At 58.6% G+C, this 56,959-nt stretch carries 51 protein-coding genes, 3 tRNA genes and 2 pseudogenes (1 of these 56 cut by a window edge); 6 read left to right on the forward strand and 50 right to left on the reverse strand.

Going from position 1 to position 56,959, the window contains the following annotated elements; all coding sequences use genetic code 11:
* Positions 1–238: 238 nt before the first annotated feature.
* From GPK89_RS09065 to GPK89_RS09140, 18 genes and pseudogenes are all read right to left on the reverse strand, one after another.
* Entirely contained in the window at positions 239–520 is a 282-nt protein-coding gene (locus tag GPK89_RS09065) for a DUF6809 family protein (RefSeq protein WP_195308977.1), read from the reverse strand.
* A complete protein-coding gene (locus GPK89_RS09070) occupies positions 521–919 on the reverse strand; it encodes a TnpV protein (RefSeq protein WP_195308976.1) in 399 nt (132 codons plus the stop codon). It abuts the gene before it with no gap.
* Positions 916–2,334, reverse strand: coding sequence for a recombinase family protein (locus GPK89_RS16765; RefSeq protein WP_430750605.1), 1,419 nt, complete (start codon positions 2,332–2,334; stop codon positions 916–918). Before GPK89_RS16765 ends, GPK89_RS09070 begins: the two co-directional genes overlap by 4 nt.
* Before the next feature lie 6 nt (positions 2,335–2,340).
* Positions 2,341–2,751: pseudogene (locus GPK89_RS16770) on the reverse strand (recombinase family protein); the annotation flags it as partial.
* Positions 2,731–3,819, reverse strand: a pseudogene (locus GPK89_RS16775) (type IV secretory system conjugative DNA transfer family protein); the annotation flags it as partial. The pseudogenes GPK89_RS16770 and GPK89_RS16775, both read right to left, overlap by 21 nt.
* Entirely contained in the window at positions 3,816–4,298 is a 483-nt protein-coding gene (locus tag GPK89_RS09080) for a PcfB family protein (RefSeq protein ID WP_005929980.1), read from the reverse strand. The gene GPK89_RS09080 and the pseudogene GPK89_RS16775, both read right to left, overlap by 4 nt.
* Positions 4,299–4,316: 18 nt before the next feature.
* Positions 4,317–4,952 carry a DUF3846 domain-containing protein gene (locus GPK89_RS09085; RefSeq protein WP_002576407.1) on the reverse strand — a complete coding sequence of 212 codons (636 nt, stop codon included), beginning with the start codon at positions 4,950–4,952 and terminating at the stop codon, positions 4,317–4,319.
* A gap of 10 nt (positions 4,953–4,962) precedes the next feature.
* Positions 4,963–5,469 carry a hypothetical protein gene (locus GPK89_RS09090; protein WP_005929984.1) on the reverse strand — a complete coding sequence of 169 codons (507 nt, stop codon included), beginning with the start codon at positions 5,467–5,469 and terminating at the stop codon, positions 4,963–4,965.
* A gap of 13 nt (positions 5,470–5,482) precedes the next feature.
* The gene (locus tag GPK89_RS09095) at positions 5,483–6,391 is read right to left on the reverse strand and encodes a ParB/RepB/Spo0J family partition protein (RefSeq protein WP_005929988.1); all 909 of its coding nucleotides are present in this window, start codon (positions 6,389–6,391) and stop codon (positions 5,483–5,485) included.
* A 75-nt stretch (positions 6,392–6,466) separates the two neighbouring features.
* Positions 6,467–7,312 carry an ATP-binding protein gene (locus tag GPK89_RS09100; RefSeq protein ID WP_005929990.1) on the reverse strand — a complete coding sequence of 282 codons (846 nt, stop codon included), beginning with the start codon at positions 7,310–7,312 and terminating at the stop codon, positions 6,467–6,469.
* Entirely contained in the window at positions 7,309–7,983 is a 675-nt protein-coding gene (locus GPK89_RS09105) for a helix-turn-helix domain-containing protein (protein ID WP_097772875.1), read from the reverse strand. Before GPK89_RS09105 ends, GPK89_RS09100 begins: the two co-directional genes overlap by 4 nt.
* The gene (locus GPK89_RS09110) at positions 7,964–8,131 is read right to left on the reverse strand and encodes a hypothetical protein (protein WP_171032223.1); all 168 of its coding nucleotides are present in this window, start codon (positions 8,129–8,131) and stop codon (positions 7,964–7,966) included. The genes GPK89_RS09105 and GPK89_RS09110 overlap by 20 nt, the downstream gene beginning before the upstream one ends.
* The gene (locus tag GPK89_RS09115; protein WP_002576413.1) at positions 8,128–8,958 is read right to left on the reverse strand and encodes a phage antirepressor Ant; all 831 of its coding nucleotides are present in this window, start codon (positions 8,956–8,958) and stop codon (positions 8,128–8,130) included. Before GPK89_RS09115 ends, GPK89_RS09110 begins: the two co-directional genes overlap by 4 nt.
* Positions 8,959–9,391: 433 nt before the next feature.
* Positions 9,392–9,790, reverse strand: coding sequence for a 30S ribosomal protein S9 (gene rpsI, locus GPK89_RS09120; RefSeq protein ID WP_215692548.1), 399 nt, complete (start codon positions 9,788–9,790; stop codon positions 9,392–9,394).
* A gap of 18 nt (positions 9,791–9,808) precedes the next feature.
* Complete coding sequence (gene rplM / locus GPK89_RS09125) at positions 9,809–10,240, reverse strand: 50S ribosomal protein L13 (protein WP_078783446.1); 432 nt, start codon at positions 10,238–10,240, stop codon at positions 9,809–9,811.
* Between the two features lie 373 nt (positions 10,241–10,613).
* Positions 10,614–10,835: an HPr family phosphocarrier protein gene (locus tag GPK89_RS09130; protein WP_215692549.1), complete on the reverse strand. Its 222-nt coding sequence runs from the start codon at positions 10,833–10,835 to the stop codon at positions 10,614–10,616.
* Between the two features lie 418 nt (positions 10,836–11,253).
* Positions 11,254–13,425 (reverse strand): Tex family protein, encoded by a 2,172-nt coding sequence (locus GPK89_RS09135; protein WP_215692550.1) that lies wholly within the window; start codon positions 13,423–13,425, stop codon positions 11,254–11,256.
* The gene (locus tag GPK89_RS09140) at positions 13,409–15,775 is read right to left on the reverse strand and encodes a YfhO family protein (RefSeq protein WP_215692551.1); all 2,367 of its coding nucleotides are present in this window, start codon (positions 15,773–15,775) and stop codon (positions 13,409–13,411) included. Before GPK89_RS09140 ends, GPK89_RS09135 begins: the two co-directional genes overlap by 17 nt.
* A 94-nt stretch (positions 15,776–15,869) precedes the next feature.
* Here GPK89_RS09140 and yfbR point away from each other — a divergent pair, with 94 nt between their 5' ends.
* On the forward strand, positions 15,870–16,472 hold the full coding sequence (gene yfbR, locus GPK89_RS09145; RefSeq protein ID WP_215692552.1) for a 5'-deoxynucleotidase: 603 nt from the start codon (positions 15,870–15,872) through the stop codon (positions 16,470–16,472).
* A 24-nt stretch (positions 16,473–16,496) separates the two neighbouring features.
* Here the strand turns inward: yfbR and dusB are convergent, their stop codons facing one another.
* Entirely contained in the window at positions 16,497–17,471 is a 975-nt protein-coding gene (dusB, locus tag GPK89_RS09150) for a tRNA dihydrouridine synthase DusB (RefSeq protein ID WP_215692553.1), read from the reverse strand.
* 121 nt (positions 17,472–17,592) lie between these two features.
* Between dusB and polA the strand changes: the two genes are divergently transcribed.
* Together polA and tsaD are read left to right on the forward strand one after the other, a co-directional pair.
* The gene (polA, locus tag GPK89_RS09155) at positions 17,593–20,115 is read left to right on the forward strand and encodes a DNA polymerase I (RefSeq protein WP_215692554.1); all 2,523 of its coding nucleotides are present in this window, start codon (positions 17,593–17,595) and stop codon (positions 20,113–20,115) included.
* Positions 20,116–20,246: 131 nt separating this feature from the next.
* Positions 20,247–21,254, forward strand: a complete 1,008-nt coding sequence (gene tsaD / locus GPK89_RS09160) for a tRNA (adenosine(37)-N6)-threonylcarbamoyltransferase complex transferase subunit TsaD (RefSeq protein WP_215692555.1) — start codon at positions 20,247–20,249, stop codon at positions 21,252–21,254.
* A 66-nt stretch (positions 21,255–21,320) separates the two neighbouring features.
* Here the strand turns inward: tsaD and GPK89_RS09165 are convergent, their stop codons facing one another.
* The 23 genes from GPK89_RS09165 to GPK89_RS09275 form a co-directional block, all read right to left on the reverse strand.
* A complete protein-coding gene (locus GPK89_RS09165; RefSeq protein WP_215692556.1) occupies positions 21,321–22,163 on the reverse strand; it encodes a family 6 glucosyltransferase in 843 nt (280 codons plus the stop codon).
* Positions 22,163–23,440: an ABC transporter ATP-binding protein gene (locus GPK89_RS09170; RefSeq protein WP_215692557.1), complete on the reverse strand. Its 1,278-nt coding sequence runs from the start codon at positions 23,438–23,440 to the stop codon at positions 22,163–22,165. The genes GPK89_RS09165 and GPK89_RS09170 overlap by 1 nt, the downstream gene beginning before the upstream one ends.
* Before the next feature lie 12 nt (positions 23,441–23,452).
* On the reverse strand, positions 23,453–24,313 hold the full coding sequence (locus GPK89_RS09175) for an ABC transporter permease (protein WP_215692558.1): 861 nt from the start codon (positions 24,311–24,313) through the stop codon (positions 23,453–23,455).
* Positions 24,314–24,327: 14 nt separating this feature from the next.
* Positions 24,328–25,299, reverse strand: a complete 972-nt coding sequence (locus GPK89_RS09180) for a glycosyltransferase family 2 protein (RefSeq protein WP_215692559.1) — start codon at positions 25,297–25,299, stop codon at positions 24,328–24,330.
* A gap of 15 nt (positions 25,300–25,314) precedes the next feature.
* Complete coding sequence (locus GPK89_RS09185) at positions 25,315–26,295, reverse strand: glycosyltransferase family 2 protein (protein WP_215692560.1); 981 nt, start codon at positions 26,293–26,295, stop codon at positions 25,315–25,317.
* The gene (locus GPK89_RS09190) at positions 26,295–27,398 is read right to left on the reverse strand and encodes an ATP-grasp fold amidoligase family protein (RefSeq protein WP_215692561.1); all 1,104 of its coding nucleotides are present in this window, start codon (positions 27,396–27,398) and stop codon (positions 26,295–26,297) included. The genes GPK89_RS09185 and GPK89_RS09190 overlap by 1 nt, the downstream gene beginning before the upstream one ends.
* Before the next feature lie 3 nt (positions 27,399–27,401).
* Positions 27,402–28,463 (reverse strand): glycosyltransferase family A protein, encoded by a 1,062-nt coding sequence (locus GPK89_RS09195; protein WP_215692562.1) that lies wholly within the window; start codon positions 28,461–28,463, stop codon positions 27,402–27,404.
* Between the two features lie 179 nt (positions 28,464–28,642).
* Positions 28,643–29,269, reverse strand: a complete 627-nt coding sequence (locus tag GPK89_RS09200; protein ID WP_215692563.1) for an HAD family hydrolase — start codon at positions 29,267–29,269, stop codon at positions 28,643–28,645.
* Positions 29,266–30,204, reverse strand: coding sequence for a hypothetical protein (locus GPK89_RS09205; protein WP_215692564.1), 939 nt, complete (start codon positions 30,202–30,204; stop codon positions 29,266–29,268). Before GPK89_RS09205 ends, GPK89_RS09200 begins: the two co-directional genes overlap by 4 nt.
* A 3-nt stretch (positions 30,205–30,207) precedes the next feature.
* Entirely contained in the window at positions 30,208–30,615 is a 408-nt protein-coding gene (locus GPK89_RS09210) for a sugar 3,4-ketoisomerase (protein WP_215692565.1), read from the reverse strand.
* 16 nt (positions 30,616–30,631) lie between these two features.
* Entirely contained in the window at positions 30,632–32,188 is a 1,557-nt protein-coding gene (locus GPK89_RS09215; protein WP_215692566.1) for a glucosyltransferase domain-containing protein, read from the reverse strand.
* A complete protein-coding gene (locus tag GPK89_RS09220) occupies positions 32,185–33,144 on the reverse strand; it encodes a glycosyltransferase (RefSeq protein ID WP_215692567.1) in 960 nt (319 codons plus the stop codon). The genes GPK89_RS09215 and GPK89_RS09220 overlap by 4 nt, the downstream gene beginning before the upstream one ends.
* A gap of 165 nt (positions 33,145–33,309) precedes the next feature.
* A complete protein-coding gene (locus tag GPK89_RS09225; protein ID WP_215692568.1) occupies positions 33,310–34,197 on the reverse strand; it encodes a glycosyltransferase family 2 protein in 888 nt (295 codons plus the stop codon).
* A 3-nt stretch (positions 34,198–34,200) separates the two neighbouring features.
* On the reverse strand, positions 34,201–35,316 hold the full coding sequence (locus tag GPK89_RS09230) for a DegT/DnrJ/EryC1/StrS family aminotransferase (RefSeq protein ID WP_215692569.1): 1,116 nt from the start codon (positions 35,314–35,316) through the stop codon (positions 34,201–34,203).
* 241 nt (positions 35,317–35,557) lie between these two features.
* Positions 35,558–35,863, reverse strand: a complete 306-nt coding sequence (locus tag GPK89_RS09235) for a hypothetical protein (protein ID WP_215692570.1) — start codon at positions 35,861–35,863, stop codon at positions 35,558–35,560.
* Between the two features lie 232 nt (positions 35,864–36,095).
* Entirely contained in the window at positions 36,096–36,761 is a 666-nt protein-coding gene (locus GPK89_RS09240; protein ID WP_215692571.1) for a hypothetical protein, read from the reverse strand.
* Between the two features lie 106 nt (positions 36,762–36,867).
* Complete coding sequence (locus GPK89_RS09245; RefSeq protein ID WP_215692572.1) at positions 36,868–37,425, reverse strand: TetR/AcrR family transcriptional regulator; 558 nt, start codon at positions 37,423–37,425, stop codon at positions 36,868–36,870.
* A gap of 253 nt (positions 37,426–37,678) precedes the next feature.
* A tRNA-Gln gene (locus tag GPK89_RS09250) sits at positions 37,679–37,753 on the reverse strand.
* A gap of 74 nt (positions 37,754–37,827) precedes the next feature.
* Positions 37,828–37,904: transfer RNA gene (locus GPK89_RS09255), tRNA-His, on the reverse strand.
* Between the two features lie 7 nt (positions 37,905–37,911).
* Positions 37,912–37,985 (reverse strand) — tRNA-Arg (locus GPK89_RS09260).
* A 90-nt stretch (positions 37,986–38,075) separates the two neighbouring features.
* Entirely contained in the window at positions 38,076–39,926 is a 1,851-nt protein-coding gene (asnB, locus tag GPK89_RS09265; RefSeq protein ID WP_215692573.1) for an asparagine synthase (glutamine-hydrolyzing), read from the reverse strand.
* Positions 39,927–39,930: 4 nt separating this feature from the next.
* Complete coding sequence (locus GPK89_RS09270) at positions 39,931–41,127, reverse strand: hypothetical protein (protein WP_215692574.1); 1,197 nt, start codon at positions 41,125–41,127, stop codon at positions 39,931–39,933.
* Positions 41,128–41,331: 204 nt separating this feature from the next.
* Positions 41,332–42,513, reverse strand: a complete 1,182-nt coding sequence (locus GPK89_RS09275; RefSeq protein WP_215692575.1) for a helix-turn-helix domain-containing protein — start codon at positions 42,511–42,513, stop codon at positions 41,332–41,334.
* A gap of 122 nt (positions 42,514–42,635) precedes the next feature.
* Here GPK89_RS09275 and asnB (GPK89_RS09280) point away from each other — a divergent pair, with 122 nt between their 5' ends.
* Together asnB (GPK89_RS09280) and GPK89_RS09285 are read left to right on the forward strand one after the other, a co-directional pair.
* Positions 42,636–44,450: an asparagine synthase (glutamine-hydrolyzing) gene (gene asnB, locus GPK89_RS09280; RefSeq protein ID WP_215692576.1), complete on the forward strand. Its 1,815-nt coding sequence runs from the start codon at positions 42,636–42,638 to the stop codon at positions 44,448–44,450.
* Positions 44,451–44,456: 6 nt separating this feature from the next.
* A complete protein-coding gene (locus GPK89_RS09285; RefSeq protein ID WP_215692577.1) occupies positions 44,457–45,926 on the forward strand; it encodes a UDP-N-acetylmuramoyl-L-alanyl-D-glutamate--2,6-diaminopimelate ligase in 1,470 nt (489 codons plus the stop codon).
* Between the two features lie 274 nt (positions 45,927–46,200).
* Here the strand turns inward: GPK89_RS09285 and glgB are convergent, their stop codons facing one another.
* The 4 genes from glgB to GPK89_RS09305 all read right to left on the reverse strand — a co-directional run bounded on the left by glgB (position 46,201) and on the right by GPK89_RS09305 (position 51,941).
* On the reverse strand, positions 46,201–47,970 hold the full coding sequence (gene glgB / locus GPK89_RS09290) for a 1,4-alpha-glucan branching protein GlgB (protein WP_215692578.1): 1,770 nt from the start codon (positions 47,968–47,970) through the stop codon (positions 46,201–46,203).
* Between the two features lie 244 nt (positions 47,971–48,214).
* The gene (gene mgtE, locus GPK89_RS09295) at positions 48,215–49,579 is read right to left on the reverse strand and encodes a magnesium transporter (RefSeq protein WP_215692579.1); all 1,365 of its coding nucleotides are present in this window, start codon (positions 49,577–49,579) and stop codon (positions 48,215–48,217) included.
* Between the two features lie 378 nt (positions 49,580–49,957).
* Positions 49,958–51,367 (reverse strand): hypothetical protein, encoded by a 1,410-nt coding sequence (locus GPK89_RS09300; protein WP_215692580.1) that lies wholly within the window; start codon positions 51,365–51,367, stop codon positions 49,958–49,960.
* 25 nt (positions 51,368–51,392) lie between these two features.
* Positions 51,393–51,941: a hypothetical protein gene (locus GPK89_RS09305; protein WP_215692581.1), complete on the reverse strand. Its 549-nt coding sequence runs from the start codon at positions 51,939–51,941 to the stop codon at positions 51,393–51,395.
* A 132-nt stretch (positions 51,942–52,073) separates the two neighbouring features.
* Between GPK89_RS09305 and GPK89_RS09310 the strand changes: the two genes are divergently transcribed.
* Complete coding sequence (locus tag GPK89_RS09310; RefSeq protein ID WP_215692582.1) at positions 52,074–52,289, forward strand: helix-turn-helix domain-containing protein; 216 nt, start codon at positions 52,074–52,076, stop codon at positions 52,287–52,289.
* Between the two features lie 309 nt (positions 52,290–52,598).
* On the opposite strand, the gene GPK89_RS09315 is transcribed toward GPK89_RS09310, so the two are convergent.
* The 4 genes from GPK89_RS09315 to GPK89_RS09330 all read right to left on the reverse strand — a co-directional run.
* Positions 52,599–53,237: an RpiB/LacA/LacB family sugar-phosphate isomerase gene (locus GPK89_RS09315; protein WP_215692583.1), complete on the reverse strand. Its 639-nt coding sequence runs from the start codon at positions 53,235–53,237 to the stop codon at positions 52,599–52,601.
* A gap of 23 nt (positions 53,238–53,260) precedes the next feature.
* A complete protein-coding gene (locus GPK89_RS09320) occupies positions 53,261–53,842 on the reverse strand; it encodes a hypothetical protein (protein ID WP_215692584.1) in 582 nt (193 codons plus the stop codon).
* 535 nt (positions 53,843–54,377) lie between these two features.
* The gene (locus GPK89_RS09325; RefSeq protein WP_215692585.1) at positions 54,378–56,624 is read right to left on the reverse strand and encodes a hydratase; all 2,247 of its coding nucleotides are present in this window, start codon (positions 56,622–56,624) and stop codon (positions 54,378–54,380) included.
* A 243-nt stretch (positions 56,625–56,867) separates the two neighbouring features.
* Positions 56,868–56,959: the 3' end of an isocitrate/isopropylmalate dehydrogenase family protein gene (locus GPK89_RS09330; protein ID WP_215692586.1), read on the reverse strand. 901 nt of this gene lie beyond the right edge of the window; only the last 92 of its 993 coding nucleotides appear in the window; its start codon lies beyond the right edge, outside the window; the stop codon is at positions 56,868–56,870.

Genomic DNA, 56,959 nt, shown 5'->3' on the forward strand with positions numbered 1-56,959 from the left:
TTAGCCGCAGGGTCGGGAGCAAGTGCAGCCACAAGACGCAAGCGTTGAACGGTCGCTTCTCGATTCGGACAGCCAAAAGCGTAAAGAGCTTTCTTTTCATTGATGTTCATATTCATAGTGGGTTCCTCCTTGAAAGATTAAGATTTAAGGTTAATAAAAGCGACAAGCATTTCACGAAGAACGAAACACTTGCCGCTTGAATTACGGTATTAAATTGTCGGGTTCAGACCTTACTTTTTTAGTCCTCTTTGGGGTTGAGCGGATATTCATAGGCTTCTTTCATAAGTAGCAAGCCTGTGGACAGTCCACATTTAAAATGCTCGGTGCTTTCATACTGCTGAACAATCGTCATTCGCTGATGAAGTTCCTCCACTTTGGAAAAGTCGGCTTTTGAAAACTTGTTCGCCAGTTCGTCCATAAGGCCGGCAATGGCTTTGACCTCTGCCTTGTAGCCGTCCTGTTGCGGTACAATGTTCTCCAATGGGTACATATCGCCGCCGAAAATCGCTTCCATAATCATTTAATCACCCCCTCCGCTATAATGGCAGTAAATCATTTCGTGCTTGATGATTTCCTCGGCTCGGTTGCGGATGGAGTTCATGGACTGCACCCACAACATCTGATTATCTGCTTTCATCTGCTCGGTCACGCCCTCGGCTCTTGCCATCTGCTCCATAATCAGAGAGAAGCGGTCATTTGCCTGTTCGTTCAGATCTGCAAGGACAGAATGAAGCCGACAGGACAAAACAAGCTCGTTATAAACGGCGGGGCGGTAATTCTGCAAATAGGCTTTGTGAAGTCTGCCCCAATGCCCGATAGGTCGCTTTTCCTCCGGCAGCTTCAAATCCGGCACATAGTAATCTCCCACAAGGATATAGTCAATGCCGTTTTCGTGGATTCTCGGTTTCAGTTCGTTCATGCTGTGATAGCTCCTTTCTGTGGCTCTCGCTTCGGAAGATTGCTGACAGGGATAAACACACCCCTTGCAATGTCCTCGGCTCGAATGGCATTTTTCTTTTCGTCCATCTCGGCTTTCTTCGCCGCCTTGATTTTGTCCTCATAACGCTTCTGGGCACCGCTGGCTTTACGCTTCAAGTAGTTCTGATGAAGTTTGTCCTTGCGTTCCTCTCGCTTGCGGATTTCCTCTAATTCTTCCGGCGTAAGCTCCACTTCAGCAAATGCCGGAGGGACGAAACGCCCGACAAAGTTAAAGAAGATTTCAACCTCTTGCGTAGTCTCTCGACTGCCTTTTCTGGCACGCTCATGGACAAGGATTTTATCGACAAACTCGTTGAGCATGGTATTTGTCAGCTTGTCGAAGTTCTGATACTTGTCAATCAGAGTGATAAAGCGGTCTGCGGATTTCTCATGCTTCTCATAATCTCCGACAGCCTTTTCAAGTGTTGCAATCTCGGCGGTAAGTGCCGCCTGTTCCTTTGCGTACTGTGCATCCAGAACGGCATATCTGGCATCGGGGAGTTTGCCCAATACATTATCCTCATAGATTTTACAGAGCAAAACTTCCAGTTCCGAAACACGCTGTTTTGACGTAGCAAGCCTTGTGCGTTGCTTCTTGACCTCGCTTGTCTGCTGACTGGACTGTGCTTCTTGTACCACTCGGACAAACTCGGCTCGGTCATGCTTTGCATACTCGGCTATGGCTCGGAGCATATCGGAGACAAGAGACAATACCACATCTTCATTGATACGGTGCTGTGTCTTGCAGAGCGTTCCACAAGGGACTTTTGTGTACTGTGAGCAAGTGTATTGAGAGATACGCTTGCCGTTGTTAGTGCGGTGGACATACATCTTGCCGCCGCAATCGGCACAGTAGAGCAAGCCTGTGAGGGGAGCAGCTTCGCCCCATCCATCGGGGTATCGTCTGACCTTGCTTCGGATTTTCTGTGCAAGGTCGAAAGTCTCTTGGCTGATAATGGCTTCATGAGTATTCTCGAAAATCGTCCATTCGTCCTCCGGCACATAATGGCTTTTCTTGTCCTTGAAATGCTTTCGGGTCTTGAAATTGACGGTATGACCGAGATATTCACGCTTGTCCAACAGATTGACGATAGTGGAAGAACCCCAACCGTACACATCCTTGAAAGTCTTGTTTTTGTTCACGCCCTCGTTATGCTGTGCAAGGTAGGCAGAGGGAATGAGTATCTTGTCCTCGGACAGCTTCTTTGCAATCTGATACGGTCCGTAGCCGTCAATCGTCATAGCAAAAATACGCTTGACAACCTCGGCGGCATATTCATCAACAATCCATTGGTCTCTTGTCTCATTCCAGAGATAACCGTAAATGACCGTCCCTGTCAGATGCTTGCCTGTCATGCCTTTGGTCTTGAAAGTGGACTTGATTTTGCGGCTTGTGTCTCGTGCGTAGTATTCGTTCATGATGTTACGAAAAGGGGTAAAATCATCGTCCCCTCTGGCACTGTCCACACCGTCATTGATGGCAATGAGACGGACACCTCTCTGGCGTAAAATCTCCATAATCTGACCGACTTTGAGATAGTCACGCCCCAGACGGCTCATGTCCTTAATGCACAGATAGTCCACATTTCCGGCTTCGACTTGCCGCATCATATCCAGAAAGCCGGGTCTATCGAAACAAGTTCCGCTTATTCCATCGTCCGTAAAGTGGACACAGTTTGTGAAGCCTTGCTGTGCGGCGTATTCCTCCAATAATTTTTTCTGATTGGATATGGAATTACTCTCGCCTTGCAGTTCATCGTCACGGCTCAAACGCTCGTATAGGGCGGTTATTTTCTGTTTGCTCATGGGGTCTCCTTTCTGCTTTGTAGCCTTATATGTTTTAAGAGACTTACTCATATCGTGATGAATAAGTCTCTTAAAGCATACAACACCCGCCGCCAGCTTGAACTTGGCATATTGGCGGACAGCAAAGTGGTTCGGTTTTTTCTTTTTCAGAGCTTCAAACATCTGATCCACTGGATTCTGAAAGGTTTCATCATCCTCGCGCACTTCCATCGCGTTCAGAAATTCAATCAGCGTTGCAAAGTTCTGCTCTTCCAGCGGTGCCTCATAATGGATATAACCAATCAAAGCACAATACAGCAAGGTCTCTGCCTTCGTCCAGAATTCGTCACCGGCCTTGCCGTCCCCTTTAGTGTTGGCAATGAGGGTTGTGGTCAGCTTCAAAATATCCTTTTCGCTGTGAATATACGCGAAGGGATTATAATGCATCGACTTTCTGAAATTGATAGTATTGAAAATCCGGATACTGTATCCGTTCTTCAAAAGGGCTTGGCCGCAGTCGATTACGATATCACCTTTCGGGTCAGTGACCACGTAGGAACTGTGACATTGTAAAAGGTTGGGTTTAAGCCAAAATCTCGTCTTACCGCTGCCGGAACCGCCGACCACAAGCACATTTTTGTTTCTGGCATTTGCCGGATTCTTCGGGCGATTGCCCATCATCAGCCGCTCCGTCCGGGTCAGAATCACATTGTTTGCAAACACTGGATCTTCAAACGGTTCGATGTCTTTCTGCGTACCCCACCGGGCAGAGCCATACTCCATACCATGACGATATTTCTTGGCATTTTTGCCTTTCAGATACACAGCAAGCCGCAGACCCGCTCCGCAGCACACACCAATCAGCAAATCCAGCGGATGCAGACTTGGCATCGGGTTGGAAAATGCTGCACCCAGAGCAGAAAGAAAGCCGAGGAGCTTTTCAGACATGTCTGCGCCCTCGGCAATTCTCCACGCTTCTCCCAGATTGGTACATACAAGACCGGCAATGAAGTACGGCAGGTTCAGGATCAGCAGCTTCTTGGTCTTATTACTCATAGATCACGCTCCTGACTTTTGTGACGAACCTTATCCGGCAGAATTGCAGCCACCAGTTCTTTGAGCTTGTTAAGCTGCTCCAGAACACTCGGTTTTTCCTTTGCTTTCAGCTTGCGGTTGGTGAATTCCTCAAAAGCGGAAGTCAGTGCATCCGCATCCTTCGCCTTAAAGAACACCGTGTACTTGGGTGGAATCACATTTTGGTCTTTCGTAATGGCATAATCCACACCGTATTTCCGCGCCACCTGTTCAAAGCCTTTCAAATCCGTTTTCTCAATGGGGATACTGCTGACTCCCTGATTCTGACCGATCAGTTCTTTGATGCTCTGCTTTCCAAGCGGCATCTGCGCTGATTTCTGAGCCGCCTTTGCCTGATGGTGCCGTTTCCACGCATTATAGCCATTCACGATAGTGCGAAATGTCAGTTTCGTGGTACTGATTGCCAGATTGACGGTACGATTTTCAACTTCTTCCTGCATGAATCTCCGCCTCCTTCCTTACAAACTGTCCCGGTCCGGTGCCGGTTTACTCTTTTCTTGGGGCTTTGCAGCCTTTTCCTCCATCTTCTTCACCATGTCATCCGGAACCGGAATCGCCATGATGCTGCGCCCCATACGAACGAACATCTGGGGCTGATGGAACTGCTCCTCAAATTTCTGCATCTGCTCCGAAGTCAGAGAACCAAAGTCATCCTCTGTCAGCCCTACCACCAGAAAATCACCGGCATAAATGTCCTGCATATCCCCGTCTTCGGTGTAAATCGCACGGTTCAGCGGCAGACCATTGATTTTGCCGGATTCATTCAGAATAATGGCCACTTCATCCTCAAATGGATAGGTGACTTCAATATCGCCGCCGACCATGGCCTGCAAATCTTCCAGCTCCGTGCCAACACTGATTTTCTTCGGATAGGCATTGGGCTGTACCAGCAGCACATCCATTGTCCTGGTCTCTGCCAATTCATGTTCTCCCACGGTCTTGAAATCCACACCGGTGAAATCGCCGGAATCCAGAACATAGTCCTGATTGTTCCACGCCTGCGTCACCATGCGTTCCGCATCTTCCTGTGAGGCAGCTTCCACGGAAACCTTTCTCTGGAGAGTCTCTGTAATCTCCACATCAAATTTCTTCATAGGCACCTCCTTAGATCAGGCGCAGTGCCGGAACCAACTCGCCGCCAATGGAAACCACCGTCAGGTTCTCGTTCACATAGTCGATGGTGCGTTCCAGCGTAAACAGATTGATGCTGCATTCGTTGCCGTTCTGGTCGATTTCCGAAACCTCCGCAGCTCCCAACAGATAGCGGGTTCTGTCAGTCTCGATCACATCGCTCTTATCATAATGGAGAAGCAGTTCCCCATCTGCCACCAGATCAGCCTCCATCTCATCGTAAACATCCTCAAAGATGTCTCGACTGCCATCCTCGGTCAGGAGTTCGCCGCCAGCCCCCGGCAGGATCACCATCACAATGCGCTCCTTCGGGTGATCTTCACGGATTGCCTCCAGCATCAGCCAGTTATGAAGCATCGCAATGGACTTCTCAAACATGGGATCATCCATCGGATTGGGCTGCGATGCACCGTGCGGGCAGTTCTTGCAATCCATGCTGCACACTGCGTTGTTCTGATTCTTCTTAAAGTTCATCATCATAAAAATCTCCTTCTCATCGTTCCATATCTCGTTGTTTACTTCGCTGCCATTTTTCCAGCAGCCGGATAATCGTGTCCTGCATCTGCTTCGGCGTATAGGATTTCGGGAAATACTTCCGAAGAACCTCGTTTTTAATCGTCACATGGTCAAGCTCATCCTTTTTGATTTCATTCATCACTTCACACATGGCATCCAACGTGCAGCCGCCCTCCTGTGAGAGCTTCTTCAGCCGCTGTGCCTGCGACAGGGATGGAGATGCCTGTGCATAGTCCATTGCCTCCAGAAATTCCTTCTGTTCAGACGGTTTCAGGTAAGACAACTCCACCGCCGGATTAAAGGCGATTTTCTTCTCATCCACCATATCCAAAATTTCAGGAATCAGGTTGGTAAGGCGGATATAGCGTTTAACCGTATCCTTACTCATTCCAACAGCTTCACCAATAATCTCCGTAGACAACTTCGGTGCAAATTGCTCCGAAGTCAAATCTTTTCTCTGACCCTGATGTTTCATCGCCTCCAACTTCATCTTGTAGGAAAACGCTCTCTCGCTGGGAAGAATATTCTCCCGCTGCAAGTTGCTGTCCACCATAAAGATGATTGCTGCATCATCGTCCATTTCCTTGACGATGACCGGCACAGTCTCCAAACCTGCCAGCTGCGCCGCATGAAGTCTGCGGTGTCCTGAAAGAATTTCAAATCCGCCTTCCGGGTCAGGTCGGACAATCAGTGGTGATACCACACCGATCTGCTTGATGCTCTCTACGGTCTGTTCCATCAGCTCGTCATCCAGCACCTTAAAGGGATGCCCTTCAAAAGGATGCAGGTCAGAAAGCGGCATCTCCGTCCGCTTCTCCTTAGCCGCAGCGTCGGCAGCTGAGCCACTGCGGTTTTCTGTTGTAATACTGGTTTTTGCTTTTGCCATTCAGCTTCTTAACCTCCTTCCAGCGGTGATAGATGTCATTCTTACCTGCGAAAAACGCCTTTTTTGCCTTGCACTTCATAGATCAAGTACCTCCTTAACGACCTGCTGTTTTTCTTTTCCAATGCTCTTTCTGCGGTCCTCTCCGCTGATTCGCACCGGCGTACACATTTCCAGAATCCTGCTGTAAATCCGGGCGTATGCCACATCCTGCGGATTGCGGATTTCTGCAATTTTCAGATTGGTTGTGATAATGACCGGAAGCCCGGACTTATACCGCTCATCAATGACAGCGTAGACCTGCTCCAGCGCATATTCGGTGCTGCGCTCAATTCCCAGATCATCCAGAATCAGCAAAGAATAATTGGAAAACGAAGCGATATACCGGTATCGTTCTTCCGAATACATGGCACCCATCTGGTTCAGGATTTTGGAGAAGTTCGTCATCAAAACCGGAATGCCCTGATCCAGCAGCGCATTTGCTATACATGCCGCCACAAAGGACTTTCCGGTTCCGACATCTCCCCATAACAAAAGGCCAAGGTTTTCAGCCTTGACCTTTTTCCACTGCTCCACATAACGTTTTGCCATCTGGATGTCCTTGTTGTCTTCTGCAACGCCAAAATTCCATTCCAGAAGATGCTTTTCCTGAATCCCAGTTGCTTTCAGCTGCCTGATTTTACGCTGCCGCTCCACCAGTTCATCCTGGCGTTTCTTTTCCGCCATCGCTTCCTGCTGGCATCTGCAAAGGCAGGGAACAATCTTGTCTCTGCCCCAGAGCTTTACCCTGCACTGCACCGGAGTATGACAGTTCCGGCAATACAGCAGTCCGTCCACGCCCTGGTATTCCTGCTCTCCGGGTTCTTTCGGCGTAAAGAGCGAATCCAACGCCGCATTCAATACTTCAGGCACCATGTCGCTCATAGGCTGTCTCCTTCCTCAAATGTGTAGTCTGCCGGGTTATACTTCGGCTTTTCTCTCTTTGCCCAGCTCCGGATTGTGGCAAGGTGATTTTTGTAGCTCCTGCCGGTGGAAGCCATATACTCAGAGAGCCGTTCCACCCGCATCTGATAATCTCCTGGGAACTCCTGCCGGAGCTTGCCGTATTCCGTGTCAGAGAGAAGGACATTTTCGTATGAGCCATACCGGTGCTGGATTTCCTTCTTCTCTCTTTTATTGATTGTTTCAGTACTTGTTCTATTAGTACTTAATTGCGCGGGATTTTCCGTAACCGGTGTGTCCGTATCCGGATTTACCGTATACGGCTTTTCCGTACACGGTGATTCCGAACACGGCTTTTTCCTTGGCATCTCATAGATCACATACTCCGCTCTGCCCATCCGACCGTTACTCTCACGCTGCTGGTTCCTTTCCAGATATCCAAGACGTTCCAGTTCTTTCAGAGCTGTAAGCACCCCATCTACGCCATCCGGTGTAATCGAAGATAATCCCCGTACCGAATAGTTCCATGTGTCCGGTAAACTAAGCAGCATAGAGAGAAGTCCTTTTCCTTTCAGGCTGAGACCCTGATCCCGCAGGTGGTAATTGCACATCGTTGTGTAATTGCTGTTTTTCTCAACCCTGAATACCGGCATGGTGCTCACCATCCTTTTTCGCAGGCTCCGTTTTTTTCTTCGGACATTTGCGCGAACGATCTTCGCTGTCCTCCCGTCGATGGTATTTGCCGGTATCCTGCATCATGCGTTCAAACGCCTGAAGGCGTCCCTCTGTAAAAAGCGTCATTCGATCACACCCCATTTCTTAAACAACTTGAAGAGATGATTCTTTCCCTTGCAGGTCACTCTCGTCTGCTGCACCAGTTTTCCGCTTCTGCCGTAGCAATCCCGGACAATAAAATAGCCCCTTGCAGATTTGTCTGCAAAAGGCATCAGCCAGCCGCTTGGACTGCGGTACAGATAGCGGTGATCCAGTAAGAGAGCTACTGCCGTCTTCTCTGGGATTCCGATTTCCTTACAGAAATTCCGGATGCAGGTGCAATCTTCCGAATTTACAAAGGTGTCGAAGTAGTCTGCCTTGGGCTGTGCCGCATCCAGCTGTTTGCGGATACCCTCAAGCTGCTCTCTCTCGGCTACAAGCTCCTGTGCCAGTGTGTAGATGACCTCCGGATGCTGAATCACCTGATCCAAAATGGAATCGCTCATATACACACCATGCTTGCGAATGGACGGGAGAACTTCATCAAACACCCAGTGTTCAAATCGTTCTGCCGATGGCAGCTTGCTGTGAACGATCAGCCGGTAAACATCGCCTTCTGTGATAAAGGAGATTTCAACGACCTGCTCTCCAGCATCTCCATACTGATTCACCTTCTGAACGACCCCCTCGCGTTTCGTTAGGGGGCCTCTGCAATGGCGTTTCACTGCGGCGTAGGGATTCACATACCCCAACGCTTTCGCCACATCGCTTGCACAGAAGAAGGTCTTGCCCGCCTCTTGCAACACGCGGATCGAACCAAACTCCTGGTTCTCAAACACCTCCATCATCTGCCTTGACTGTCCGCCATGACTGCCCACATCGGTGTCATGGGTCTTCTGATTGAAATCCGTCATACCTGTTACCTCCTGCTCAAATTTGTCTCGCCGGATTTCGGGCGAAAAAAATAGAGCCTCGACCCATTCTCGTTTTCAAAGAATGAGCCAAGGCTCTATGTAACAGGATACCTGATATTAAATTTTTGCAGAATTCGTCAGAACTCGCCAAACGAACCTGACACTGTTTTTCATTCCGTTTCAGCCGGATTTTTGCCGAAAATCTGTCAAGGATATGGGGCTAATTTCCCCTCCAAAATGGCCTTCTGTAAACCCATTTTCCCACCCATTAGGCTCAAAAATAGGCCGTAAACCCATGGTAAACCCATCAAAATGGGTTAATTTGAAGTCAAATTTCCTCAAATTTCACCATCGGAATCAGGCGATTTCAGGCATAGAAAAAGCCCGGAAAATGGCGTATTTCCGGGCTTTTTTAGCATTATTAAGCTGTAGATTATCGCTTGCTGAACTGCGGAGCGCGACGAGCGGCTTTGAGGCCGTATTTCTTACGTTCCTTCATACGAGGATCGCGGGTCAGGAAGCCAGCCTTCTTCAGGGTAGCGCGCAGCTCGGGGTTGAACTGCAGCAGGGCGCGGGACAGGCCGTGGCGGATAGCGCCAGCCTGACCGGCGCAGCCACCGCCGACGACGTTGACGACGACGTCGAACTTGCCCTCGTTCTCAGTCAGAACCAGGGGGCTGTTGGCCAGCAGCTTCAGGGTCTCCAGACCAAAGTAGTCGTTGATGTCACGGCCATTGATGGTCATTTTGCCGGTGCCGTTGTAAACGCGAACGCGGGCAACGGAATGCTTACGACGGCCAGTGCCGTAGAAATAAGGTTTGGTTTCGTACATCTTCTATTGCCTCCTCACTCAAATCTCAACAGCTTCGGGCTTCTGAGCAGCATGGGCATGGTCAGCAGCCTTGTAGCAGTGCAGGCGGGTCATAGCCTTGGCGCCGATGGTGTTAGAGGGGATCATGCCCTTGACAGCGTAGGTCATGGCCTTGTCGCTGTTCTCAGCCATCAGGGTCTTGTACTGGGTCTCCTTCAGGCCGCCGATCCAGCCGGAATGAGTGCGATGGAACTTCTTCTCCAGCTTCTTGCCGGTCAGGACAGCCTCGTCGCAGTTGATGATGATGACGTGGTCACCGCAGTCAACGTTGGGGGTGAAAGTGGTCTTGTTCTTGCCGCGCAGGATGACAGCAGCCTTGGCAGCAACGCGGCCGAGGGGCTTGCCGGCGGCGTCGATCACATACCACTTGCGGTCAGCCATTTCAGCGGGCTTAGCGAGAGTCGTGCTCATAGTAGGAACCTCCATTGAGAAATTAACACGTCCGTCTTATAACGGTATTTAACAGCGCCGCACAGGGCGCTTTTTCGCGCAAGTGTGATTATAGCAGAAAGCGGGGCCATAGTCAACGGTTTTTGGAAAGAATTTTAATTTATTCTTTGATAGCTCTTTAATTCTCGTAAATACTCTCGTTTTCTCGCGTTTTCACAAACTCTATTTTTATAAAAATTTACGCAGGGCCGTAGGGGCCGGGCATGCAAGGCAGACGACATTTTGCGGGAAAGCCGCGGGCTGCACATAGGCGGCCCCTACACCTCAGCAATATCTTTATCTGCAAATAAAAAACCGCCCTGCGGCATACACCACAGGGCGGGCTGGGTTTATTTTACTGCTTGAGCGCGCTGACAACGCGGTTCAGGTCATGCTCATCCTCGCAGACGATCTTGACGGGATTGCTGTAATCCAGGCTCATCATGCCCAGGATGCTCTTTGCATCGGCAATGCTGCCCTTCATGTCATGCACGCCGACATCGTTATAACACTTGGCGGCAGCAGACACGATTCCCTTGACCTCAGTAAAATTGGAAACCTTGACTTGTTTCACCATAATAAAGAACCTCCGATTTTTCCCACGCATTCTGCCGCGTCTTCAGCACCGGTATCCAGGATGGAACCGGGCGCACGGCCTGCGGCAGGGAGGTGAGCCACCATGCTCTATCTGCTCCCTACGTTGTGCATTATAGCACAATTATGTGCCTTGTGTTTGTTCATAATGCACAAAGGTGATTTTTTCCATTTCCTGCACAAAAGAGAAAATCCTTCATTTTTGGCTTTTGGTAAGAATGACAGCTTTTAGGCTGTGCCCTGTGCATTTGTTCACATGTATTATGTTTTTACAAGCGAATTTTTACGTTTTCTGAACGTTTTTGTCGATTTCTGCTTTAGTTGTACAACATCCCTTGTTAAAAATCAAACACCATGTAAATTCGCGTGCAACATTTGTATATGTTCCTGTCGCTTTTGTATCAGTTTTGCTGGGGTACGCCCTTCATTGTCAGGGCAATGCGCTTTTTGCCGGTATCGACACTGAGCACCTTGACCCGCACGATATCGCCGACCTTCAGCACTTCCCGCGGGTGCTTGATGAATTTATCGCTGATCTGGGAAACATGGACCAGCCCGTCCTGGTGGACGCCCAGGTCTACGAATGCGCCGAAATCAATGACGTTGCGCACGGTGCCGGTCAGCTCCATGCCGGGTTTGAGGTCGTCCAGCCCCATGACATCACTGCGCAGCAGCGGCTTGGGCAGGCTGTCGCGCACGTCGCGGCCCGGCTTACACAGCTCGGCGACGATATCGTTCAACGTCGGCTCTCCCACCCCCAGCGTCTCACACAGGGTCGTGGCCCCCTTGGCCTTGACAACGCCGGGCAGGCCCGCCAGCTTGTCGGTGCCGATTTCTGCGGCGGTGTAGCCGCAGGCATCCAGCAGGGCCTTGGCGGCAGCGTAGCTCTCGGGGTGGACGGCGGTTGCGTCCAGGCGATTCTTCGCCTCGGGCAGCCGCAAGAAGCCCGCGCACTGCTCATACGCCTTGGGGCCGAGGCCCTTGACCTTTTTCAGCTGCGCGCGGGAGGTGAACGCGCCCTCCTCCTCGCGCCAAGCAACGATATTCTTGGCCGTGGCCGCGCTGACGCCCGCCACGCGGCGCAGCAGCGGCGCAGAGGCAGTGTTCAGGTCGACGCCGACACTGTTCACGCAGTCCTCGACCACGCCGTCCAGCGTCTCGTTCAGCCGCTTCTGGGGCATATCGTGTTGGTACTGGCCCACGCCGACGGCCTTGGGGTCGATTTTGACCAACTCGGCCAGCGGATCCTGCAAACGGCGGGCAATGGACACAGCGCTGCGCAGGTTGACGTCATACTGGGGGAATTCCTCGGCGGCCAGTTTGCTGGCGGAGTAGACCGACGCGCCGGCCTCGCTGACGACCATATACTGCAAATGCAGGTTCTTTTCGTCGGCCAGCTCACGGATGACCTGGGCGGCGAATTTCTCTGTCTCGTGGCCGGCCGTGCCGTTGCCGATGGCCATGACCTCGACGCCGTTCTTCAAAACCATCGCTTTGATAATTTTTTTCGCCTGATCCACGCGCTTGAACTCGGGCACCGGGTAGACGACGTTCGTGTCCAGCACCTTGCCGGTGGGGTCCACGACGGCGACCTTGCAGCCCATGCGGTAGCCGGGGTCCAGGCCCATAACCGTCTTGCCGCGGATGGGCGGCTGTAAAAGCAGCTGGCGCAGGTTATCGCCAAAGACCTTGATAGCACCCTCGGCGGCGGCATCGGACAGCTCGCTCCGCAGTTCGTTTTCCAGGCTGGGGTGGATGAGGCGGCTGTATGCGTCGCGGGCGGCAGCGTCCACGAGCTCCGCGCTCTTGCCGCCGGTCTTTTTGCGGGCGTACATCCAGCTGACGATACCTGCCGCACGGTCGGCATCGACCTGGATGCCAACCTTCAAAAAGCCCTCGCGCTCGCCGCGATCCAGTGCCAGCACGCGGTGGCCGGGTATCTTGTTCAGCGGCTCTGCGAAGTCGTAATACTGGGCGTAGACGCTGTCCTCGTCCTTGGCCTTGGCGCTGGCGATGCGGCCAAACGCGCGGTAGTAGCGGCGCAGTTCGGCGCGGCAGGCAGCATCATCGGAGACAGCCTCAGCGATGATATCCTGCGCCCCGGCCAGCGCGGCGGCTGCGTCGGGGACCTCGTCGTTGAGGTACGCAGCGGCGGCTTTCTCGGGGTCAAACGCAGCGTCCTGTTTCAGAATCGCGTCGGCCAACGGCTGCAAGCCCCGGGCCTTGGCGATGCTGGCGCGGGTCTTGCGCTTGGGTTTATAGGGGCGGTAGATGTCCTCGACCTCGGCCAAGGTCTTGGCCTTGGTCAGCGCGGCGGTCAATTCGGGCGTCATGGCCCCCTGCTCGGTGATGGAGGAGGTGACTTCCTCCTTGCGCTTATCGAGGCCGCGCAGATATTCCAGACGGTCGCCCAGATCGCGCAGTACCTGATCGTCCATCGAGCCGGTGGCCTCCTTGCGGTAGCGGGCGATAAAGGGGATGGTGTTCCCCTGGTCGATCAATTCAATAGCCCCCTGGACATTTTTGACATTCAGGTTCAATTCCTGGGCTAACTGTTCAGCATGGTTTGGCATATGGTTTGTTTCCTCTCTTTTTCTTCCGCAAAATTCCCAAATACACTCCATACACCACGATAGCAACGGCGCTCACGGTGGCCGACACCTTCAGCCCCGGCGTATGGTAGGTAAATTCTATCTCATTCTCCCCTGCGGGCACGCACACGGCCATCAGGCCGTCGTCCACTTTTTCAATGGTGGCGGGTTCGCCGTTGACTGTGGCGGTAAAGCCGTCGTCATACGGCACACTGAAAAACACCAGCTCGTCCGCGGCATAGTTCGTCCTGGCCGTAAAACCGGTGCGGGTCGCGGCAAATTCTGCCACACCTGCATCCCGCCGGGCGACGCAGTCGGCAGCGTAGGCATCCTCACTGCGGTTGGTCAGCTCCTCATCGGGCAGAGGCTGCAAAATACCGCCGAACGCCGAAATCTGGTCGTCATCCAGCAAAACCGCGCGGCACAAAATTTGCGCACGCTCGTCCTCGTTCACGCGGTCGAGCTGGTCGGCGGTGACGTAGTAGTCGAATGCAAAGCCCATCGGCACCCAGTTTTCGTTCTCGTAAATGGCGTAGGCCGTCGTCTCGCCGGTGCGCCGCCAGCCGGGCAGGGCCTTGTCAGTCCACTCAGCCTCCTTGTCCTTGGCTACCAGCGTGTACCGCACGCTGAGCAGCCCGCGCAGTGCGTAGTTCTCGGCGTCGGGCTTGGAGTTCACGTCCCGCTTGACGCCGACCTCTGGGTAAAATTCCATGATACTGGGCGCGACGGTGGAGTTGAAAAATTGCAGACAGCTCTTATCGAACCACAGCCCCAGATTGTTGTGCGCCCCATAGGCGTCGATGCGATAAAACGCGTCGTCCGGCAGGGCGGCGGCAATCTCATCCACAGAATCATACGTCTCTGCGATCAAATTTCCATCGGTGTCCCACTGGGCGTACTTGGTCAGCGAGAGGTGCAGCGTACCGTACAGCAGGCTGAACCCCAGCGTCGCCGCCATCAGAATACTGCCCCAGCGGCGCTTTTGGCGGCAAAAATGCCACAGCAACGCAAAAACCACGATGCCCGCCACCGTCATGCCGAAGATAGCCCAGAACCGCGCAGGCTGATCCAGCACGCCGTAGACCGTGTTACCGTCGTCATCCTCGTTGGGCAGGATGGCGAACACCGCCGCCGTCAGCGTGATAAAGGTCGTCAGCGCGAACGCCCGGGGCAGGTGCCGCTCCGCCAGGCCGGGGCGGGCAAGCAGATAGCATGTCGCACCGCACAAAACCAGAATCGGCATATAATACCAGCGGGCATAGTAGCTGGAATTGAGGGCGTAGAACGCACTGTTCAGCACCGGCACGAACGCGCAGACGATGCACACTTTCAGAATGTAGGTAAACGGGTGCCGCCCCCGCGCCCGGCAGAACGCCAACCCGCCCGCCGCACCCACCAGCGGCAGGTAGGCGGTCAGGCTCGTGTGTTTGAGGATGCCTTCCTGGAACATATCCTTGAAATAGGGCGCATCCGGCATCAAAAAGGGGCTGTAAAAAATGGCACCGTACTGCTGGGATTTGCCATAGAACAAGTATCCATACCCGGTAAACGGGTCGATGGTGCGCGGATTTTGCAAAAGCGACAGCCCCGCCGGAAGCAGCAGCACGCACCCGCAGGCGCAGCCCAGGACCGTCTCCCACGCAAGGCTTGCAAACTTGCGCGGGCCGATTTTATACCGCCGCCCCGCCGCCATGCAGAAGAAATAGAGGATGAGGAACACGGCCTGCCCGGCAAAAAAGAAGTAATTGTTGACAAGGTTCAGCGCCACCCAGAACGGAAAGCGGCCTTTTTTGCCGTCCAGCACCGCGTCGTCCAGCGACGCCAGCATATAGGGAAACAGCGCCACAACGTCCAAAAAGTGATTGAAAAAGATGTTGTAGATGCTAAACCCGGAGAATGCGTACAGACAGCCCGCCAGCATGGACCATCTTTCGTCCTGCACCCAGCGGCGTGCCCACAGGTAAGCCCCGCCCCCGGCCAGCGCCATTTTCAGGCAGAGCAGCGGCACCATGGCCCAGGGCATGAACTTGGCGGGCACGAGCATCGAAAGCCAGAAGAACGGACTGCCCAGCAGGTAGAACGAGTAGGAGTTGACAAACCCGCTGCCTAAATCGGTAGCCCAGCTGAAGGTGCCGCCCTGCTTAATAAAGGCGTTGGCATACTGGTAAAAGTTGATCTGCTGGTCGTTGAAGTCGCCCGCGTAGTGGAAGTACCCGCCGCCCGCGACGGCATCTATGATGCAGTGGGGCAGAAACAGCAGCACCGCCGTGGCAAAGCAGAGCACGAACACCCGCCAGTAATTGGATTTTTGTTTAAAATTTACGGATTCCATATTGATAGTACCGTTTATGGGGCCCCATTTTGGGGCAAGGTGTGGTATACTGAGGATACGCCCCATTATACCACAAACCGGAGGTCAAGTGAAGATGAAAACCTATCCGTTCAGTGCGCTGCTCAGCCGCATGAAATACATCACCCGCTGGAGCCTGATGCGAAGCACCCGGGCCGAATCCCTGAGCGAGCACACCGCCGACACGGCGCTGCTGGCGCACACCCTCTGCCTGATCGGCCAAAAATGCACGGCCACGGGAAAATCCCTGCGGCCCGAGGTCGTCGCCACGGCGGCGCTTTACCACGATGCACCGGAGATTTTAACCGGCGACCTGCCCACCCCGGTCAAGTACAAAAACGACGCGCTTCGCACCGCCTACAAGGCCGTGGAACACGAGGGAGCACGGGTCATGGCGAGCTTGCAGCCCGCCGAATTGCAGGCCGAAACGCAGGCCTGGCTGACCGGCAGTCTGCTGAACGATGCCGAGCGCAAAATTGTAAAAGCAGCGGACCGGCTTTCGGCGCTCATCAAGTGCATGGAGGAGCGCCAGAGCGGCAGCCACGAGTTTGAGGCCGCCGAGGCCCAGCAGCTGGCCGCCCTGCACGAAATGCACTGCCCCGAGGCCGAATACTTCATCGAGCATATGCTGCCCTGCTTTGCGCAGAATCTCGACGAATTGACGCGCGGGAGATTTTAAGGCTGGGCATACCCGGCCCCTACATTATTGCAATTTGTACACCGCGTCGATCAGCCGGTCCACATCGGTAAAATGCTCCAGCATCGAGCAATAGCGGCGCAGGGCGGCGGCACCGCGCAGGCCTTTCATATAGTGCATGGCCTGGCTGCGGGCCTGGGGCATGGCGGCCCACTCGCCCTTTTCCTCGCACATTTCGTAGATCTGTGCGCGCAGGGCGGCCATCCGCTGGTTCAGCGTCGGCTCGGGCGGGCGTTCCTCGCCCAGCAGCGCCGCGCGCACCTGTGCGAACAGCCAAGGGTCGCCCAGGGCACCGCGCCCGATCATGACACCGTCGCAGCCGGTCTCTTTTAACAAGGTAAGCGCACCGTCTGCGCTGGTCACGTCGCCGTTCGCCAGCACCGGGATGGACACCGCCTGCTTGATGGCCGCGATGGCTGCCGTATCGATGGGCGGGATGTACATTTGCTCCCGCGTGCGGCCATGCACGGCAATCAAATCCGCGCCGCCCGCTTCCAGCTGCTTGGCGACCTCGACGCCGGTCAGGTTGTCGGCATCCCAGCCGATGCGCATTTTCACGGTCAGCGGGGTGTCGTCGCCCAGCGCCTTGCGGGCGGCGGCTGCCATCTGCCCGCAGAGCGGCGGGTCAAGCAGGAGCTTACTGCCCGCGCCGCTGCTGGTGATCTTGGGCGCGGGGCAGCCCATATTGATATCAAGGATGTCGAACCGGATGCCCTTTTTCCGGACAAACAGAATTGCCTTTGCCATGGACTCCGGCTCTGCGCCGAACAGCTGGATGGCATACAGGCCGTGGGGATGCTCATCCTTGAGCAGTTCCAGCGATTTGCGGTCGCCGAAATTCAGCGCCTTGGCGCTGGCCATCTCGCTGACGGTCCAGGCCGCACCGTGGTCGGCCATCAAATGACGGCACGCCGCGTCGGTCAGCCCCGCCATCGGCGCAAACACCGCCCCGGCGGGGATTTGTAGGTTGCGTAGCTGCATAGTTCCTCCTTAAAAAGGCTTCCCCCAAGGGGGAAGCCTTTTTTATTTTGTAATCTATTCTACCATATTTTCCGCAAATGTGGTATACTGAAATGTAGATTGTTTATAAGGAGTATTGCGCATGAAACTCATGGTCTTGGACGGCAACAGCCTGGTCAACCGCGCGTTTTTCGGCATCAAGCTGTTGACGACGAAGGATGGCCGCTACACCAACGCCATCTACGGCTTCCAGAATATCCTGCTCAACCTGCTGGCGGCCCACAAACCGGACGCTGTCGCCATCGCCTGGGACGAGCGCGCGCCCACCTTTCGTCACAACGCCTACGACGGCTACAAGGCCACCCGCCACGGTATGCCCGAGGAACTGGCCCAGCAGATGCCGGTGCTGAAGGAACTTCTGGCTGACCTGGGCTTTGTGCAGGTCAGCAAGGCCGGCTGGGAGGCCGACGATATTTTAGGCACGCTGGCCGCCGCCTGTGAGGCTGCAGGCGGTACGACGCTGCTGGCGACCGGCGACCGGGACAGTTTGCAATTAGTGGACGATGCCACGACTGTTTTGCTGGCGACAAACAAGGAGACCCTTCCCATGGACCCCGCCGCCATCCGCGAGAAATACGGCATCGAGCCGCCGCAGCTCATTGACGTCAAGAGCCTGATGGGCGATGCTTCGGACAATATCCCCGGCGTGCCCGGCATCGGCGAGAAAACCGCACTGGCGCTGATCTCCAAATTCGGCAGCCTGCAGGGCGTGTATGACAACATCGAGGACAAGGCCGTCAAGCCCGGCCAGCGGGCCAAGCTGACCGCCAACCGCGACAAGGCCGACCTTTCCTATATGCTGGGCACGATTCGCAAGGACGCACCGATCGAATCCGACCCCGCCGCCTATGTCCGCCAACCCGGCGACCCGGCTGCTGCCGCGCAGCTGCTGGCCGCGCTGGAAATGCACAAGATGGTGGCCCGCTGGGGCCTGGAGGAAGGCGCAGCCCCCGCCGCTGCGGACGCCGCTCCGCTGGAAACAGTGGAGCCGTCCCCCCTGCCGCTGCTGTTGGAGGGCCGCTTCTACGCCGCCCAGAGCGCGAGCAAAGAGGGCGACAGCGCGTGGTATCTCGTGCAGGGCAAGGACGTCTACCTGCCCGACGCGGACCGGCTGGCCGCCATCCTCGACGGAGATGCCGAGATCTGGGCCTTTGACGCAAAGCCCCTCTACCGGCTGGCACTGGAGCATGGCGGCATCGGTAAGGCGCTGCGGTTTGACGGCAAACTGGCTGCCTACCTGTTGAACCCCTCGGCCAGTGGGTACGAGGTCCACTCCCTGGCTGCCGAGTACGGCGTACACGCCGACTTCACCTGCGAGGCTGCCCCCGACGCGGGCGTGCTGGCGGGCCTGTGTGATGCCCTGGCCGCCGCGCTGGACGAGAGCGGCCAGCGCAAACTGCTGGACGAGATGGAGCTGCCGCTGGCCCGCGTGCTGGCTGACATGGAGCGCATCGGCTTTGCGGTGGACGCCGACGGCATCCGCGCCTTTGGCGACAGCCTGCGGGGCGAGCTGGACGGCATTTTAAACAATATCTATACAGAAGTTGGCTATGAGTTCAACGTAAACAGCCCGAAGCAGCTGGGCGAGGCCCTGTTTGACAAGCTGGGCCTGCCGCCGCGCAAGAAAAACGCCCGCGGCTATTCCACCGACGCCGAGACGCTGGAAAGCCTGCGGCCGTACAGCCCGGTCATCGACGAGATTTTGAAATACCGCACCTACTCCAAGCTGCTGTCCACCTACGTGGACGGCCTGCTGAACGCCACGGCTACGGATGGGCGCGTACACTCGACCTTTATCCAGACCGAGGCCCGCACCGGGCGCATTTCGTCCACCGAGCCAAACTTGCAGAACATCCCCATCCGCACCGAGCTGGGCAGCCGGTTACGCGGCTACTTTGTGGCTGGGCAGGGTGAGACACTGGTGGATGCCGACTACTCCCAGATCGAGCTGCGCATCCTCGCGCACATCACCGGCGACGAGCATATGCAGCAGGCGTTCTTGAACGGCGCAGACATCCACCGCTCGACTGCCGCCAAAATCTACCACATCCCTGAGAGCGAGGTCACGCCGCAGCTGCGTTCGGCCAGCAAGGCCATCAACTTTGGCATCATGTACGGCAAGGGCGCGTTCAGTCTGGGCAAGGATCTGGGCATTTCGGTCAAGGAGGCCGATGCGTTCCTAAAGACCTACCTCGACACCTTCCCGAAGGTGGACGGTTATATGAAGGACTGCATCGCCCACGCCAAGGACAAGGGCTATGTGGAGACGCTGTTTGGCCGCCGCCGCGCTTTGCCGGAGCTGGCAAGTTCCAACTTCCAGGTGCGTGCCAGCGGTGAGCGGATGGCACGCAACACGCCCATCCAGGGCACGGCGGCGGATATCATCAAGCTGGCGATGGTCCATGTCTGGCAGCGCCTGCGGGATGAAAAGCTGCAGGCCCGGCTGCTTTTGCAGGTACACGATGAGCTGATCGTCGAAGCGCCCGATGCCGAAATTGACGAAGTAAAGCGCATTTTGAAAGAAGAAATGGAAAACGTTGTGCATTACAGCGTCCCCCTGACGACCGAGGTAGGCACCGGCAAGACATGGCTTGCTGCCCATTAAAACAGCGGCACGACCGTAGGGCCGGGTATGTCCGGCCCCCACCCGACAGAGGCCGCACTTTTCCGGGAAAATCGCAATCAAGAAAACGTTGAGGGCCGGGTATGCCCGGCCCCTGCATAGAGGTTTTGTGTATGTATGTTTTAGGGATCGAGTCCACCTGCGACGAGACGGCGGCGGCGATCGTGGAGAATGGCCGAAAGGTCATTTCCAACATCATCTCCACCAGCGTCAGGGAGCAGGCACTCTACGGCGGCGTTGTGCCGGAGATTGCCAGCCGCCGCCATGCGGAATATATCAGCGCCACCGTTGACAAGGCGCTGGCCGACGCCAATATGACCATTGCCGATGTGGACGCTGTGGCCGTGACCTTTGCGCCGGGGCTGATCGGCGCGGTACTCGTCGGCGTCAACTTTGCCAAGGGGCTGGCCTATGCGGCAAACAAGCCGCTGGTGCCGGTGCATCACCTGCGCGGGCATATCGCCGCCAACTATCTGACCCACCAGGATCTGAAACCGCCGTTTCTCTGCCTGGTCGCCAGCGGCGGGCACAGCCATATTGTGCTGGTGGAGGATTGGTGCCGCTACAAAATCTTAGGCCGCACCGTAGACGACGCCGCAGGCGAAGCCTACGACAAGGTAGCCCGCACGCTGGGTCTGCCCTACCCCGGTGGCCCCAGCGTTGCCGCCGCCGCGCGGGACGGCAACCCCAAGGCCTACAAACTGCCGGTGCCCCATGTGGACGGCAAGTACAACGTCAGCTTCAGCGGCCTGAAAACCGCCGTCATCAACGAAGTGCATAACGCCGAGCAGAAGGGCCAGGCCGTCAACGTAGCCGACATGGCCGCCAGTTTCCAGGAGCGTATTGACCAGATTTTGGCGAAAAAGCTGCTGGCCGCAGCCGCCGACACCAACGCCCAACAGGTAGTTTTAGCGGGCGGCGTAGCCGCCAACGGTCGTCTGCGCCAGCTGGTGAACGATGGTGCCCAAAAGCTGGGCGCAAAAGTCTATCTGCCCGAGCTGAAATACTGCGGCGATAACGGTGCCATGATCGCCGCCCAGGGCTACTACGAGTACCAGGACGGCAACCTGGCCGACTGGACCCTCAACGGTCTGCCGACATTGCCGATCGATTACAGGTAAATAACAGCAACAGCCGCACGGCTTTGAATCGTGCGGCTGTTTTGTTTCGGGCGGGGTTGCCTGCGGTTACTCTTTTTTCCGGCGGGGCAGCCACGGGATATGGCGCTGAATCTTGCGGGCGACTTTCAGCATAAAGGCGTTGTATTTTTCTACCGCCGGGGAAAGCTCCGTCTTGGGCGGATTTTTTTTGAAGGTATCCACGTCAAAGTAGTCCTCTTTCGGGCGGACATAGATATAGCACGGCTTCACAGTTTTCCAGCCAGGGAAGAAGCAGTAGCTGGCATCCAACAGGCGGTAATGCGGGTGGGTAAAGGCATACCAGTTGATATGGGATTCATCATGCCACTTGGCAATAATACCCTTATCTTTATCCTGCTGTATACGCATTTGCAGCGTATGGCAGAATTTCAGATAGGCTTCACATTCGCCGCCGTTGATACCCCCGCAGACATAGTCCCGCCCCATGCCCATCGGGATATAAGCCTTGCACTTAGGGTTACGGTCGTAAGTGTACTCATAGTTATAGCGCCAATAGAACGCTGGGTGCAAAACGAACACCATATGCTCGTGCTTTTCCGGGCGGGGCAGCAACATTTCCTCTGTAATGGGCTGCATGAACGCACAGTTGGCATTAAAGAAATAGATATAGTCAAATGCCTTGAGCTGCTCCTCAATTTTCAGGAAAATTTCAAAACGCAGCAGCGTTGTGTAGGGCCACGGCATTGGCTCCTGTTCAATGCGATGGATGCGCGGATTCTCCGTTTCACCTTCCAGATGCTCCGCATCGGTAAAAACGAAGTAGTGTACCTCGCAGCTTTTCAACAGATATTTTTCTGCACTTTCCAGAAAACCCGGCCAAAGGCGCGCATATTTACCGGTGCAGATATAGAGCGCCGCAATTTTTTTCATTAAGCATCCTCCTGACAGTGTACAGCCTCCGGCAGGCGAATGGCTCCCCAATCCTTGGCGTTCCATTCCAGTTGATTTTCCGAGAAGGTATCCACCATACGGAACTGAATACCGGGTACCCAGTCCTCGACTGTGTGGATTCCGCCCTCCCCCGCTGTAAAGAGTGTAAAATAGTTGCTGTACTTACCGGGGGAAAGCACACTCAAATCATAGGATGCAGTAACCGTATTATCTCCCGACTGCAGCTGCAGCCCATACAAGCAGGAGGTAGCCAATGGGTTTCCTACCTCATCCCGCACCTCAAAGCGCAACCCCACCGCCCCGGCAGACTCCTTCGCCTTGATAACAAACCGCATCCTCACGGGCTGGCTGCGCTCAATTGCTTCCACAGAAGGCACCTGTACCTGCACACTCTGCAGTCGCAGATTGTCACGCTTGAACCAGTTGTCACGTTTGAATGTGCTGTAATCCACAAAATCAGAAGTCTGCGACTTGGTGGAAAGATACAGCGCAATCGCCTCGTCCACATCGCCGTCAAAGACGACCTTGCCCTTGTCCAAAACAATGCAGCGGTCACACAGGTCGCGGATCGTGGCCATGTTGTGGCTGACATACAGCACCGTCTTGCCGTCGCGCTGGGCAGCCTGACGCATCTTCGTCAGACATTTTTTCTGGAACTTCATATCGCCGACGGCCAGGACCTCGTCCATGATCATGATTTCACTGTCCAGGTGGGCCGCCACGCTGAAGGCCAGCTTGACGAACATACCGCTGGAATACCGCTTGACCGGCGTGTCGATGAAGTCGCCGACCTCGGAGAAGGCAATGATCTCATCCATCTTGGCGTCAATTTCTGCGTGGGTCATGCCCAAAATCGCGCCGTTCAGGTAGACGTTCTCGCGGCCGGTCATTTCAGGGTGGAAGCCGGTGCCGACCTCCAACATCGAGGCCACACGGCCGTACAGGTCGATATCACCGGCGCTGGGGGCCGTGACGTGGGTCAGCAGCTTGAGCAGCGTGGATTTGCCCGCGCCATTGGAGCCGATGATGCCCACGGCCTCGCCTTTTTTGACGGTGAAGCTGACGCCGTTCAGCGCCATAAATGTAGTACCGATCAATCGCTGGTCGGTGCCGATCAGGCTGTTCGGGTCCTCTTTGCCGCGCTTGCGGGCCCACCAGCTTTGCAGGTCACTGCGCAGCGTGCCGCCGCCGATCTGGCCCAGGCGGTACTGCTTTTTGACGTCCTGCACACGGATCATCAGTTCATTTTCACTCATGTCAGGACCCCCTTACACCGTATCGACGAAGGTCTTTTCGACCTTGCTGAAAAGCGACAGACCCACGACCAGCAGCACGGCGGTCCAGGCCAGCGAAAGCACCCACATTAACCCGTTGACCTGCCCGGTACCGAAGAAGATATAACGGAAGCTCTCCATCGGGGCGGTCATCGGGTTGACGATCATAATGGCCCGCAGCAGCCGGTTGTCGATCATCGACAGCGGATAGACCACCGGGGAACCATACATCCATAGCTGCACGCCAAAGGTCACCACGACCATCAAATCACGGTAACGGGTAGTCAGGCTGGACACGATGATGCCGCAGCCCAGGCCCAGCAGACCCACCTGCAGCACCAGCGGCACCGCCAGCAGCAACATCCCCCAGTGGGGGCTGACTTCACCCTTGGCCAGGTAGACGAGCAGCAGCACAAAGAACAGCGCAAACTGCACCAGGAAATTGATAAGGCCTGACAACATCGTGGAAATGGGCATCGCCAGCCGCGGGAAATACACCTTGCTGAAAATAGCGGAGTTGGTGGTAAACGTGCCCGACACCTTATTGATGCAGGCGGAGAAGAACCCCCACAGCGCCGTACCGGCCAGGTAGAACAAAATCTGTGGTACACCGTCGGTGGACAGGTGGGCGATGGTGCCGAACATAACGCAGTACATGGCCGTGGACAGCAGCGGGTTAATCAGGATCCACGCGGGGCCCAGCACGGTCTGCTTGTACATGACGGTGAAATCGCGCTTGACAAAGAGCCAGATCAAATCCTTATAGCGCCACAGTTCGCTTACATCGACCTGGCTCCACCCCTGCGCGGGGCCGTAGTGGACATGGTATCCTTTTTGCAGTTGTGTTTTTTCCATTGTAGGGGAACTCCTTAGGTTTTGTGTTTGAGGAAGATTCGGTACAGGGGCAGACCCAGGCGCAAAAGCCCGGCGCGCAGCAGCATACTCTTCCGCCCGGTGCGGCGGGACAAATTGCCGTAGGCCGTGGAGCAGTCGTGGCAGGCCTGGCGGTAGCGGGTGCGCTGCTGCGCCGTGGTCAGGTCAAAGCCCTCCTCCTCGGCCAGGTTCTTGATGGCGTCGTTCAGCAGGCCCTCGGCCCGCAGATAGTCGCCTTTCTCAGTAAAGTAGCCGCACCATTCCAGCAGGTATTCGGGGCGGTCCAGGTAGTGGCTGGCCGGGCCCTGCGCCATGATGCTGTCTGCCCGCTGCACATAGCGGTAGCCCTGGTAGCCCAGGCAGGCGATGTTCTGGCAGCGGTGCAGGATGTGGGGCAGCATGAACTGATCCTCGTACCGCTTGCCCTCGGGAAAGCGCAGGCCATCCGCAAAAAGCTTGGCGGTGTACAGCTTGTTCCAAGCGACGGTATAGTAGATTTTTTGGTTTTCCAGCGCGAAATACCGCGCCCACACGCCGTCCTCGTCGAGTATTTCATCCTGAAAGATCGTGAAGTCCGGCGTGGGCCACCGTTCGCCGCGGTCGTTGGCGTAGACGAGGTTGAAGATGACCAGCTCCGCGCCGGTGCGCTCCTGCTCGGCCACAGCGCGGCGGATGGTGTCCGGCTCCAGAAAGTCGTCGCTGTCCACAAAGACGATATACCGCCCGCGGGCGGTCTCGATGCCGGTGTTGCGCGCAGCGGAAAGCCCACCGTTCTTGCGGTGGATGACCCGCACGCGGCGGTCGCTTTTCGCCCAGGCATCGCACATTTCGGGGCAGCGGTCGGGGCTGCCGTCGTCGACGAGCAGCACCTCAATATCCTGGAAGGTCTGATCCAGCACGCTCTGCACACAGGTGTCAAGATACCGCTCGACCTTGTACACCGGGATAATGATACTGACTGTGGGCATAGAGGCTCCTTTAATTTATCTACGGCTCAACATCTTTGTGTAAGCATAAAACACGGGCAATCCCATCCGCAGGGCGGCGGCGCGGAGTTTCAGCGACGCTGCGCCCTTCTGCGCGGCCAGGGCACTGTACACACGGCAAAGCTCCCGCTTCACGGCGGCAAACTCGGCCTTGTGGCCGGGCCGGGTCAAATCATATCCGCGCTTATTCTTGTACAAGAACAGCGCGGCGTCGGTCAGGGCACCCTCGGCGCGGTCGTACCAGCCGTTTTGCAGGAAATACTCCGCCCGGTGGATATCCCCCTTCGTCATGGCCAGCCGCACCTCATGTTTGGCGCCGTCGGTGATGCTGCCTGCGTGGCGCAGCACGTAGTAGCCGGTAAAGGGCAGGCACAAAATTTTTGTGCAGCGGGCGATCAGGTCCGGCAGCACGTAGTAATCCTCGTGCAGCATCCCCAGCGGATATCGCACGCCGTCAAACAGCTTGGCGGCGTACAGCCGGTGGGCCGTGCCGGTGAACTGGTTGATCCAGGGCGTGTTGAAGGCATCCCAGAAAGCGTTCACGTCCAGAACGGTCTCTTTTGCAAACTGTTCGTCTGCGGGCAATGGGTGCTCTGCGCCGTCCTCTGTCACCGGGCAGCAGTTGCAGAGCACCAGCTCCGCGCCGCTCCTTTCCGCACCCGCCAGCAGCTTTTCCAGCAGGTCGGGGGCAACGGTGTCGTCGCTGTCCACCATCGTGAGCCATTGGCCCTTGGCGGCATCCAGCCCGGCGTTGCGCGCACCGGACGGCCCCGGCCCAGTCTTAGCCGGGTGCAGGGCGCGGATGCGGGGGTCTTTTTCCGCCCAGGCATCGCACATTTCCGGGCAATGGTCGGGGCTGGCATCGTCGATGAGCAGCAGTTCAAAATCCGCATAGCTCTGCGCCAGGATGCTTTCCACACAGGCGTCCAGCGTTTTTTCGGCCTTGTAGACCGGCACCAGGATACTGACGGTGGGCATTAGTTGTCTCCTTTGTCGTCGACGCCGGGCAGATGGATCAGGCTGCCCATGTACTCGTTGGCGCTCTCGGGGTGCCAGCGGGAAATGCCGCTCTCGGTGGTGAAGGTCATCTCGCCGAATTTGATGCTGCCATCGTTCAGCGAGTACAAATCAACGCGCACGCAGGGGTAGCCCTGGCTCAGGGTGCGGGCAATATCCAGCATCTTATCGAGGTTTTCCGGCTTGGGGATATCGACCATTTCCAGCGGGACATTGATGTTGAAGGGCAGCTGGTTCCACTGGGTGTCGTAGAAGAACATCCGCTCTTCCTTGTCGGTGTAGCGCTCCTCGATGTGCAGGATGATTTTCGGCTCACCGTCGAAGCAGAAGATTTTGTAGTCGTATAGGTCGCCGCCGTCGTTCTCTATGAATTTTTCAGCGATGATGCGCGGTTTGATGTGGATGTACTGCACATCCAGGCCGCCCATCAGATAGCAGTAGTTCAGCTTGAGCCAGCCCTCGATCTTCCTCTTGGCATCAGCCTTGTCGAATTTTGACTTATCCTGCACGGCGATATTCCAACCCGCGCCGTGGTTGACCTTGAGCATGAATTTGTCCGGCAGGGCGTCAAAGTCGATATCGTCAAAGTTATCCCAGACGCCCAGCAGCGGAATCAGGTATTCCTCGCCGATCTTCTCCTTGACCCATTCGCGCACGGCGTATTTGTCAACGAGGGGGTAGACGTCCTCAAACCCGCCGTTGAGCTTGAGCCACTGTGTCTTTTCGCTGAAGGTCTTGGGGTGCTCGAGGTTCAGCGGCGTGTGGGTGTAGTTCGTTTCCAGGAACCACTTTTTCAGCGCCTCGGGGTAGTCCTTCTTTTGCAGGCAGGCCCAGTAGGCGTAGTTTTCGTTGGCGATCTTATGATATTTCGCGTAGGTATAGATATATTTTGCGCTGACGACCGGGCCGTTGTGCAAAAGGTACTTCAGCCCGCGCTTGGCGTTGCGGGGCAGCCAGGTCACAGCGCGGCCGATTTTGTACGACGACGAGCCGTAGACGGCCTCCAACTCATGGCGCAGCAGTTTGGCCTGTTCTTCGGCGGTCAGTTCGCTCATATCTTCCATGGTTCAGCACTCCCCTTTTTCGGTTTTCACGCGGGCTTCTTCCAGCAGCGCCCGCACCTTGGGTTTCCAGATGAAGTGGCGGTGGATTTTTGTAATAAAGAACCATACCGGGTTCTGGATATCGCACCACAGGCGGGATACCGCGCTCTCGTTGTTATAGTTGACGATGCGGCGCAGGCGGTCAGCGCGGTAGGTGCGAATGTTCTCCATATAGGTCTGCGCGTCCTTTGTCAGCTGCGGGTCCCTGCGGTTTTTAAAAAGATCCTCATACTCGCGCAGGAAACGCACCAGGCCCGCCGCGTCAAATCTGCGGGTGATGCGGCGCTGCTCGTACAGAATCAGCGCCGTCAGGATATCGTTCTGGTAGGGGCTGCGGCGGTGGTAGGTGCTGCCCTCGATCTGGCGGTAGTTGAACATACAGTCGGGCAGATAGTAGATATCACCGTAGGGCAAGAACTGGAAGGTCAGCGGGTTATCGATGATGGGGATGCCGCTCTTGTAGGGGTCGATGCCTTGCAGCCCCAAGTTGCGCAGCAGCAGCGCGTTGGTGTGGACGTAGAGAAAGCTCCAATATTCCTCGGCAGTCAGGCTGCACTCCCGGATGGGCCGCTCGATGGGGACGGTCTTGCCGGTGCTCTCCCAGTAATAGCAGCCGTTGTGGCCGCAGCCGATGTATTTATGCTCTGTGTCGGCGTCCAGCACATCGGCCTGCTTTTGCAGCTTGTGGTCGTCGGTGTAGAAGTCGTCGCCGTCCAGGTAGCTGACATACTCGCCCCTGGCCTCATAGAACAGCCGCCCGCGGATGGCGTTCATCCGCTTGATGCGGTCGTTGGCCTCATATTTTGCGCCGGGGATGCGGTCCATGACGAACACGCGGACGGTGTCTGGGTATTTCTGCTCCCACACGCGCAGCTTTTCAATGGTGCCGTCGTCGGAGCCATCGTCCGCGCAGAGGACCTCGACGGGAAAGTTCGTTTTCTGCGCAAGCACCGTCTCCATCGTCTTGTCCACATAGGGGGCCAGATTGTAAAACGAGATCAGCACACTGACCTTGGGCTGGTTCATAGTGTTTGTCCTTCTTTGAAAAGTTATAATGGTCGTTTTGTAGGGGTCGGCGTCCTCGACGACCCACGTGCCTTGTCTTTGCCGTGCGGCTGCCCTTCGGCTGCGGGCCGGGCATGCCCGGCCCCTACAACGCTGCCTGCCGGTCCGTAGGGGCGGATTCCATATCCGCCCGCGGCACATTACCGCAGCCACCGCTTGGCCTCTTCCAAACCATGCAATGCCTTTACCCTGTGCGCTTCCCAAAACGCCGCACTGCGGAAGCCCCGGTCCAGCACGGCACAGGGCAGGCCCAGCGTCTCGGCGCAGGTCTTGTCCACCTCGGTGTCACCCAGCAGGGCGTCTCCCGGGGCGATGCGCGGGCGCAGCAGGGCGGCTTTGCGCTGCTCGGCCTGCACCGGCGGCACGACCAGCAGTTCCTCCACCAGCGGCAGGATGCCGCATCGGTCAAGCGTTTCCCGCAGGGCGTCGGCATTCTGCCGGGCCGAGATCAACGCACAGCGCCGCCCGCTTGCCCGCAGCCAACGCAGGAAATCCAACGTATCTGGGTAAGGCCTGTCCATGGCCAGATACTCCGGTTTTTCAATACCCTCGCGCCAGGCGGCGGCAATTTCATTGCAGACTTCCGGCGCAAACCCGGCCAGGGCCAGCCACGCCTTGGTGCTGTGGCCGTCAGCCTTATAGCGCATATAGTCGGGCGCGGCGGCGGGCCAGGCAAGGTCCCGGACCGCCAGCAGGTCCCGCAACAGCTTTTCATGGCGGGCGCTGCTGTCCAGCAGCGTGCCGTCCACATCACAGTAGAGCGTCACCGTACCACCACTTCCTGGTAGACCCGCAGCACAGTCTTGACCGTGGGGTCGGCCTGCAGCCATTCGTCGGGCACAGGCTGGCCGCAGAGGTTCGCCCAGAACGCCCGCACCAGCTGGAACCCGGCGGCGGATGCCATCGCCGTGCCCGCGCCGATGCGCAGGTTGCAGTCGATGAGGTTCCACCGCCCGCGGTGCAGCATGAACTGGGCGCAAAACGTCGCCGGGCAGGGCAGCAGTCCGGTCAGTGTGCAGATGTAATCCTCGATTTCGGGGATGTGCAGGGGCCGCATCTTCGTACAGACGCCGGATTTTGTCACGACGCGCTCACGGCAGAACACCCGCAGCTTGCCCTGGGCGTTGAAAACTTCGGCGGTGATTTCGGTGTCGCCGCCGTCGCATTTTTCCTGTAAAATGCTGCCGGGGTGCGGGGTGTAGTCCTCGCCGCCGATGACCGTGCGCAGCCCGACGGACCCGCAGCCGACCTCGCGCTTTTCGATGTAGGCGCGGCCCGGCTCCATTTGTTCAGGCGCGACGAGCGGCGGGGTGGGCAGGCCGTGGGCCTGCAAAAATGCGGCCATGGCCTTTTTATCGGTGAGCAGCTGGGCCGTCTGCCGCAGCGGCGCGGTGGAGCGCACACCCAATGCGGCCAGCTCCGGCGCATCCGCCGCCCAGGTGAACAAATCCTGGTCGATGAGCGGCACAATGACGTCGATGTGGTTTTCTTTCAACAGAGTGAGGATCTGTTGTTGATACCCCGGGTCGGCCAGCGGCAGCACCCGGTGGAACGGCCCGCCCAGTGCGGCGGCGGGGACCAGTTCCCGCGGGTTGGTATCGCAGAGGTGCAGGCAGATATCCCCGCTGAACTGCTGCTGCGCCACCTGCGCCAGATGCCAGCCGGTGGTGACCCCGGCAGACAGAAGCATGACATTAAGCACGTTTTACCCCTTTGCCTGTACGGTCTTCAAAAATTCGTCGTAGTCACGGATATAATCTTTCGCCTCGTAGTAGGAATCCGCCGCGACGCAGAGCACAGAATTTTCCTGCTGCCAGATCATTTCGCGCCACATATTATGCTCGACGATCAGACCCTTGGCGGGGTCGTCCAGCAGCACTTCACTCTTTTCGTGGCCGTCATCCAGTTTGATGAGGATGCTGCCGTAGGGGCACCACAGCACCTGCCGCAGTGCCTTGTGGGCGTGGCCGCCGCGCTGGGTGCCCTGGGGCGCGCCGTAGATATAGTAGATGCGCTTGATGTCAAAGGGGACGTCGTGGCCGCCCTCAAAGACCGAGAGCGTGCCCAGCCCCTCGGCCGTGATGCTCTTCATGCTGATGGTCTGGATAATCATAGGTTTTGCCTTTCTTTCAGTCAGACAGTTTGATGACAGCGGTGCCGTCCACCATAGCGCAGTAGCCTTGTGCCGGGTAGTTCGGCATAGCCTGCACGGCGGCTTTTTTGCCCACGGCGTCCAGCGTGGCCTGGTCGGCTAAAACCGCCGCGCTGCTGCCCATGACGTGCTGGAACCACCACTTGATCGTGCCGTCGTAGGTCACGGAGACATTGACCTGGTGGAGACTGCCCTCCTCATACCGGCTGAACGCCGGGTCGTGGTAGGTCAGGTTGGAGTCGGTAAAGGTGCCCGCAAAGGCGACCGGGGTCGTGCCCGGCTTGTAGCCGTCCAGCTTGCCCACATCGGCCATGATCTGGGTCATCTGGCGGGCGGTGTTGTCATAGACGAGCTTGGTGTAGACATACGCACCGTTGGCGCAGATGATGCTGCGAAGAATCAAAAACGCACAGAGCAGCCCCACCAGCGCACCGCCCGTGCGGCGTTCTGCCGGGAAAAGCACCGACCCGCCGAACAGCACCATCGGCACCAGGTAGACGAGGAACAGCGCGTGCTGCATCAAGATATACACATTGCCGGAGGCCAGCAGGCAACTGACGTTCAGCCCCAGCGGCAGCAGGGCCGCCGCCAGAAGTACCTGGGCCGCCGTGCGTCCGCCGCGGCCGCGCAGCCGCAGCACAAGACCTGCCGCCGCCAGCACAAACAGCAGCGCGGTGGCCGCCCGCATGCCCCGGTCATTCCAGCCGGAGTAGCCCAGCAGCGTTTTAAAAAAGTTCCCATAAGTCGCCGGGATGCCTGCCAGCACCGCCGCAGGCCCTAAACGGAACATCTGCGCCAGGCCGTTGCCGGTGTCGGCCAGCTGGTAGCCGGTGAGGGCGAGGGAGACTTTCAGTGATACCACGTAGAGCACCGCACCCAAAGCCAGCGTCAGCAGGGCACCCACGCCCTGCCGCAGCCAGGGCCGCCATTCGGCCCCCTGCAAGGCAGATTGCAAAAGCAGCAACAGGTACAGCCCCACCGCAAACTGAATGTAGGATTGGTACAGCGCCAGGCAGCCGCACAGGCAGACCGCCGCGCCCGCATAACCCCACAGCCGGGGCAGACGCCGGCTGCACCAGACAGCGGCGCAGGCCAGCAGCATGGCCAGCAGGTAGGCGTCCGTCTCATAGGTGTAGGTTGCCAGCTGGGCCGTGACTGAGGCGCAGGTCCCCAGCAGGCCGGTCAACAGTGCCGCCGACCACCGCCGCAGGTGCAGCAGTTTTGCAATGATGTACCCGGTCAGTGCCAGATACACGATGCTGAACGCCCCGATGAGCCACGGTGCGGCGATTTTGCCGCGCACCAGCGGAAAATAGAGGTTCTGTGCCCAGCGGCCCAGCACGTACATCGTCCACTGGGCGTCGAACACCAGCACGGTGCTGTCATGGTTGGGAAACAGGTTCGTGAAGGCGAACCCATGGGCCAGCAGCATGCACAGCGCCGCCGCTGCCGCCACGGTGCGCAGCAGCGCAGCATCGATGCCTCGCAGCCAGCCGCAGACGGCATCCTCCGATTTTTGTAAAAGCTGCATCATTCGGCGGCAGTCTCCTTTTCGGCAAATTCATACACGGCGCGCAGCTTGGCGGCATCGCCGTTCGTGGGCGGCTGCCACTCCCGCTGGGCTTTTTTGAAGGCGCAGTTCTGCGGCACGATCAGCCGCCCCACCAGACCACGCACCAGCCGCGACTTACGGCGGTCGTTGAAGTAGTAGGCGTAGGCCAGCCGCACGGTGCGGTCGTGGGGGTATGCAGCCCGCAGCACTTCCAGCATGGCGCGCCAGTCCCCCAGCATCCGCTCCCGGGCAGCTGCATCGGTGGAGACGCCGCCGCCGTACTCATACCAGACGGTCAGGCGGTCGTACCGGGTGATGCGTACCCCCTGCACCGCGAACAGCCGCAGCGAGAAATCCTCGCCCAGCCGTACATGGCCGGCCATCTTATCCAGAGCTGAGAGGAAAAGTTTCCGCTCATACACAACCCCTGTACCACAGATGCCGTCATCGTAGAGCAGCAGGTTCCGGCGGATGGTCTTGGCGTCGTAGTGGGCGGGGTCGTAGGGCGTGCGGTCAAAGGGGGTTTCCCCCGGGGTCGGTTGTGGGGCCGGGCCGGGGGTGAAGTAGGCCTGCTTGCCGAAAGCCACACGGGGGCCATCGGCCTGCAAACGGCCCAGCCACCAGGAAACCGTCTCACTGTCATAGAGGAAGTCTCCCGGCGAGAGCATGAGCACCCAGCGGGTGGCGGCGGTGCGCAGGGCGTTTTGGGCGTTTTTTACGGTGCCGCCGTTGGGGATCAGCTTGGCGGTCTGCACATCGGTGATGCCGTGGGCCGCCAGGTAGGCGCGGCTCTCGGCAAAATAGTCCTGTTGTGAGCCGTCGTCCCCCAGGACAACGGCGAAATCGCGGGTATCCTGCATTGCCAGCGAGGCCAGCGTGCGCCGCAGCGCCGCAGCGTCTGGCCGGTATTGCAGGATGACGATGGTCAACTGCGGCATATAGGACGTCTCCCTTCCAGTCAATTTGTAGGGGCCGGATATGTCCGGCCCTCGGCCTTGCCTTACAATTGCGTTTGCGGGGATGCTGCGGGCAGGGCATGCCGCCCTACGGGTGGTTGTAGGGCGGGGTGCCCTCACCCCGCCGCCATTCGCCGGGCCGCCCGCTTACCCCTCCATTCTCCCCATCTTCCCTTGCCAGAAGTCCACGGCACCTCTGTACGCGCCGTAGCTGCGGCCTTTTTTGCGGCCCAGCGCTTTGGTCAGGGCGTACCGCGCCGCGCCTGTCAGGATGGGGATAACGGTTTTCAGCTTTTTGTACGCCGCACTTTTGCCCTTGCAGGTCAGGTAGAGCGTGTTGCGAGTGATGTAGTAGACCGACAGCATCCCTCCCGCGCTGCCGCCCGCCTTGTGGTGGATGACAGCGTCGGGCAAAAACCACATCGGCACGCCCGCCCGGGCCAGACGGATGCAGTAATCGACATCCTCGCAGTACATAAACAGCGTCTCATCAAGATAGCCGACCTTTTCAATGACCGCCCGGGGCAGCAGCACACAGCAGAAAGTGATGAAGCTGACCTGCCGTTTCTCGGCAAATTCGGGGCCATCCTTTTTGTGGCCGCCCAGGTGCTTGACCTTGCCGGTGGCGGGGTCCAGCTCGCCGCCCGCAAACCAAATCTCATCCGCCGGTTCCATGAAGAGCATCTTCGGGCAGCTGACCGCGCCTTCCGGCGTCTCGGCCAGCAACTTTTCCAAAAAATCCGGGTGGACGGATGTGTCGTTGTTCAGCAGCAGCGCATAGTCGCAGCCATCGGCCAGGGCACGGCGCATCCCGATATTGTTGGCCGCCGCAAAGCCGACGTTTTTCTCCTGCGGCAGGAACACGGTGTTCGGCGGCAGTTTGCCTTGCAGCTGCGCCACCGAGTCATTGGGCGAAGCATCGTCGATTAAGATGATTTCAAAATCCCGGAACGTCATTTTTTGCAGGCTTTCCAGGCAGACCAGCGTGTCCTGCCAGCCGTTATAGTTGGAAATTACGATACCGACTTTCGGCATGGTTCACCCCTTAAAATCGTTCACAGCGTCAATGACGGCCTGCACCTGCGCGTCGGTCATACCGTAGAACATCGGCAGGCTCAGCTCGGTGGCGGAGATTTCCTCGGCCAGCGGCAGTGCGCCCTTGGGGATGCCCAGCTCGGCGTAGGCCCCCTGCAAATGAATGGGCGTCGGGTAGTGCTTGTTCGTGCCGATGCCCCGGTCGTTCAAGTGCTTCTCCAGCGCGTCACGCCCGGCGCAGCGCACAGCAAAGATATGCCAGACGTGCTTGCAGCCGGGCAGCTCCGTGGGCAGCGTTACGGCGGGGTTGTGCATTTCTGCCAGGTACCGCGCGGCAATACGGCGGCGCTCGGCATTCATAGCGTCGAGATGGGGCAGCTTAGCGGCCAGGAACGCGGCCTGCAGCTCGTCCAGGCGGGAGTTTTGGCCCTTATAAATATGATGGTATTTGTAGTCGCTGCCGTAGTTGCCCAGGGCGCGGACACGCTCGGCGAGTTCGTCGTCGTTCGTCGTCACGCAGCCCGCGTCGCCCAGGGCCCCGAGGTTTTTGCCCGGGTAAAAGCTGAACCCTGCGGCGTCGCCCAGGCTGCCCGCGCGGCGGCCCTTGTACTCGGCCCCGTGGGCCTGGGCGGCATCCTCGATGACCTTGAGGCCGTGGGCCTTGGCGATGGCATTGATTTCGTCCATCGGGGCGCACTGGCCGTAGAGATGCACGGCCATGATGGCCTTCGTGCGCGGGGTCACGGCGGCCTCGATGCGGGCGGGGTCGATGTTGTAGCTTTCCAGCGTCGGCTCGACCAAAACGGGCGTCGCGCCCGCATAGCTGACGGCCAGCACCGTGGCAATGAAGGTGTTGGACGGCACAATGACCTCGTCCCCCGTCCCGATGCCGTAGGCTTTCAGAATCAGCACAAGGGCATCCAGGCCGTTGCCGCAGCCGATGCAGTGCTTGACGCCGCAGTAATCGGCAAAAGCCTTTTCAAAGGCGGCGTCCTCTCTGCCGCCGATGTACCAGCTGTTGTCCAGCACGCGGGCAAACGCGCCGCGCAGTTCGGCATCCAGCTCCCGCTCCATCGGGCGGAAGGAGACAAACGGCACCGTGATGGGAGTTTCGGACATAAGGAGCACCTCGCTAAAAGATAATAGATAATAAATATGGTGGATCGCGGTGCTGCGCACCGCTCAAAATAGGCGGCCTTTGCAGGAATCGGCCCCCGACGGCCCGCCCATGCGGCGTCCCGCCCCGCAAAAGGGCGGACAACACCTACTATATCGTCTTATTATACAACAATGGGCCGTATTTCGCAACAAAAAAGCGGATACCACTTTGAAAAAGCGGCATCCGTTTTTGCGCGGGCGGTTATTCAGCTGTGCGCGGGGCGCGGGTGGCGCAGGCCGGTCCGCAGCCGCGCTCGTCAATGCTGACGTGGTCGGCACAGCAACAGCGGCCTTCCAGGTGGCGGCAACCTTTGTCGTCGCAGTGGATATCCGTCTCGGGCGAGGCCGGCTGGTTGTCGGTGGCGACGTTGCCGTACCCCTCGCTGTTGCGGTAGCTGCCGCAAACGGCATCCCCCGGCCCGGTGTGTCGGACGTTGATGCCGTCCAGGCAGCAGCAGCCCGCCTTGTTGTGGCAGCAGTCATACTGGGCACAGTCAAGATAGTTCATAGCTAAACACCTCCGTGCTGACAGTATGCGCAGGGGCGGGGGTGTTTATGCAGGGATATTTATTCAAAAGGGCCGCTTACATCAGACTACCGCTCGCGCCGCCTTGCGTGCCCGCTCATACTCCCGGAGGAAGGCGGCAAACCCGGCCCTGCCGGCAGCATCGGGGGGCAGGGCAAAATGCCGGATTTTTTTCTCAGGGAGTGCCGGGCTTCTGCGGGCGGGGTGCTGTGGCTTATCTGCACTCCTTCTTCATAGCGGAATAGCCGATCAGCACCGTCCAGACATAAGCGCAGGTCTTGGGGATCATCAGCATACCGATCATCGGGATCGCATCGGCCCACAGCACGACCGGGATATAGAAGCCAAAGCTCAGCACGATGGTCAGCCACATCCAGCGGAACGCCCGGTCGTTATGCTCCCTGGCGCTGCGGAAGAACAGCACGATGATCAGAAGGCCCATCAGGGCAAAGGGGATGTTGCGGTAGATGCCCCAGGAAAGTGGGGATTCGGTGCTGAGCCACTGGTTCTGCGGCATCATGCAAAGGATGACGCGCACGGCAGCCAGCCCATAGACGGCAGCGGTCAGGCTCTTCCGGCCCTCGACCTTATAGCGCTGACGCCACACATAGTAGAGCAGCACATAAAAAATTGTCATCGTGACCGAGGTGATCCACTTGCCGAGGCCCAGCGGCACGGTGTAGTTTTCCAGACCCGTGGTGCAGAGCGCCAGGGCGCGGGGAATCAGATGGAAGGAGTCACCGGCGCCCAACACAACGGCCATCAGGCCGAACAGCCGGAACTGCGGGTTACCCTTGCTCCCACGGATCATCAGGATACCGATGGTGATGACAGATACCAGATAGGCGGCATCAAATACAGTTTCTACGATTGCTTGCATAGACCAGTTTCTCCTTTTTGCTGATAATTTTTGTAGGCATTGTGAACATTGTTCAGTTTGAGGCATTTAAAATTCCCACACGCTGGTGGGAATGAAAAGCCGGTGGTCAATATAAGGTTCTGCGCACGACCTCCAGCACAGCACTGGGGTCATAATCCTGCCGCAGCAGGGCGGACAGCAGCTGTGAAAACAGCACCTCGGCAAATTTTTCTGCCGTGAACTGCTCATCAAAGGCATCCGGCCGTATCCTGGCATCCTGCTTGAGAACTGCGCACAGCCCCATGAGCATGTGGTGCCAGGCCTGCTGCATATGGCGCTTGCCGTCAGCCTTTTCGTCCCGCATAAAGCCGAGCGAATGCAGTGTGAAAAAGCCGGGATACTGCTCATAGCCGTAGGCCATGCGCTCATACATCCAGATCACGCAGGCCTGCACATCCTGAAAGACAGCGGCATCCTCCGGGCGGTGGAAGATCTCGCGCCAGACGCTTTCAACGGTAGCGCTGACCAGCTCCGCCTTGGAGTCAAAATAGTTGTAAATAGAACCTACCGATACCCCGCACGCCGCCGCAACAGAGCGGATGCTGACAGCAGACCACCCCTGCTCCTGGATCAGCGCACGGCTGGTTTTCAGGATCTCCTCTTTGGATGTGACGATCGTATTCATGGGCACCTCAACATGAACATTGTTCACTTACAACTTTTATTATAGCTTCGCACTGCCCCCTGTCAATAGGAACGGAAAAGTTTTTTGTGAACTTTTTTCGTACTTTTCACTGTGAAGGCCCGGCTACGCAGAGCACGGCGCACCGCATTACCGCAAAAAAATCCACCCATAGAGAACTTTCGTAAGCTGTTTTAGCTACGTTGTTTTCTATGGGTGAATTTCATAGGTGAACTGTTTTCTGTTCACACTCCGTTGGTTGGGTCGGCGAGGTTCGAACTCACGAATGCGGGAGTCAAAGTCCCGTGCCTTACCACTTGGCGACGACCCAGTATATATACGCTGCGGGGGCAGCGCTGTTGTAAAAGAAAAGACCGTGCAGGAACGGGCCTGAACGGTCTTTGGTGGGGTGCCTAGAGAGATTCGAACTCTCGGCCTCCAGAGCCACAATCTGGCGCGCTAACCAACTGCGCCATAGGCACCATATAATGCGCCCGAAGGGACTCGAACCCCCGGCCCACTGCTTAGAAGGCAGTTGCTCTATCCAGCTGAGCTACGGGCGCTCACTGCGGGTTCATGCCCACAAGGGACATACTGCGTAGGATATTATAGCAATGGGGCCGGGTTTTGTCAAGCGATTTTGGAAAAGTTTTTTACAAAATCGGCGGAAATTCTTCTACAAAGTAGACCTCGTACCATTCTATAAAACAGTAAAACGCCCACAGTTTCGTCATAGCGTTGGTTTTTCCGGCGCGGTGGGCGTCCAGCAGGGCGCACAGGGCTGCCGTGTCAAAAAAGCGTTCGGCCACCGGGCCGGTAAATTTGGTCCGCACACGCTTGTAATATTCGTCCTGGCACAGCCAGTCGGCCAGCGGCACCGGGAACCCGCGCTTAGGGTTTGCGGCCAGTGCCCCGGGCAGGCGGCGAGCTGCCGCAGCCCGCAAGGCGATCTTGCCGCGCCGCCCGGTGCAGCGGTACCGCCGGGGCAGGCCCAGCGCCACGGCCAGCACCCGCCGGTCCAGAAACGGCACCCGCAGTTCCAGGCTGTGGGCCATGCTCATTCGGTCGGCCTTGCGCAGGATATCCCGGGGCAGCCAGGTCTGCAGATCCACCCATTGCAGGGCTGTCGGCTCATCCAGGCCGCGCACCGCGTCAAAATAAGGCTTGCACCGCCGGGCCGGGCTGGGTGTATTGGACGGGCGCTTCAAATATTTGTCGCGTTCCTGCGCAGTTTCAAACACATAGTTAGCCCGGGCGCAGCGCTGCCACCGGGGCTGGGCACCCCGGCGCAGAAAGCCGCACCCCGGCAGGGCCGCCGCCAACCCGCGCCGCAGGCTGCGGGGCAGCGCCTGCCAGCGCTCGGCCCAGACGGCCTGCCGGTACAGCGGGTACCCGCCGAACAGTTCATCCGCGCCCTCGCCCGAAAGCACCACTTTTACACGCTGCCGTGCGGTTTTGCACAGGAAATACAGCGGCACTTCCGCCGGGTTGGGCATCGGTTCATCCAGATACCACTGGATGGCCCGGTTTGCCGCGAAGAACTCCGCCGCAGTCACGGTCGTCTCGGTCAAGGGCACGCCCAGTGCCCTGGCGGCGGCGCGGGCAGCGGGCAGCTCGGAGTAGCTTTCCTCGGCATAGCCGACCGAAAAGCACTGCACGTTGGGCTGGCTGCGGGCCGTCTCGCGGGTGACGAGGGACGAATCGACGCCGCCGGATAAAAAGCAGCCCACGGCCACATCGGCAATGCGGTGGGCATCGGCGCTCTCGGCCAAAGTCTGGCCGATTTTTTCCGCCCAGGCCCCCAGGCTGCGGCCGCGCCGCGCCCGGAAGCGCGGCGCGGCATAGCGGCGGGTGGTCAGACGGCCATCATGCCAGGTCAGCGTGTGGGCGGGCGGCAGCTCGTACACACCCAAAAACATCGTCTCATCGTCGGGCAGGTACTCCATGCTGAGCCAATCGGGCAGGCGGGCTTCGTTTAGCCGCTTTTCAAAGGCCGGGTGGGCCAGAAAGGCCTTTATCTCGCTGGCAAACAACAGTACATCGCCCTTTTTGTAGTAGTACAGCGGCTTGATGCCAAAGAGGTCGCGGGCGCAGAACAATGTCTCGGCCGTGCGGTCCCACAGGGCAAAGGCGAACATCCCGCGCAGGTGCTTGGGCAGGTCGCCGCCCCAGGCCTCGTAGCCGTGGAGCAGCACCTCGGTGTCGGAGTCGGTAGCAAAGGTATGGCCCCGGGCCGTCAGCTCGGCGTGCAGGGCCTTGTAGTTGTAAATTTCGCCGTTGAACACGACGACAAGGGTGCCGTCCTCGTTGAACATCGGCTGGCCGCCGCCCGCAAGGTCGATGATGGACAGCCGCCGATGGCCCAGCGCGGCGTGGGCGTCGGCGTAGTAGCCCTCGCCGTCCGGCCCGCGGTGGCGGATGAGGTCCGCCATAGCCTGCGCCGTGCGTTTGGCCGCCGCCGGGTCATGCCCGGCGGCGGTGGTAAAGCCGACGATGCCGCACATGGATTCAGCCCCCATTCTTTCGTAATTTTCTGCCGTATCCCGCCTGCCTTGCCGCAAACCAAATCTGCCTTGCCATCCCCTCCCCCGGGGCCAATAAATGGGGATACCCGCGCCCGCGGCGTCGCAGGAGGGCGGCACGGCGCAGGAGCAGCTTGTTGGGGCAATGGCGGCGCACCACGCCCCAGGGGGCCGTGTACCACGCCGCCGGGCGCAGGGCGGGCGGCGTGACCGGACCGCCGAACAGCAGATCCTCCACCAAAGGCCGGGCCAGCGGGGCACCGGCAGCATCGCAGTAATAAGCCGCGCGGCCCTGCCGGGGGTTCAGTTCAAACAGCACCGGCTCGCTGCGGCGGTCGTATTTCAAATCAAAATTGGCAAATCCGCGCCAACCCGCCGTCTGCAAAAGGCCGCGCAGAGCCTCCAGCAAGGCGGTGTCCTGCCGGGCGGGTTCCACCAGCACAGCGGCGTAGTTGCCAATGCCCTCGGGTGTACGCTCCTGCAAAAGGGGCTGCCCCTGCACAAGCCACGGCACACTGCCGTCGGCGGCGCAGTAGGCGTTCACGACCCCCAGCCGCGTATCCGGGCCGGGGATGTACTCCTGCAAAAGCATGGCCCCGCGGTAGCTGCTGCGGGCGGCTGCGGACAAAATCTCCTGCAATTCGGCGGCATCCCGGGCCAGATAGACCTTGCGCTTGCCCGGGAAATGGCAGTTCCACCAGGCAGGCGAGTCAGCAGGCTTGACGACGACCGGCCAGCCGAAGGGCAGCGCGGGCACAATGTCCCCCGGGTATACTGTTATGCTCTGCGGCGTGCGCAGGCCCACGGCGCGGCAGGCGGCGGCAAACTGCTGTTTATCGGCCAGGGCCAGCGCGGCGGGTGGCGGGCAGGCAAAGCGGTACGTCCCCCGCAGTTCGGCGGCACAGCGGGCCATAAGCTGGGTGTAGCCGTCGGCGCAGGAGATGAGCAGCCGCGTTCGGCCGGGGTATTGCTCGGCCAGGCCCAGCAGCGTGGCGGTGAAAACGCTGTCCCGCTCAAACGCTGGGTCCTGGGCGGCCACCTGCACAATACGGCTGTGGGCCAGCGCAGGCAGCGCACGGCGGCAGACGGCCAGGCTGCGCACGCCGTATGTCTCATAAAAGCTGCGGGCCATACCGTAGACATTGGCATCCCCGCCCAGCAGCACCAGCAATATCTGCGGCATAGAAATTCCCCCTTACCGCTAGTGTATGCGGCAAGGGGGCGTTTATTCTTTTTGCCTTCTCTCATAGGGAGAAGGTGGCCCCGCAGGGCCGGATGAGGGGCAGGTATACCACAGCCGCCCGGCAAATGGGTTCTGTTGGCAAGGCTGCCCCTCATCCGCCCTCGGTCGGGGCCTCGGGCACCTTCCCCCAAGGGGGAAGGCACATTATTTCTCTACCAGCGGCATCTCCTCCGTCCATACCCCGCCATTACTGTCCGTCACCCGCACAACGTATTTGGGCGCGGCATCGCCGTCGTACTCCCAGCCGTTGATGACGGCATCATCGTAAAACGTGCCATTCCAGACGCTCTCGGTGCGGGCGGAGCTGCCGTAGCTGTACTCACCCTCGCATTCCAGCGCGGCGGTGGCGGTAGGTTCGCCGGCGTCGCCGTTCAGACGCAGGTCTATTTCCACCTTCGCAATCTGCATCCACGGCGGGGCGTCAACCTGAAGTTCCACCGGGTAGCAGGTCAAGGTCAGATACCGCTTGCCGTTGACCCGGCTGATGTAGTACCCGAAATCCAGGCTGCTGCCCGCCGCACCCCAGACAATCGTCGGCTCGGTCATTTCGTCGTTGAAGTCCACCGTGCCTAAGCCCTCACTGGTGGTCGTACCATCGGCGGTCCACTGCACACTCAAATCGTAGGTGCTGCCCACCGTAAAAACAATCCCCTGCGCCGCAAAGCTGCCGTCGGGCGCGGCGGTCATATCATAGAGCTGCGTGTCGTCGCCGCTGCGCACAGCCAGCCGAGCGGTCATGCCGTCCTGCACCGTGCGCGGTGTGACCTGCACCTGCACAGGCATCCAGCTGCCCGCCGCGTCCCTGTGCAGCTTATCGGCAGGCAGCCAGCGCCAGTCCAGCACGGTGGCCTCGCCCATCCGCACGGCGTCCTGCAATTCGGAGATCTGCGCCGAAAGTTCTGCCTGCTGGGCCGCGTAGCTGGACTGGATGGCCGCATAGTTCTGGTTCAGCGCGGCGATCTGCCGCTCATACTGCCAGGCCACCGCCGCCAGCAGCCCGGCCAGGATAACGACCGCCGCGCCCCCGGCGCAGCCCCACAGTCTGCGGCGGCGCTTTTCCTCGGCGTCGCGGGCGGCCAGCAGGTCCCGCAGTGCATCCAGCGTCACGGCAGGCGCGGCGGGGTCGGCCTGCTCTGCGCCCAGCAGGGCATCCACGCCGGTGCCCAGTTCGGCCGCCAGCACCTGCAAATTGTCCAGCCCCGGCAGGGCGGTGTCCTTCTCCCACTTGCCCAGGGCCTGGCGGCTGACGCCGATGCGCTCGGCCAATGCCTCCTGGCTCAGGCCCTTGGCCCTGCGTGCTGTTTGGATATTCTGCCCCAGTGTCACAGGCTCACCTGCTTTCCGCTTTGATTTGACATAATTTTACCACAGCGTGTGGTAAAATGCCAGCAAGTCAAGTGTACAAAACGGTAACGGCAGGTTGCACTGCCGGGAAAGGATGCTGGAATATGTGCGGAATTGCCGGTTTTATCTCCCCCGCCCGGGCGGACGCCGCAGCACTGGTCCCGATGCTGGCGCGCATCGCCCACCGCGGGCCGGACGGCCAGGGAACGTTTGTGGAGGGACCCGCCGCGCTGGGTCACTGCCGCCTGGCCATTATTGATTTGCAGGGCGGCGCACAGCCGCTGTACAGCGAGGATAAAAATTTCGTCGTCGTGTTCAACGGCGAAATCTACAACTACCGCGAACTGACCGCCGAGCTGACCGCCCTGGGCCACACCTTTGCCACCCGCACCGACACCGAGGTGCTGCTGCACGGGTGGGAGCAGTGGGGCCGCGAACTGCTCCCCCGGTTGCGGGGAATGTTCGCCCTTGCGCTGTGGGACCGCCGGGCGCAGGTGCTTTTCTGCGCCCGGGATATGTTCGGCATAAAGCCGCTCTACTACTGCCGCTGCGCCGACGGCACGCTGCTGTTTGCCAGCGAGATCAAGGCGTTTCTGGATCATCCCTCGTTTGAAAAGCAACTCAACACCGCGCAGCTGCCGCTCTACTTATCCTGCCAGTATTCCCCGGGGCGGGACACGTTTTTTGCCGGGGTGCAAAAGCTGCTGCCCGGGCATTTTCTGGAATTTTCCGAGGGGATCGTGCGCACCACGCGGTGGGTACAGCCCGCCTTTCTGCCAGGCGATACGCCGCCCGCCCCCGATGAGCTGGAAGCCGTGCTGCGCCAAAGTGCCGAGGCCCACAAAATTGCCGACGTCGAGGTCGCTGGGTTCCTCTCCGGCGGGGTGGACTCGGCCTACCTCACGGCATTGGCCCGGCCCGCGCGGACCTACACGATTTCCTATGCAGAGCCGAAGTACGACGAGTCCTTCCCTGCCCGGGCGCTGGCGCGGAATTTGGGGCTGCGGAACCGGGTGCGGTGCATCAGCCCCGGCGAGTTCTGGGACGCCGTACCCGCTGTGCAGTACCACATGGACGAGCCGATGGCCGACGCGGCCGCCGTGGCGCTCTACTTTTTGAACCGTGAGGCCGCCAGGGATGTGAAGGTCGTCCTCTCGGGCGAGGGCGCGGACGAGCTGTTCGGCGGGTATAACATCTACCGCGATCCCTTCACTGCGCGGTGGTATAACCGCCTGCCGCCCTGGCTGCGGGGCGGGCTGGGGGCCGCCGCCAGCCTGCTGCCGCCCGGGCCGGGGGTAAATTTTCTTGTGCGGCGTGGTTTAAGTTTAGAAGAACGTTACTTTGGCCCCACGGCGCTTTTGACCGAGCGGGAAAAGCGCCGCCTGCTGCCCGGGTACGAGGGCGACGGCGACCCGGTCTGCCTGACCGAATCCAGCTGGGACATGACCGAGGATCAGGACCCTGTGACCCGGATGCAGCAGGTAGATCTGCAGCTCTGGCTGGCCGGGGATATTTTGCTGAAAGCCGACAAAATGAGCATGGCCCACAGCCTGGAGCTGCGGGTGCCCTACCTTGATAAAGAAGTCTTTGCCCTGGCCGCCGCGCTGCCCGCCGCCGCCAAGGCCAACGCCCGCATGACAAAAATTGCCCTGCGCCAGGCTGCGGCCCGCACACTGCCCCCGGCGGCTGCCGCCCGGAAAAAGCTGGGTTTCCCGGTGCCGGTGCGGGACTGGCTGCGGCAGGAGCCGTACACCAGCCGGGTGCGGGCCGTATTCAGCCGCCCGGCAGCCGGAGAGTTCTTTAATGTGCGGCTGCTGCATACTATGTTGAACCACCACCTGCACGGCGGCGACTGCTGGCGGCAGATCTGGTGCGTGTACAGTTTTTTGATTTGGTACGAACAGTTTTTTGGAGCGTGATGCCAAATGGACCTGCGGCGGCTTATCCAGAACACCGACTGCCAGCTTGTGCGGGGCGACGCCCTGACCGAGGTGACGGCGCTCTGCTGTGATTCCCGCTGTGCCGGGCCGGGGGCGCTGTTTGTCTGCCTGCCGGGCCGCCACACCGACGGGCGGCAGTTTGCGGCCCAGGCCGTGGCCGCCGGGGCTGTGGCGGTGCTGTGCGCCGGGCCGCCCCCGGACGTGGGCGCGGCCGTGGTAGAGACGGAAAACCCACGCCGCATGATGGCGGTTTTGGCGGCGCGGCTCTGCGGTGAACCGGCCCGCGCCATGACGATGATCGGCGTGACCGGCACGAAGGGCAAGACGACGACGGCCCACCTGCTGGCGGCCATTTTGCAGGCCGATGGGCGGCGGGTCGGGTTGGTGGGCACCAACGGCGTCTGCTGGCCCGGCCATCGCCACGATTTGAACCACACAACGCCGGAAAGCTGTGACTTGCAGGCGCTTTTGCGCCGCATGGCCGACGACGGCTGCGACACCTGCGTGATGGAAGTTTCAAGCCTGGGGATGAAGTTTGACCGCGCGGCGGGGATAGAGTTTGACGTAGGCGTGTTCACGAACCTGTCGCCCGACCACATCGGCCCCGGTGAGCACGCGGATTTTGCCGAGTATCTGCACTGGAAAGCCGCGCTGTTTCAGCAGTGCCGCGCGGGAGTTTTCAACATCGACGACCCCTGGGTGGGGAAAATCGTGGACGGTGTCTCCTGCCGCGTCGTAACCTACGGCACGGTCCCCGGGGCCGATGTGCGGGCCGATAGCAATTTTACTCTGACACGGGAGGGCGGTCGGCTGGGCGCGGCCTTCACGGTGGACGGTGTGCGGTACACCGTGGGGATGCCCGGGGCGTTCAGCGTGCAGAACGCCCTGGCTGCCCTGGCTGCAGCGCGGGTGCTGGGCGCGGGCGAGGACGCGATACGCCGGGGGCTGGCCGCCGCCGTGGTGCAGGGCCGGGTGGAGCCTGTGGCCGTGGACGCACCGTTCACGGTGCTGATCGACTACGCCCACAACGAGGCCGCCGCCGAGAGCCTGCTGCGCACGCTGCGGGCCTACACTCCGGCGCGGCTGGTGGCGGTGTTCGGCTGCGGTGGCGAGCGGAGCCGGCTGCGGCGGTTCGGTATGGGGTCCGTCTGCGCCCGGCTGGCGGATTTCTGCGTCATTACCGAGGACAACAGCCGCAGTGAGCCGGTGGAGCATATTTTGGCGGATATCCGGGCGGGGCTGAAACTTGGCAACCCGGCCACCCCCTTTGCCGAGATACCGGACCGGCGGCAGGCCATTTACTACGCGCTGGCCCACGCCCAGCCCGGGGATATCGTGGCGATTTTAGGCAAGGGCCACGAGACGACGATAGAACGCAATGGGGTCAAGGAGCCGTTTGTGGAAAGTGAGATCGTGGAAGAGTATTGGGATAGCAAAAGGGCGGTCTTGCGCTGAAGGCAAGGCCGCGAAACGTATTAAATCATCGCTCTGTAGGAGTCGGCGTCCCCGACGACCCGCGGGTGACGCAGACACCCCGTTCACGGGCGCTTGTAGGGCGGCCAGCCCTCTGGCCGCCGCGGAGGGGTCAAGACCCCTCCCTGCAAATCTACCGCAAAAGGGGTTGCAACGGCAAAGTTACGGGCCGGGCATGCCCGGCCCCTACCGCACAGCAAAAAACACCCCTGCGCCATCCCAAAACGGCGCAGGGGTGTTGCCTATCCTTGTAAAATCAGACCAACTTATACAGCCGCCCGCTGAACGGTGCCAGCGTCAGCTTCAGCTTGCCTTCGCACGCCTTACCCACAAGCCGCTTCGGCTTCTCGGTCTGGCCGCCGAAGCACTGCCAATCCGTGTCCAGAATCGGCGTCAGCCTGCCCGAGCGGGGCAGTGTCAGCTCGTACTCTTTCAGCTCCGTATCGCCGAAGTTGAACGCCGCCAGCACCGCGCCGTCATGGCCCTCACGCCAGATGGCACAGGCGTCCAGCTCGGGGTGCCGGCAGTCCAGCCACTGGAACGCCGCCGGGTCGTACTCACGACTCCAGAACGCCTCGTTGGCGCAGTACGCCTCGTTCAGCGCCTTGCGGTAGCGGTGGAAATCGTCGTGGCTCGGGTATTTCAGCACCATCCAGTCCTGCTCGCGGCTCTCGTCAAACTCGCGCAGCTGCGCGAATTCGTTGCCCATAAAGTCCAACATCTTGCCCGGGTGGATAGCCATGTACAGGTACAGCGCCCGCGCCTGGGGGAACTTGCCCTCGTAGTCGCCGTACATTTTTTGCACGATGGTCGCCTTGCCGTGGACGTTCTCGTCGTGGCTGAAGGGCAGGATGTAGTGCTCATTCCAGGCGTACATCATCGAGAAGGTCAGCTTGCCCAAGTTCTCCCGCCGCTCGTCCGGGGTCTTTTTAAAGTAGTCTAGGGTATCGTTCATCCAGCCTAGATCCCACTTGTAGTCAAAGCCCAGGCCGCCGTACTCGACCGGCGCGGTCACTTTCGGGAAGCTGGTGGAGTCCTCAGCAATCAGGATGGCCGTGGGGTGGCGCTGCTGCAAACCGCAGTTCATGCCCTTCAAAAAGTCCAGCGTCGAGCCATTGACGCCGCGGTTCGGGTCGCCCTGCCAGTAGATGAGCCGGGACACCGCGTCCATGCGCAGGCCGTCGGCATGGAACACCCGCAGCCAGTAATCGGCGCAGGACTGGATGAAGCACTGGATCTCGCCGCGGGAGTGCATGAAGTTACAGCTGCCCCACTCGCTCTGGCCCACAGCGGCTGCCGGGTACTCATACAGCGGTGTACCGTCAAATTCTTTCAAGCCGTAGGCGTCCACGGCAAAGTGAACCGGTACAAAATCCAGAATAACGCCGATGCCCTGCTTGTGGCAGGCGTTGACAAATTCGGCCAGCTCGTCCGGCGTGCCGTAGCGGCTGGTGGGGGCAAAAAAGCCGGTGATCTGGTAGCCCCAGCTGCCGTCGAAGGGGTGCTCGGCCAGGGGCATGAGTTCAATGTGGGTGAAGCCGTTCTCCCTGCAGTAGGCGGGCAGCAGCTCGGCCAGTTCGGCGTAGGTATACCAGCTGCCGTCCTCCTTCTGCCGCCAGCTGCCGGCATGGACCTCGTAGATATTCAGCGGTTTATCGAAGCATTTTGTGCGTGCCTGCATCCATTGGTCGTCGTCAAAGCCCTGCGGGCGGTCGGACACGATGCTGCGGCCGTCGGGGCGCAGTGTCATAGCCGTGCCGTAGGGGTCGCAGTGGGCCACGCTCTGGCCGTTTGCGCCGCGCACCCAATACTGGTAGACCATACCCGCGTTCACACCGGGGGCGTCGCATTCCCACACGGCGGACTGGGTGCGGTGCAGGTCAAAGGTGCCGATCTCGGTCTCGACGGCGATATGCTGCGCGGACGGTGCCCACACTGCAAAATGTGTGCCGCCGAAATAGGTATGCGCCCCGAAAAATTCATACGCATCAAAGGCGTGCCCGGTGTAAAAATCCTGCATATTCATGATGAAAGTCTCCTATTGTAAGGATGCCTTCCCCCCTGGGGGAAGTTGTCAGCGGCCCCGACCGCTGACTGATAAGGGGGCGGCGGTTCCGTCATAGCCCGGTAATGGATTGCTGCGGGAAGTCTGCCCCTCATCCGCCCCTTCGGGGCACCTTCCCCCCTCAGGGGAAGGCCTTTCTCTAAAAAAATTGTACCACACCCAAAGGTGTGGTACAACCTACAATTTTGAACACGGTGTCCAAAATTTAAATTTTCAGCAAAACCCGTGCAATGTTGAAGTAGACCAGCAGCGTCGTGGTATCGACGATGGTGGTGATAAGCGGCGACGCCATGACGGCCGGGTCCATCTTGAACTTTTCGGCCACAACAGGCAGCAGGCCGCCGATCAGCTGGGACAGGATGACCGTGCAGACCAGCGTCAGGCAGACGACCGCTGCCACAGGAGCTTTGATGCCGTCCAGGAAAATCAGTTTGGCAAAGTTGCACAGCGCCAGCGTGCCGCCGCAGAGGATGGCAATGCGGAACTCGCGCCACAGAATCTTCGGCAGGTCGTGGGGCTCAATGTCACCGACGGCCAGGCCGCGGATGATGGTGGAAGTACTCTGGCTGCCCGCGTTGCCGCCTGCGTCGGTCAGCATCGGGATGTAGGCGGTCAGCACCGTCACGGCGGCGAGGGCATCCTCATACCCGCGGATGACCATGCTGGAGAAGGTGGAGGAAATCATCAGGAACAGCAGCCACGGCGCACGACTTTTGTACAGATCCCACATAGACTGTTTAAAGTAAGGCTTGTCCGACGGGCCGATAGCGTTCATCTTGGCGATATCTTCGCTGGCCTCGTCCTGCATGATCGAGATAGCGTCGTCGATGGTGACGATACCGACCAGACGCTTCTCGTTGTCCACAACGGGAATAGCCAGGTAGCCGTACTTCTCGAACATCTGGGAGACGTCCTCCTGGTCGGTGGTGGTGGCAACGCTGACGACGTTGTCATCCATCATGTCGCGGATGATCTCGTTCTGCGGATCCTTCGAGAGGACCAGTGCGCGCAGGGAGACGACGCCGATGAGGGTGCGGTCACGGTCGGTGACGTAGCAGTTGTTGATGGTCTCCTTGTCAAAGCCGTTCTTGCGGATGGCGTCCATGGCCTGGGCCACGGTCCAGTCGGGGCGCAGCTCCATCAGCTCGGTGGTCATGACGCCGCCGGCGGAGTCCTCGGGGTATTTGAGCAGTTCGTTGATCATGCGGCGGGTCGCGGGGTCCGCCTGGCCAAGGATACGCTTGACCACATTGGCGGGCATTTCCTCGACCAAATCCGTCGCATCATCGACGAACAGGTCGTCCACAACAGCCTTCAATTCCTTATCGGTCAGGCCGTCGATGAGGTTCTGCTGGGTCTCGGGGGTAAGCTCGGCAAAAATCTCGGCCGCCAGGTCCTTGGGACACAGGCGGAACAGCACCGGAAGCTTCTCCGGCGGGAGATCCTCAAACACGGCGGCCAGATCGGGCGCGGGCAGGGTGGACATAACATCGCGCAGGCTCTGGTACTTTTTGGCATCGTCCAGGTTGGCCAGCATCGTGCGGAGGGTCAGGATCGCGGTATCAGACATAAAAAAGCTGCCTCCTTTTCAGGCGGCAGCCAAGCACATTTGGTTTTGGGCAACGCAAAACAGAGCAACACCGTGGGTTATGGCTAACACACAGTTTGCTTTGATGCGCCCCTAAAAATATGGTGGCTGCCGTTATTTAAGATACATCGGTACACAGGACTGGGACTGGGGGTATCCATTGTGACAACCACCTCACATATATTTGAATTTTTACCATAAGGCGCTATTCGCACCTATATTTACTTTACCATCCAAAGCCGAATTAGTCAACGGTAAATTTCGGCATTTTGAGAAAAAATTCAGAAAGACAATCATAAGCAGCATAAATACACAGGGGAGACAGCGTGCCGCGTGTCTCCCCTGCAAAATTCTTTCTTGTCACAGAATATACAGCATATCGTCCGCATCTTTTTCTATCCTGCGCCATTCTTCATCAAGATACTGCTGTATAAATTCTTCCTTTGCGCGGGCAATAAACCTGCTGTCCGTATAAAGGCGCGAGACAGTTACCACCAAGCCCCCAATGTCCAACAACTTTGCATCTTTTGTAAATGCGGCTACGGCTGTATTTCCTGCAGCAGATAGCATGTTAGCGTACAGCAGGATTTTCCGGATACGTACCTCATACAGTTTCCGTTCTCCGTCCCTTTCTTCGTTGTAATACAGCCCGTGCAAAAGGCCGATCACCATGTTGATCAGAATCGACAAAACAGCCGACGCACTTTCCAAGCCTGTATCTCTGGCAAAGCACAGGAAATCATACTGACTTGCGTACAACTCTCCCGCCAATGTCTCATGAAAGCTGCCAAGCAGCGGAACCGGCAATCCTTCCTTCGTAAACAGATCCGACGCATAATGCACCGCCTGCCGGAAAAGTGCCGCAGGCAAAAGATGCGGGTCAGCTTGAATCCGCCCCGCCGTTTCCTCAATCAGCAGGGGTAGTGGTATAAGCGGCGGCTGCACATAGCCCTTTTCCACGCGGTAGGTGCGCAGGTCGCTCAACGTCATCGTATTCGTCAAAATGTTCGCTGTACCGAACACCCAACCCAGTATCGGGTCGTGTCCCAATGTTTTACAGCGGTGATTTGTACCGCCGATTCCCAGTCCGAGCGCTGCCGTGCCCTTGATCGTGTCATAAGGTACGCCTGACTCAATGATTTCTATCCAGGTTTTCCCTTCCGACTGTCTCATACGGTGTCCCTGGCTCTTCTTTTCCGCAGCCCATCCGCCGGGGTTGCTTCCTGTACGCTTGTGCTTTTCTACAAAGGCATCCTTGTATTTTTTTACGTGCGCGTCTCCTTCCTTATCAGTCAGCCGTTTTGACAGGTCATAGGGCTCACCGATTTTGGGAGTCAGCACCCACCGCAGCGTTTGCAGAGCTGCTGCCACCAACAATACCGCTGTATCGGTTGTGTTAAGACCCGTACACTTCTGGAATTCTTCGTCGATGCGCTCTAAATCCCGGTAGGCCTGTTGGAATTCGGCTTCTGTCAGAAAATCCTCCAGCTCGGGGGCATCCGTTACCTGCTTTTCGGCTTGTGCTACGATGGCGTCCCAGCTTTCCGTCACGGGGACGGGTACTGCCGCATTGTTTTCCCCGTATTTCCGTGGTGCTTGGGGCAGCGTATAACCCAGTGATTGCAGCAGCTCCTCGCTATCCTTGATTCGTGCAACCAGCGAAGCATTCCCCTGCTTCAATTGGGCAGCCATATCGTTTAGCTGCTCCTGCTGGTATTTCAACACCTTATTGACGTCTTTTTCGCCTGCCGTATATTGATAGCTCCCCATTGCTGTACTCCTGCTTTAGCTCTTGTTAAGTCGCATAGCCCAGGTCGTGTTTCAAATCACGAATGGCCTGGCTCAGCAAAATATTCAAGCTCTCCAAATACTCCTGGCGTTCCTTGCTGGCATTCAGCTCCGCTCTTTGCGCTTTTATAATCGCCTGATGCTTTTTGAGCACCTCTTGATACAGCCTCTCTTTTTCCTGGCGCAGCTGTTTGCTTTTCAAGTGTGCCGTCAGGCCGACACCACCCGCCGCCAAAAGGGCAACAGGTGCAGCCAGCACAAAAACACCTGCAACCATACCGCCGCCGACAACGGCCCCAGCCGTTGCCAGCCCCGAGGTAATGCCTGCCGCTGACAGTCCTACCGTTCCCAGACCATACAGCGCCGCAAAGGAAGCTGCACCGCCAATTCCCGCGCCAAAAGCTCCCGCCAGCACCTCCGGGATCGCACTTTCACGAATCGTGCGCTTCGGATCATCCAGCGCAGCAGCAGCCTCATTTACAACATTAACAACCTGCTGCAGGGCCTCGACGCTCTGGAACCTCATATCCTTCTTTTTTGTAATGTAGCCGCTCATAAAAGTTCACCTCATTGAGTTAAAATATTGGCTCTTGTTCATATTATAATAAACATATTTACTAATGTCAAGGATGTCAAAATTGTTCATGCTACCATATTCTAAAGTCATTTAAGAAAGGGAGAGTATGGCATGGACTATATCCGCCGGATGCGTGACCTGCGCGAGGATGCCGACATGACGCAGGCACAGGTCGCCGCTATATTGGGCACATCCCAGACAATGTACGCCCGCTATGAGCGCGGGGCCAATGAACTGCCAATTCACCATCTTATCAAGTTGTGTGAGCTGTATCATGTTTCCAGCGATTATTTTCTGGGACTGAACGATGAAATCAAAAAGCAATGAGCCTTGACCCAAAATCAACGCTCATTGCTTTTTATTTTGCACGTCTCTGCCACCTGTGGTATACTAGGGTACATTCCCACAACAGCTCACAGGAGGCATTGGGTAGACGTCGTTGCGCAGAAGATTACTTTTGCTTAAAGCAGCGCACTACTTTGGGGGCCGCACCCGGCGGGGCGTCGAGGACGCCGCCCCCTACAAATATGCGGTAACACAAATAAAAAGCCGACTCCCGGCAACTGGCGGGTCGATGCAAGCATCGACCCCTACAGTGTACCGGGAGTCGGCAGTTCTTTTATTTTACGGCAGGGCTTACGCCATCAGTTCCTTAACAGTCTCGGCCAGCTTCTCGTCCTTGCAGGCGGGGAAGAAATACTCAGCGAAATGCTCGCCGGCGAAAGCGCCCTTGACCAGGTCGCGGTCCAGATCCTTCAGGATGTCAGACAGGTCGCGGAAGGCAACAGTGCGCACGCCGTCCAGAATCTTCTTGTTGCGCTGCTCGGGCACAACGCGCTCCTTGGGGTAGCCCTGGCCGTGGCCGAAGCCGAACAGCTTTTCGAAGATGTACTCGAGGTTCAGCTCGCCGCCCCAGCCAAAGCCCTTGGCGAAGGGTAGGGCCACCGCGTTGCCGTCGTTGACGTGGGCGAAGGTGTAGGCATCGACCGGATCCTCGACATGGCCGCAGATGACACCGGGGAAACTGTTCAGTGCCAGCATAGCGCCTTCGCCGGTGCCGCAGCCGGTGATGACATAGTCGGCCGCGCCGGAGTTCAGCAGCACAGCGGCCAGGATGCCGTTCTGCACGTAGGTCAGCTGGGCGGCATCATCGGCGGCATACATGCCGTAGTTGACGACCTCGTGGCCCATCGGCTCCACGACCTTGCGCAGGGTTGCTTCAATCAGGGCGTTCTTGGCGGCCTGACTGTTTTCGTTGATCAGCGCGATTTTCATATTTTTTCTCCTTTACGTGTATTTTATCGGATCAACTGACGGAAATACGTTGTGTTGATGCTCTTATCGTTCTTGGCCATCTTGGCAATGCAGCCGTCCAGCGTGCGGGCCACATCGTCCAGGCTGCGCCAGCTGGCGGCCTGGGGCTTGACTTCTTCTTCCAGCCAGGGGCCGACGTCGGTGTGGGAACACGCCCCCTCGATGAGGTACGCACCGGGGCGGCCCTCCTGGGTCTGCGGCTCGTAGCCGTCGGCGCTGCCCATCATCGTCATGACGAACTGGCCCTTGCGGTTGCGCCCGCCCACAATAAGGCGCACGCCCACCGGCTGCACCTGCACGGTGGCGGCCTTATCGCGCATGATTTTGACGATTTTTTCCAGCGTCAGGTACTGGGGCTGGTACTCGTCCACGGCGTTGATGATCTGCACGGCGGCCAACGTATCGCCCGCAAAACCAACCATGACGTTGCGGTTGATCTTGCGCACCTTGGGCAGGTCGTTCTTGATGACGTGGGGCTTGTCGCCGGTGATGGGTTCCTCAACAAAACGGCCATCGCTGACCATGGCGCAGAATGCGTCACTGCAAACAGCTAAAATAGCACTCATAATTTTTTCGTTCCTTTGCTTTTAATAGGGTACTTGTATTGTAGCACGAAATTTGCGCGGGTGCAATGGGTGCTTGACTTAACCTGCGGTGTGCGGTATGCTAATAACAGAAAAGGCGCTGCGACAAGCGGTTGGCCCTTTCGGTGAATATGTTAAAAGGTTAGCCTAATAACCGTCACCTGCCGGGGTGGCGGTTATTGCTTTTTACAACTAAGCCCAAAGTAAAGGTCTTGCGACCGATATAGAACGTAAATGTAAATCGCATGGTCTCACCTCCTTTCGGGGGTGGGGCCAACCGCCTGCCGTTGTGTGCAGCGCCTTACCGCCTGTTGAAGCAGGCGGTTTTTGTGTTATACCAGAGTTTTCGACGATATGCAAGCAAAGCTGCTCGCAGGAGAACCTTCCCCCGCGGGCAGCCTTTTACTTTATCGAGCTTGTAGGGGCCGGGCATGCCCGGCCCTGCCGTATAAGGCAGACGAGTGCTTGCGGAAAGCCGCGGGCCGCACATATGCGGCCCCTACAGGGCAACTCTTATTTAGTGATTCTTGTAATAATTGATGAGGCATCCGTCCGCCAGGATCTGCCGCTCGGCATCGGTCATAGCGCCGAGGCTGACTGTAAAGTGAACTACGCTGCCGTCCGGCTTTACGGCGATGGCGGTCAACTCGTCATCGGCATTCAGCAGGGCCTTGCGCACGCCGGGCAGGTAGACATAATCCCCATTGTCCAGCACAGTGGGATCCTTCATCAGGAAGGGCAGCATGCCCCAGTTGATGCAGTTGGAGCGGTAGCGCTTGGTGGCGTACTCGCAGGCAAAGTTTGCCGCACCGCCCAGAACGCGCTGGCAGCTGGCGGCCTGCTCGCGGGCAGAGCCGTCGCCGGGCTTATTGGCGAAAATCGCCGAGCCGATGTTGGTATTTGCCGCATCGGGCGTGTAGCCCAGCTTCTTCAAATCATCGTAGACACGCGCGATCTCAGCGGGCAGAGCGCCTGCGCGGCGCTCCTCATCCAGCGCCTTGACAGCCTTGGCGTTCGGCACATAGGCCGGATCCTTGCGGGAGAGGGTGAACTCCGCCAGGCGCAGCGGGTTAGAGCGGAAGGACGACGTCTCGCCCGAGGGAATCAGCTCATCGGTGGTGGTGACCGGGTCGGTGATGTAGCTGACGATCTTCACGAGCAAATCATCCGTCAGGGCGGGCTGTTCGGGCCAGTCCTTGATGTTCGGGCCGAATTTCAGCTCGAAGTCCGGCTCCGAATGGCCCCAGCCGTTGTATACGCGCTTGTCGTAGACGCCCTGCTCAAAGTGGTATTCGGGCAGGGTGTACTCTGCATCGGTCAGCTCACTGGCAGCGGTCAGGTAGCCGCCGTTGGCTGCGGTGGCCGCAATGGAGCGAGCGTCCATCAGCGCCACAGCGCTGATCTGACCCTCACCGGGCTTCGAGCCCTCGCGGTTGGGGAAGTTGCGGGTCGTATGGCGGATCGAGAATTCGCCGTTGGCGGGGGTATCGCCCGCGCCGAAGCAGGGGCCGCAGAAGCACTCGCGGAAGATGCCGCCGGCCGAGACAATGTCGGCCACCGCGCCGTTCTTGACCAGTTCCAGGTAGGTCGGCATACTGTCGGGGTAGACGCTGAACTTGAACTCGCCGTTGCCGCAGCTCTTGCCTTTGATGATATCCGCCACGGCACAGATATTCTCATACGTGCCGCCGGAGCAGCCCGCGACCACGCCCTGATCCACATAGATGCGGCCATCGGCGCAGATTTTGCCCACAAGGTCCATCTCGACCTTGCCGCCCAGCTGCTTGTTGGCCTGGTCCTGAGCCGCCTGCAGGATTTCCTTTGCGTTGGCTTTCAGCTCGCGGATGGGGTAGGCGTAGCTCGGGTGCATCGGCAGGGCGATCATGCACTCAATGGTGGACAGATCCAGCTCGATGCAGCCGTCGTAGTAGGCTACATCGGCAGGTTTCAACTCTTTGTAGGCCTCCGGGCGGTTGTGCTGCTCGAAGTATTGTTTCGTAACATCGTCTGTCTGCCAGATGGAGGACCAGCAGGTTGTCTCGGTGGTCATGACGTCGATGCCGTTGCGGTAATCGGCGCTCAGATTGGCAACGCCGGGGCCGACAAACTCCATGACCTTATTTTTCACATAGCCGTTGGCGTAGGTGGCGGCCACCAGCGCCAGCGCGACGTCATGGGGGCCGACACCGGGGTTCGGCTTGCCGGTCAGATAGATGGCGACCACGCCGGGGTAGGCCATGTCGTAGGTGCGGCCGACCAGCTGCTTGGCCAGCTCGCCGCCGCCCTCGCCGACGGCCATGGTGCCCAGCGCACCGTAGCGGGTGTGGGAGTCAGAGCCGAGGATCATCCGCCCGCAGCCCGACATCATTTCCCGGTTGTAGCTGTGGATGACGGCCATATTCGGCGGGACATAGATGCCGCCGTACTTGTGCGCGGCGGAGAGGGCAAACTGGTGGTCGTCCTCGTTGATGGTGCCGCCCACGGCGCAGAGGCTGTTGTGGCAGTTCGTCATGACGTAGGGCAGCGGAAATTCCTTCATGCCGGAGGCGCGGGCCGTCTGGATGATGCCGACATAAGTAATGTCGTGGCTGGTCATCGAGTCGAATTTCATGCGCAGATCCTGCATGGAATCGCTGGTATTATGGGCCTTGAGGATGCCGTAGGCGATGGTGCCCTTGCGGGCTTCGTCAGCCGTGACCCCTGCCGGGGCAGCGGTCTGCGGCACGCCATGGACAAGATAAACGCCGGTATCGTGCAGTTTCATGGGAGAACCCTCCATATTATATGTATCGCCAAAGCCTTCCCCCGCGGGGGAAGGTGGCCGAGCGAAGCGAGGCCGGATGAGGGGCAGCCTGCCCACAGCCACCCGGCAAAGAGGCAGCCACGGCAAACGCGCCCCTCATCAGTCGGCTTCGCCGACAGCTTCAGTCTCCGTGCCAAGTGCCGCCTACGGCGGTTGCACTCCGACACGCGCCTGCGGGCGCAGCCCCTCAGGGGGAAGCCTTTATCACAGTCGGCTGATAACCGCCTGCGTAAACTCCTTCGTTCCGGCGGTGCCGCCGATATCGGCAGTCACGACCTTGCCCTCGGCGACCTGTG

Origin of the sequence: Gemmiger formicilis (assembly GCF_018784445.1) — a bacterium.
GTDB lineage: Bacteria > Bacillota > Clostridia > Oscillospirales > Ruminococcaceae > Gemmiger.

What these genes read in the sequence shown, in the direction of transcription:
- GPK89_RS09065 (WP_195308977.1), bottom strand. Translation starts at nt 520, where the DNA reads ATGATTATGGAAGCGATTTTCGGCGGCGATATGTACCCATTGGAGAAC.
- GPK89_RS09070 (WP_195308976.1), bottom strand. Translation starts at nt 919, where the DNA reads ATGAACGAACTGAAACCGAGAATCCACGAAAACGGCATTGACTATATC.
- GPK89_RS16765 (WP_430750605.1), bottom strand. Translation starts at nt 2,334, where the DNA reads ATGACAGGCAAGCATCTGACAGGGACGGTCATTTACGGTTATCTCTGG.
- GPK89_RS09080 (WP_005929980.1), bottom strand. Translation starts at nt 4,298, where the DNA reads ATGCAGGAAGAAGTTGAAAATCGTACCGTCAATCTGGCAATCAGTACC.
- GPK89_RS09085 (WP_002576407.1), bottom strand. Translation starts at nt 4,952, where the DNA reads ATGAAGAAATTTGATGTGGAGATTACAGAGACTCTCCAGAGAAAGGTT.
- GPK89_RS09090 (WP_005929984.1), bottom strand. Translation starts at nt 5,469, where the DNA reads ATGATGATGAACTTTAAGAAGAATCAGAACAACGCAGTGTGCAGCATG.
- GPK89_RS09095 (WP_005929988.1), bottom strand. Translation starts at nt 6,391, where the DNA reads ATGGCAAAAGCAAAAACCAGTATTACAACAGAAAACCGCAGTGGCTCA.
- GPK89_RS09100 (WP_005929990.1), bottom strand. Translation starts at nt 7,312, where the DNA reads ATGAGCGACATGGTGCCTGAAGTATTGAATGCGGCGTTGGATTCGCTC.
- GPK89_RS09105 (WP_097772875.1), bottom strand. Translation starts at nt 7,983, where the DNA reads ATGCCGGTATTCAGGGTTGAGAAAAACAGCAATTACACAACGATGTGC.
- GPK89_RS09110 (WP_171032223.1), bottom strand. Translation starts at nt 8,131, where the DNA reads ATGACGCTTTTTACAGAGGGACGCCTTCAGGCGTTTGAACGCATGATG.
- GPK89_RS09115 (WP_002576413.1), bottom strand. Translation starts at nt 8,958, where the DNA reads ATGACGGATTTCAATCAGAAGACCCATGACACCGATGTGGGCAGTCAT.
- rpsI (WP_215692548.1), bottom strand. Translation starts at nt 9,790, where the DNA reads ATGTACGAAACCAAACCTTATTTCTACGGCACTGGCCGTCGTAAGCAT.
- rplM (WP_078783446.1), bottom strand. Translation starts at nt 10,240, where the DNA reads ATGAGCACGACTCTCGCTAAGCCCGCTGAAATGGCTGACCGCAAGTGG.
- GPK89_RS09130 (WP_215692549.1), bottom strand. Translation starts at nt 10,835, where the DNA reads ATGGTGAAACAAGTCAAGGTTTCCAATTTTACTGAGGTCAAGGGAATC.
- GPK89_RS09135 (WP_215692550.1), bottom strand. Translation starts at nt 13,425, where the DNA reads ATGCCAAACCATGCTGAACAGTTAGCCCAGGAATTGAACCTGAATGTC.
- GPK89_RS09140 (WP_215692551.1), bottom strand. Translation starts at nt 15,775, where the DNA reads ATGGAATCCGTAAATTTTAAACAAAAATCCAATTACTGGCGGGTGTTC.
- yfbR (WP_215692552.1), top strand. Translation starts at nt 15,870, where the DNA reads ATGAAAACCTATCCGTTCAGTGCGCTGCTCAGCCGCATGAAATACATC.
- dusB (WP_215692553.1), bottom strand. Translation starts at nt 17,471, where the DNA reads ATGCAGCTACGCAACCTACAAATCCCCGCCGGGGCGGTGTTTGCGCCG.
- polA (WP_215692554.1), top strand. Translation starts at nt 17,593, where the DNA reads ATGAAACTCATGGTCTTGGACGGCAACAGCCTGGTCAACCGCGCGTTT.
- tsaD (WP_215692555.1), top strand. Translation starts at nt 20,247, where the DNA reads ATGTATGTTTTAGGGATCGAGTCCACCTGCGACGAGACGGCGGCGGCG.
- GPK89_RS09165 (WP_215692556.1), bottom strand. Translation starts at nt 22,163, where the DNA reads ATGAAAAAAATTGCGGCGCTCTATATCTGCACCGGTAAATATGCGCGC.
- GPK89_RS09170 (WP_215692557.1), bottom strand. Translation starts at nt 23,440, where the DNA reads ATGAGTGAAAATGAACTGATGATCCGTGTGCAGGACGTCAAAAAGCAG.
- GPK89_RS09175 (WP_215692558.1), bottom strand. Translation starts at nt 24,313, where the DNA reads ATGGAAAAAACACAACTGCAAAAAGGATACCATGTCCACTACGGCCCC.
- GPK89_RS09180 (WP_215692559.1), bottom strand. Translation starts at nt 25,299, where the DNA reads ATGCCCACAGTCAGTATCATTATCCCGGTGTACAAGGTCGAGCGGTAT.
- GPK89_RS09185 (WP_215692560.1), bottom strand. Translation starts at nt 26,295, where the DNA reads ATGCCCACCGTCAGTATCCTGGTGCCGGTCTACAAGGCCGAAAAAACG.
- GPK89_RS09190 (WP_215692561.1), bottom strand. Translation starts at nt 27,398, where the DNA reads ATGGAAGATATGAGCGAACTGACCGCCGAAGAACAGGCCAAACTGCTG.
- GPK89_RS09195 (WP_215692562.1), bottom strand. Translation starts at nt 28,463, where the DNA reads ATGAACCAGCCCAAGGTCAGTGTGCTGATCTCGTTTTACAATCTGGCC.
- GPK89_RS09210 (WP_215692565.1), bottom strand. Translation starts at nt 30,615, where the DNA reads ATGATTATCCAGACCATCAGCATGAAGAGCATCACGGCCGAGGGGCTG.
- GPK89_RS09215 (WP_215692566.1), bottom strand. Translation starts at nt 32,188, where the DNA reads ATGATGCAGCTTTTACAAAAATCGGAGGATGCCGTCTGCGGCTGGCTG.
- GPK89_RS09220 (WP_215692567.1), bottom strand. Translation starts at nt 33,144, where the DNA reads ATGCCGCAGTTGACCATCGTCATCCTGCAATACCGGCCAGACGCTGCG.
- GPK89_RS09225 (WP_215692568.1), bottom strand. Translation starts at nt 34,197, where the DNA reads ATGCCGAAAGTCGGTATCGTAATTTCCAACTATAACGGCTGGCAGGAC.
- GPK89_RS09230 (WP_215692569.1), bottom strand. Translation starts at nt 35,316, where the DNA reads ATGTCCGAAACTCCCATCACGGTGCCGTTTGTCTCCTTCCGCCCGATG.
- GPK89_RS09235 (WP_215692570.1), bottom strand. Translation starts at nt 35,863, where the DNA reads ATGAACTATCTTGACTGTGCCCAGTATGACTGCTGCCACAACAAGGCG.
- GPK89_RS09240 (WP_215692571.1), bottom strand. Translation starts at nt 36,761, where the DNA reads ATGCAAGCAATCGTAGAAACTGTATTTGATGCCGCCTATCTGGTATCT.
- GPK89_RS09245 (WP_215692572.1), bottom strand. Translation starts at nt 37,425, where the DNA reads ATGAATACGATCGTCACATCCAAAGAGGAGATCCTGAAAACCAGCCGT.
- asnB (WP_215692573.1), bottom strand. Translation starts at nt 39,926, where the DNA reads ATGTGCGGCATCGTCGGCTTTACCACCGCCGCCGGGCATGACCCGGCG.
- GPK89_RS09270 (WP_215692574.1), bottom strand. Translation starts at nt 41,127, where the DNA reads ATGCCGCAGATATTGCTGGTGCTGCTGGGCGGGGATGCCAATGTCTAC.
- asnB (WP_215692576.1), top strand. Translation starts at nt 42,636, where the DNA reads ATGTGCGGAATTGCCGGTTTTATCTCCCCCGCCCGGGCGGACGCCGCA.
- GPK89_RS09285 (WP_215692577.1), top strand. Translation starts at nt 44,457, where the DNA reads ATGGACCTGCGGCGGCTTATCCAGAACACCGACTGCCAGCTTGTGCGG.
- glgB (WP_215692578.1), bottom strand. Translation starts at nt 47,970, where the DNA reads ATGAATATGCAGGATTTTTACACCGGGCACGCCTTTGATGCGTATGAA.
- mgtE (WP_215692579.1), bottom strand. Translation starts at nt 49,579, where the DNA reads ATGTCTGATACCGCGATCCTGACCCTCCGCACGATGCTGGCCAACCTG.
- GPK89_RS09300 (WP_215692580.1), bottom strand. Translation starts at nt 51,367, where the DNA reads ATGGGGAGCTATCAATATACGGCAGGCGAAAAAGACGTCAATAAGGTG.
- GPK89_RS09305 (WP_215692581.1), bottom strand. Translation starts at nt 51,941, where the DNA reads ATGAGCGGCTACATTACAAAAAAGAAGGATATGAGGTTCCAGAGCGTC.
- GPK89_RS09310 (WP_215692582.1), top strand. Translation starts at nt 52,074, where the DNA reads ATGGACTATATCCGCCGGATGCGTGACCTGCGCGAGGATGCCGACATG.
- GPK89_RS09315 (WP_215692583.1), bottom strand. Translation starts at nt 53,237, where the DNA reads ATGAAAATCGCGCTGATCAACGAAAACAGTCAGGCCGCCAAGAACGCC.
- GPK89_RS09320 (WP_215692584.1), bottom strand. Translation starts at nt 53,842, where the DNA reads ATGAGTGCTATTTTAGCTGTTTGCAGTGACGCATTCTGCGCCATGGTC.
- GPK89_RS09325 (WP_215692585.1), bottom strand. Translation starts at nt 56,624, where the DNA reads ATGAAACTGCACGATACCGGCGTTTATCTTGTCCATGGCGTGCCGCAG.